The following is a 57,351-nucleotide window of genomic DNA, read 5'->3' as shown; positions in this document are numbered from 1 at the left end:
GGTCGCTATCGCCGCTGCGCGCGAGATCGGCATCGGTATCGAGGCTATCAAGAAGGGCCTCTCCAAACTGCGCGTGCCGGGCCGCATGGAGGTCGTGGAGTCGAAGGACGGCCGCGTGATCTGCGTCGTTGACTATGCGCACAACCAGCTTTCGTTCCGCTCGCTTTTCTCGTCGGTGAAGCGCGCGTTTCCCGCCAGCCCGGTCATCGCAGTGTTTGGCGCTGCCGGCGGCAAGGCGCAGGAGCGCCGCGAGCAATTGCCACGCGAGGCCGCACCGTATTCCGACCTGATGATCTTTACGAACGAGGATCCAGCTCACGAGGACCCGATGAAGGTCTGTCGCGAGCTTGCCGAGCATGTTCCCGACGATACGCCGAACAAGATCATCCTCGACCGCGAAGCCGCTGTGCATGCGGCGTTCAAGGCGGCGCGCGAGGAGTACGTCAACCCCGATGCTCCCACCATTGTCTTGCTGCTGGCAAAGGGTGACGAGGAGCTCATGCACGTGGGCGACGAGTTCGTGCCCATCGAGAGCGACCTTTCGCTGGCCAATCGCCTGATCGATGTTACCCAGTTTGACTAATGAACCATGATGGCGGCGGCGCCCTGAGTGCGCTGTCGCCATAAGCGTGTTCCCTCAATCAAAACATGCCGTCCAAGTCCAAACCCTTCTACGTAAACGGAGTAACCATGTCCCACAATACCCTGCCGACCGTCGCTGAGCTTTCGGGCGAGATGCGCGAGCGCTTGGCCAAGGTCAAGTACGTCTTTACCGACCTGGATGCCACGATGCTCGCACCCGGCTCGTGCGTGCTGCGCGACAACGACGGCAACCCCTCGACCAAACTCGTCGAGGCCGTCGTGGCGCTCGCTCGCGCTGGTATTCAGGTGGTTCCCACCTCGGGCCGCAACCGTACCATGATCCACGAGGACGCGCGCGTGCTCGGCCTCAACTCCTACATCGGCGAGATGGGCGGCCTGGTCATGTACGACCTCAAAGCCAACGATTGGGAGTATCTGACCGGCGACATGCCCTACGACTCCTCTTGCGGCCTCACGCCGCACCAGGTGATCGAGCAGACCGGCGTGTGCGAGAAGATCCTCGCCCGCTGGCCGCACAAGATCGAGTATCACAACGACATGTCGACCGGCTACAAATACCGTGAGGTCACCGTCGGCATGCGCGGCGATGTGCCCGACGATGAGGTTCAGGCCATCCTGGACGAGGCCGGCTGCGGTCTGATCTGGGCTTGCAACGGCCATCTGACTCACCTGTCCAAGCCGACGACGCTCGAGCTCGATCGCGTCGAGGACGGTCGCGCATTCAATATCAACCCCGCGGGCCTCAACAAGGGCGTTGCCATTGCGCGCTTCTGCGAGCACCTAGGGATCGAGCGCGAGGAGACGCTCGCGCTCGGCGACTCCGAGTCCGACTTCTACATGGCCGATCACGTGGGCACGTTCTGCTTGGTCGAGAATGGCCTGACGAGCGCCGGCGCGCCCGAGTTCCTGGCTGCTTGCGAGAACGCTTTCGTTACGCGCGGCAAAATTGTCGACGGTTGGGCGGCGACGGCAGAGCTGCTGGTCGCGGCGCGTTCGTAGCGCGGCGTCGCTGCACTTGGACATGTCTTTTCGAGAGAGACTGGTGAGGTAATGTCCGATATCGAGAATCCGGCAGGCGACACGCGCCCGATTGGCGTGTTCGATTCTGGTTTGGGCGGTCTGACGGTTGCGCGCGCCATCGCGATGGCGCTGCCGCACGAGTCCGTCTACTACTTTGGCGACACCAAGCGCTGCCCCTACGGCACGCGCACCGAGGATGAGGTGCGCTCGTTTGCGTTGCAGGCGGGTCGTTGGCTTTCGAAGCACGACGTCAAGATTATGGTCATCGCCTGCAACACGGCGACCGCTGCGGCCTTGCGTCTGGCCCAGCAGGTGCTCGACGTTCCCGTGATCGGTGTGATCGCGCCGGGTGCCCGTGCGGCAATCAACAGCACCCGCTCGCGTCGCGTGGGCGTGCTCGCCACCAACCTCACCATTCGCTCGGGCGCCTACACACGCGCCATTCAGGACCTGGATGCCGGCGTCGATGTATACGGCTGTCCTGCCTCGAGCTTTGTCGAGGTTGTCGAACACGAGCTCGCCTCGGGTGCACATCTGCAGGAACAGTGGCTTGAGAACGAGGACATTTTCGATACGCCTGCCGTGCGTGCGCTGGTGGGTGCCACGGTTGAGCCGCTGCGCGACCACGGTATCGATACCGTGGTGCTTGGCTGTACGCATTTCCCGCTGTTGGTGGGACCTATCCGCCATGCGCTGGGGCCGGGGGTGCGCGTCGTGAGTTCCGCCGAGGAGACCACGCGCGAGCTGACCGATATTCTCACGCGCCGCGAGCAGCTGGCGGGCGACGCCGCCGAGCCGCAGCATCGTTTTGCCACGACGGCCGATAACATTGCCGAGTTTGCGGTGGCGGGTAGCTTTATCTTTGGTCAGCCGCTCAAGAGCATCGAGCATATCGATATCGATGAGCTGAAATAGATGTAAGGCAGCCGCCAAAGCCTTCGCCACATCTTTTGCCGAAAGGAAATTTCTATGGAGTACATGCAGGTCAACCGCGCCAACGGTCGCGCCGCCAACGAGTTGCGCCCCGTTAAGCTCACCCGTGGCGTCATGAAGCACGCCCACGGCTCGTGTTTGGCCGAGTTCGGTGACACGCGCGTGCTGTGCGCCGCCACTATCGAGGAGGGCGTGCCGGGCTGGCGAAAGGGAGCTAAGGCCGGCTGGGTGACCGCGGAATACGCCATGCTGCCGGCGTCGACCGGCAAGCGCTGCAAGCGCGAACACGCCAACCGCAAGGGTCGCTCCATGGAGATCGAGCGCCTCATTGGCCGCAGCCTGCGTACCGTCGTCAACATGAAGGCGCTCGGCGAGTACACCGTCACCGTCGACTGCGATGTGATTCAGGCCGATGGCGGCACGCGTACAGCGAGCATCACCGGCGCCTGGGTGGCGCTGCACGACGCCCTCGCCATGTGGGTCGAGGCGGGCAAGATCGAACGCATCCCGCTTATCGGCCAGGTGGCTGCCATCTCCATGGGCGTTGTCGACGGCAATACGCTGCTTGACCTCGATTATTCCGAGGACAGTCATGCCGAGGTCGACATGAACCTCGTCGCCAGCGATACCGGTGAGATGATCGAGCTCCAGGGCACCGGCGAGCAGGCGCCCTTCGACCGCAAACGCCTCAACGCCCTGCTCGACCTGGGCGACAAGGGTATCGCCGAGCTCATCGAGCTTCAGCGCCAAGCCATCGCCTAACCTGCCAAAAAGGGACAGGTTTTTTTGGTAGGCTTTACCTGTGGAGACGTCTGGACACAAGACTGCCGTTGATTGAGAGGGGAGAGGCGGAGTCCCTCGTTGCCCTCGGCTCGGCATTGCTTTAGAGACAAGGAGGCCAGTCATGGCACTTGAGAAGATCGACATCGACACCCTCGACCCGGCGGCGACCATCGTCGTGGCAACCGGAAACGCTCATAAGCTCACCGAGATCGAGGCCATTTTGGGCAAGGTCATGCCCGAGGTGCGCTTTGTGGCGCTCGGCCAGCTGGGCGATTTTGAGGACCCCGAGGAAAACGGCACGACGTTTTTGGAGAACGCCATCATCAAGGCGCAGGCTGCCGTCGAGGAGACGGGGCTCATGGCCATTGCCGACGATTCGGGCTTGGTCGTTGATGCCCTGGACGGCGAGCCGGGCGTGTATAGCGCGCGCTATGCGGGCGTGCATGGCGACGATGCCGCCAACAACGCCAAGCTGCTCGTTAACTTGGAAGACGTGGCAGACGAGGATCGCACCGCGCGTTTTATGAGTGTCGTCGCGCTCATCGACACGGATGGTCTGGTCACCTATGGTGAGGGCGCCTGCGAGGGCGTTATCGCGCACGAGGGCCGCGGCGATCACGGCTTTGGCTACGACCCGCTGTTCCTGCCGGTCGACACGCCGGGCAAGACCATGGCCGAGCTGACGGCGGACGAGAAGAACGCCATCAGCCATCGATTCCATGCGCTCGAGCACCTATCCGCCAAACTGACGGGCGAGGAGTAGGCCGTGCGTGCGGTGGTGCAGCGCGTACTCAACGCCGGCGTGACGGTCGACGGCGAGTGCGTGGGCCGCATTGGACGCGGCTACCTGGTGCTGCTGGGTGTGGGCCATGGCGATACGCGTGCCGAGGCCGACAAGCTGTGGGGCAAGCTCCGCGGGCTGCGCATCAACGAGGACGAGAACGGCAAGACCAATCTGGCACTTGCCGATGTCGACGGCGAGGTGCTCGTGGTGTCGCAGTTCACGCTGTTCGCCGACTGCCGCCACGGTCGCCGTCCGTCGTTTACGGATGCCGGCGCACCCGATGTTGCCAACGAGCTCTACGAGTACTTCCTGACGCTTGTGCACGAGGACGTTGAGCATGTGGCGCACGGTATCTTTGGCGCCGACATGAAGGTCGACCTGGTCAACGACGGCCCATTCACCATCGTCTTGGACACCGACAACCTTTAGGTTACGCGGTTTTACCAAACCGCGTAACAACTGGTCATGCGAGGTTGTCGTCTGGTACGTATTTGGGACGGGGCTTATTTAGCTACTTGCGTATGGCCACAACAGGGTGCTATAGTATTAGAGTTTTGTCTATCTTAGGGGTATTATCCCCTTTTTGAATTGCACCTTCTGGAGGCCCTGTTCATGGAAGAGATGGAAGTCAATCACGTCGACGACATCCACGAGAAGCTGACCGATATGGTGGGCGATCGCGTCAAGGTTAAGGCCAACATGGGCCGTACCCGCGTCGTCGAGCGCATGGGCACCATCAAGAGCGTCCACCCGGCCGTCTTCATTGTCGAGGTTGACGAGCGTCGCGGCCGCAAGTCGCGTCAGTCCTACCAGTATATCGATGTCCTCACCGGTCAGGTCGAGCTGTTCGACCCCGAGAGCGGCGAGCACATCTTTACCCCGCTCGGCAATCAGCTCGAGGAGCATTAACGGTGACCGATCGGTCCCTGACTCTTTCCGCGCCGGCAAAGATTAACCTCTACCTGGGGGTTCATACCGAGCGCGATGACCGCGACTACCACAGGGTCGATTCCCTGATGACGGCCGTCGGTCTTTCCGATACCGTGACGGTCACGCCGGCGCAGGCGCTGACCGTCCAGACGGTTCCAGCATCAGATTTTCCCATGCAAAAGAATACGGCGTATCGGGCTGCGGTTGCTATGGCCGAGCATTATGGTCGCGAGGCAAACATCTGCGTGACGATTGAGAAACGCATTCCATTGTGCGCCGGCTTGGGCGGCCCCTCGACGGATGCGGCCGCGGTCATTGTCGCCTTGGCGGAGCTCTGGGGCATTGATCGCACCGACCCAGCGCTCGATGACATTGCGCGGGGCATTGGTGCTGACGTCCCGTTCTTTTTGCACGCGAGCCCTGCGTTTTACGTAGGTGGGGGAGACGTGCTGGCAACTGAGTACCCCGCGCTGCCCGCGACGCCCGTCGTACTGGTTAAGCCGCGCGAGGCAAGCGTTTCGACAATTGAAGCCTATCGACGTTTTGACGAGGCCCCGGTGCCTGCGGACAAGCCCGGCGCGATAGCTTCTGCCTTGCGTGCTGGTGATGCCGAGACGGCATATGCGCTCATCCATAACAACCTGGGTGTCATTTCCGCACAGATGGAGCCGCAGATTCAAACGGTTCTCGATTGGCTGCGTAAACAGGACGGCACCGTTGCTGTAGATGTGTGCGGATCGGGCGCCTGTTCGTTTGCCATTTGCGACACCGCCGCCACGGCCGAAAGGCTTGCGGACGCTGCCCAGCAAAAAGGCTGGTGGGCCTGCGCGACGGAGCTCATTTCCAACACGGTTCAAATCGACGCGCCAAAGAAATAAAAATTTCTCTAGCACGCGGCGAAAATCTTTGTTACTATAGTCGAGCTAACGGGTTGTGGCTCAGTTTGGTAGAGCACTGCGTTCGGGACGCAGGGGTCGCTGGTTCAAATCCAGTCAACCCGACCAGAGCATGAGGAGGGACCGCTTCTTGCGGTCCCTTTTTTTAGCTATTGTTGTGATACCGCGATACCCGCGGTATACTCATTCGAGCTTGTCTCGCTGTATTGTGGAGGTCTACATGTTTGGACTGAGGGCTCCTGAGCTCATCATTATTCTCGTCGTTGTCCTGATTATCTTCGGGCCCAAGAACCTGCCGAAGCTCGGCAAGTCCCTCGGCTCTACCGTCAAGAATATCCGCGAGGGTATGGAGGGCGACGATAAGGCCGAGACCAAGCAGGCCGAGGAGGTCGTGGTCGAGCAGTCCGAGGAGGACAAGGAGATCGCTGAGCTCGAGGCCAAGCTCGCTGCTGCCAAGAAGAAGCAGGCAGAGGACAGCGACGCGGACGCAGAGTAGTCCCATCCCTTTGGGGTGAGCACCTGACCGGCTTGCCCGCAGGCTAGCCGGTCTTTTTCGTTTTGTTGACAGTTGATTGTTTGATCAGAGTTGGGGAGATATCCGTATGGACGCAAGCCAGATCGTACTGACCGCTGAGGGCCGCCAGAAGCTCGTCGAGGAGCTCGCCTGGCGTGAGGGCGATTACGCCAAGGAGATCGTCGAGGACATCAAGGAAGCCCGCGCGTTCGGCGACCTTTCGGAGAACTCCGAGTACGATGCCGCCAAGGACAAGCAGGCCCAGAATGCTGCTCGTATCGCCGAGATCCAGGCCATTCTTGCCAACGCTCAGGTTGCTGCCACCACGGGCGATCTGACCGTCTCCATCGGTTCCACCGTTTCGCTGATTGATCCCAACGGCGAGGTCATGGAAGTCACGCTCGTTGGTACCACCGAGACCAACTCGCTCGAGCACAAGATTTCCAACGAGTCTCCGGTCGGTCACGCCATCATCGGTCACGGCGAGGGCGACTCCGTCGAGGTCGTTACGCCTTCCGGCAAGACTCGCGTCTACACCATCGCCAAGATCGCACGCTAGACCACGGTCCCGCGTAAAGGTATGTTTTCGCTCCCTGGGACCGAATCCTGGGGAGCGTTTTAGTTTGAGGAGCTAACTTATGGCAGAGAACCAGAACGCCGCCGATCAGGCATCGACGCTCAACGACGAGCGCGCCACCCGCCTGGCCAAGCGCGCCGCCCTGTTCGAGGCGGGCCAGAACCCCTATCCCGAGCACTCTGAGCTTGAGGACTACGTCGCCGATATCGAGGCTAAGTACGCCGAGCTTGCCGATGGCGAGGACACCGAGGACGTCGTGAAGATCGCCGGCCGCGTGGTCGCCAAGCGCGGTCAGGGCAAGATCATGTTCATCGTCGTGCGCGATGCGACTGCCGAGATTCAGCTGTTCTGCCGCATCAACGACATGGACGAGGCTGCCTGGAGTACGCTCAAGGCCCTCGACCTGGGCGACATCCTGGGCGTGACCGGCGTGGTCGTGCGCACCCAGCGTGGCCAGCTTTCCGTTGCCCCTAAGAGCGCGACCCTGCTTGCCAAGGCCGTTCGTCCGCTGCCCGAGAAGTTCCACGGTCTTTCCGACAAGGAGACCCGCTATCGCCAGCGCTATGTCGACCTGATCGCCAACAACGACGTTCGCGAGACCTTCCGTAAGCGTTCGCAGATTCTCTCCACCTTCCGTCGCTTTATGGAGTCCGACGGCTACATGGAGGTCGAGACCCCCATCCTGCAGACCATCCAAGGCGGCGCTACTGCCAAGCCGTTCATTACCCACTTCAACGCGCTCGATCAGGAGTGCTACCTGCGTATTGCCACCGAGCTGCACCTCAAGCGCTGCATCGTCGGTGGTTTTGAGCGCGTGTTCGAGATCGGCCGCATCTTCCGTAACGAGGGCATGGACCTTACCCACAACCCCGAGTTCACCACGATGGAGGCCTACCGTGCCTTCTCCGACCTCGAGGGCATGAAGGCACTCGCCCAGGGTGTCATCAAGGCTGCCAACAAGGCCATCGGCAACCCCGAGGTCATCGAGTACCAGGGCCAGACCATCGACCTTTCTGGTGAGTGGGCCAGCCGTCCCATGACCGGCATCGTCTCCGACGTGCTCGGCAAGCAGGTCACCATCGACACGCCGGTCGAGGAGCTTGCTGCCGCCGCGCGCGAGAAGGGCCTGGAGATCAAGCCCGAGTGGACTGCTGGCAAGATTATCGCCGAGATTTACGATGAGCTGGGCGAGGACACCATCGTCAACCCGACGTTCGTGTGCGATTACCCCATCGAGGTCAGCCCGCTCGCCAAGCGTTTTGAGGACGACCCGCGTTTGACCCACCGCTTTGAGCTGGTCATCGCCGGCCACGAGTACGCCAACGCTTTCTCCGAGCTCAACGACCCGGTCGACCAGGCCGAGCGCTTTGCCGCCCAGATGGCCGAGAAGGCCGGCGGTGACGACGAGGCCATGGAGTACGACGAGGACTACGTGCGCGCCCTCGAGTACGGTATGCCTCCCGCGGGCGGCATTGGCATTGGTATCGACCGCGTGGTCATGCTGCTCACCAACCAGGCTTCTATCCGCGACGTGCTGCTGTTCCCGCACATGAAGCCCGAGAAGGGTTTCCAGTCCGGTGCCGCTGCCGCCAAGGCTGCCGAGGCCGGCAACGCCGCGAGCCCGTTCGTTACGTCGCTTAAGCCCACGCTCGATTACTCCAAGATCGCCGTTGAGCCGCTGTTCGAGGAATTCGTCGACTTTGATACCTTCTCCAAGAGCGATTTCCGCGCTGTGAAGGTCAAGGCATGCGAGGCCGTCAAGAAGTCCAAGAAGCTGCTGAACTTTACGCTCGACGACGGCACCGGCACCGACCGCACCATCCTCTCCGGCATCCATGGCTACTATGAGCCCGAGGACCTGGTCGGCAAGACCTTGCTCGCCATCACCAATCTGCCTCCGCGCAAGATGATGGGTATTCCCAGCTGCGGCATGCTCATCAGTGCCATCCACGAGGAGGATGGTGAGGAGCGCCTCAACCTGATCCAGCTCGACGCTTCCATCCCCGCCGGCGCAAAGATGTACTAACTAGTTACGCGGTTCTACGAACCGCGTAACGGCTCGACGCTGCGCGGGCCGCATTTGGACAATCTGACGTTCAACTTCAAGGGCGCGACCTAGGTGGTTACGCGGGTTTACCAACCCGCGTAACCAGTTAACGCTGCGCGCCGCCCAGGGCGACAATTTGTCATTCAAAAGGCAAGGCATGACCAGAAGGTCTATGCCTTGCCTTTTTCATGCCAACTTGTTCGCCCTGGACGGCGCTCGCTGGCGTTGCCAAAACATCGGCGTTGCCGGAGTAGTCATTGGGGACGTTCTTGTTTGACTGGTCATTTAAGAACGTCCCCAATGACTAGGGGGTCTACCGACGCATTGGGGGTTTGCGCCTTCCATGCATGACAGCCGTCTCTTTTATGTTTCCTTTAGCCGTTGCTGCCTAGGATGGGGGTTAGTCGGTAGGAAGGGAGCGTCTATATGGACGACGCGAGCGAGCGTTCAATCGAAGAGGACATGCTCGATCAGTTCAATTACTTTGATGATGAGGACGAGGAGCTGATCGACCGTCGCGAGCCAGCGCCGCTTGATTCCTTTGATCTGGTCGATGAAGAGCCCGACGAGGACGAGGGCGAATCGGCGGAGCCCTCACGGCCTTCGCGCCTTGACTCGCTGCTTTCGAGAGCCCCCATGCACCACGGTGTCCGTGCCGGCGCGCTCCATATGAAAACTGACTGGCACCAGATCGTGACGGCAGGCGATGAACTTGCCGTCGATGCGCCGCTCACCGATAAATCATCCATCATCTGCCGCACCGGTATGCTTATGCTCGCGAGCGGAACGGGTGCCTGGCGTGTTCGCGATACCATGAATCGTGTCGCCGCCGTACTCGGTGTGACCATCCACGTTGACTTAAGTCTCTTGTCGTTTGAGTGTACTTGCATCGAAGATGGTCACTGCTTTAATGAGGTCGTCAGCTTGCCCACAACGGGCGTCAATACCCATCGCATTTGGATGATGGAGAGTTTCCTCAAGGAAATCGAGACCTATGGTCGTCGCTTCACGGTGCACGAGTATCACGAGATGCTCAAGACCGTTGAGAGTTCAAAACCTGATTACGCGCCTTGGCAACAGGGCCTTGCGGCGGCCTGCGCCTGTGGCGCCTTTGTCTTTTTACTTGGTGGCGGTCCTATTGAGATGGCATGCGCGTTCGTGGGCGCGGGTGTCGGCAACTTTGCCCGCTCCCATATTCTCAAGCAAGGCCTTGGTCAGTTCAGCGCGCTGACGACCGGTGTTGCGCTCGCTTGCGTTTCGTATCTGCTGGCATTGCTCGGCCTTGGCCAGGTCATACCGGGGGCAATGTCGCACCAAGAAGGCTATATCGGCGCCATGCTCTTTGTGATTCCCGGCTTTCCGCTCATTACGGCAGGCCTCGACATCGCTAAGCTCGACATGCGAAGCGGTATCGAGCGCCTTTCATATGCCGTATCGATTATTGTGATGGCGACCCTCGTAGGCTGGATGGTTGCCGAGTGTGTTGGCCTGGCGCCGGACGACTTTGCCCCACTGGGCCTTTCGCCGCTTGCCCTTACGCTCCTGCGCGTGGTGATGAGCTTCGTTGGCGTATTCGGCTTCTCGGTGATGTTCAACAGCCCGGTAAAGATGGCCGCGGCAGCTGGGTTGATCGGCGCCGTTTCCAATACCCTGCGTCTGACCCTTGTCGATGCGCCGACGATGATTCCCTTCCTGGGCCTCAGCACGGGAATGCCTCCCGAGGCAGCAGCGTTTATCGGCGCGCTGGTATCGGGTCTGCTGGCAAGCTTGGCCGAAGTCAAGCTCACCTACCCGCGTATCGCTCTCACGGTGCCTTCGATTGTCATTATGGTGCCGGGTTTGTATCTGTATCGCTCGATGTATTACATGTGCACCTTCGACACGGTCAATATGCTCGGCTGGTTTGTGCGCGCAGTGCTCATCGTGGCGTTTTTGCCCGTTGGCCTGGGTGTGGCGAGAACCCTCACCGACCCTCGCTGGCGCCACACCAGCTAATTGGTGCAAGGGGGACAGGTTACTTTGCACCAAATGAGTTGTGGTGAAATAGGGACTGAATTGTTGCTTAAAGGGTCAAAACAGTCCGTATTCCACCGCAACTTATGGGGTCGGGGGGTTTGGTGCCCTGCATCTCCACAAACTCAACGCTTACGAAGCGCGCGCCGTTCGTGTTAGGGTAGTTCCACCACATAAGTAGTCGCAGACGCGCGTAACACGGGCGGGCGAGATGAAGTTCCAACAGCTCCATCTTGCCCGCCCGTTTTTGTTGCGTGGTGCCGCGGCGTAACACAGAAAGGAATCTGCCCTTCATGCCTATCAACAAACGAGAGAGCCTGCTGTTCACCTTTATCATGTGCTTTTGCATGGTGCTCTGGATGAGCATCTACAACGTTGCCCTGCAGCACGGGGCCATCAACGGCGAGGTCGTTGCCGCTGCGTGGCTCGGCTTCCCCGTTGCCTACATTTTTGCCATGTGCTGCGACTGGTTCGTCGCCAGCCCGCTCGCCAAGGGTTTCGCCTTTAAGTACTTGTCACGCCGGGCAAGAGCTCGCCGCTTGCCATGACGCTCGCCGTCAGCTCCTGCATGGTCGTTCCCATGGTTATCATCATGTCGCTGTACGGTGCCTGCGAGGGTCTGACGCACATGCCCGGCGGCATCCTTGCGAACCTGTATTCCGTGCCCGCGATCTGGATGATCAACATCCCGCATAATTTTGTGATGGCGCTGCCGTGGAACCTTTTGGTAGCCGGTCCGATTTCCCACTTCGTCTTCCGTCGCGCCTTCCCTGTGGGGACGGTTTTCGAGGAGGAGCATGCCGAGCTCTTGGAGCAGGCTATGGCTCCTGAGTGCGAGTAGCTCGCTTAGGGATCTGCTGAGCGCGGGCGACTTGCTTGGTTGGAGCCCTAAGCGTGGATAGCTCTCTCGGCGACATCGCGGGCGTGAGCGGTGCGCATGACCGGAGGGCCCGTGCTGCTCCGTTGCCCGACGTGCTAGCGCGCAGAACAATCTGTTGGTGCATTCGGCGGCTGCTGAAGCGTTTCGGCAGCCGCTTTTTATACGGAGTTTAAATACAACAGTCTGTTGTATTACGTAGAGTGGTATATCTCTAGCAGGAAAAATGCGAGAGACGGAGCATTATGGCGTTGCTAGCAGGACTGGACGTAGGGTCGACGACGACCAAAGTTTACGCGATGCACGAGGATATGACCGAGGCGTGGTGGGGATATCGCCGCCACGGGGCGTGTCAGACAGCGAGCGTGCGCGCCATGCTCGGCGAGCTCGCCGAGCGCTTTCCCCATGAGTCGCTGCGCGTTGCGGTGACCGGCTCGGGTGCGCGCGATATCGCGACCGCGCTGGGCGCCTCGTACGTTCAGGAGGTGGTCGCCAACGCGCTCGCGATCAGCAGGTTCTATCCGCAGACGCGCTGCGCCATCGAGCTGGGCGGCCAAGACGCCAAGATGATCTTCTTCCGCACCAACGATAAGGGAGACATCGAGGTTGCCGACATGCGCATGAACGGCTCGTGTGCAGGCGGTACCGGTGCATTTATCGACGAGATGGCAAAGCTCATGGGGGTCGGCACCGAATCGGGCGAGTTCGAGCAGCTCGCAAGCCGGGGAACGACCGTCCACGAGGTCTCGGGCCGCTGCGGCGTGTACGCAAAGACCGATATCCAGCCGCTGCTCAACGAGGGCATTCCTACCACCGACCTGGCGCTTTCGGCGCTTCACGCGGTCGCCCGCCAAACGATCGGCGGTCTGGCCCAGGGTATCGACATCGAGCCGCCGGTAATCTTCGAGGGCGGTACGCTCGCCTACAACCCCACGCTGGTCCGCGTGTTCCGGGAGCAACTGAATCTATCGGACGATCAGGTTATCGTCCCGCGCGATCCGCAGATCATGGTCGCGCGCGGTGCCGCCCTGTCGCTGACCGACATGTTCGCATCGTCCCAACCGATCGACCTTCCCGACGCTTTTGTCCGGCTGGATAAGCTCGAGACGGTCGCGCCCGCAAGCGGGGAGGGACGTCTTGCCCAGCCCTTTTTTGCCACACCTGCCGAGCAGGCGGATTTTACGGCACGCCATGGCAAAGAGACGCCGGCAAAGGGTCCGGATGCGTATGCGCCCGGAGAGACGGTGCGTGTGGCGCTCGGTATCGATTCGGGGAGCACGACGACCAAGTTCGCCCTGGTCGATGAGGCGGGTGAGCTTGTCGATTCGTTCTACGCGTCTAATAACGGCAGACCGCTCGACGTCGCCCAACAGGGTCTTGTCAGCTTGAAGAACCGCTGGGAGACAGCGGGAGTCACGCTTGCGATCGATGCCGTGGGCACCACGGGATACGGCGAGGAGCTTTTCGCGCGCGCGTTCCACGCCGACTACCATACGGTCGAGACGGTCGCGCACGCCCGCGCCGCGTGCGCATGCGTTCCCGATGCGACCTTCGTGCTCGACATCGGCGGACAGGATATGAAGGCCATCTGGCTCAACCACGGCGTGCTGACCGATATCGTCGTCAACGAGGCGTGCTCTGCGGGCTGTGGCTCGTTCCTCGAGGGTTTTGCCAAAAACCTCGGAATAGCCGTTGAGGATATCGCGACCGAGGCATTTTCGTCCAAAGCCCCCGCCGTTCTCGGCAGCCGCTGCACGGTGTTCATGAACAGCAGCGTCGTTTCCGAGCAGCGGCGCGGTAAGGGTCCGGGCGACATCATGGCCGGTCTCTGCCGTTCGATTATCGAGAACGTGTTCACCAAGGTCATTCGCGTTTCAAATCTCAACCGTCTGGGCGACAAAGTCGTCGTCCAGGGCGGCACGTTCCGAAACGACGCGGTGCTGCGCGCATTCGAGCAGTATCTGGGCAAACCCGTCACGCGTGCGCCCCACCCGGGGCTGATGGGCGCTATCGGTATCGCCCTGCTCGCGCGCGAGGAATGCCGCAAGGGCGACGCCGACACGTCGTTTATCGGGCTCGATGCCGTGGAGCGCTTCGAGCATCGCGAGTTCGGCGGCGTTACCTGCCGTCGGTGCAACAACCGCTGCCAGCGCGCGGTCGTGGCATTTGGCGACGGCTCGCTTTACGTCACGGGCAATCGCTGCCCGCGCGGCGGCGCCATCTCATGGGATGAGCTCGTGCGCGAGGTTCCCGCGGCGGAGGAGCTGCGTCCGCAGGGTGCTTGCGAGGCACAGGCACCCGGCACGGGGCGCGACCGGACCGCGGCTGCCCCCAATCTCTTTGTCGACCGCGAGGAGCTGCTGTTCGAGTCGTACCCCACGGTTCCCGTCTGCGGGGGACGCGATGTCACGATCGGCATTCCCCGTGTGCTCGAGTTCTGGGACACCATGCCGTTCTGGTCGACGTTCTTCAGCACGCTCGGCTTTAAGGTGCGCGTCTCGGGACGCAGCACCAAGGCGATGTACGAGCGCGGTCTGGCGCACGTCACATCCGACACCGTGTGCTTCCCGGCCAAGCTCGTCCACGGGCACATCCGCAATCTCGTCGACGCCGGCGTCGACCGCATCTTCATGCCCATCATCACGACGGTGCCCACCGAAAACACCGCCTCTACCAGCGAGTGGATGTGCGCCGTCGTAAAGGGATACCCCTACGTGATGCGCAATTCCGATAACCCGGAGGAGCGTTTCGGCGTTCCGTTCGATACGCCGCTGTTCCACTGGTACGACGAGGGCGACCGAAACCGCCAGCTCAAGGCGTGGTGCAAGGAGACCTTCGATATCGATGCCGACCTGGTTGCCAAGGCGACCGAGCAGGCGGACCGCGCGCAGGAGACGTTTGAGAACCAGCTGCAGCTGCGCGGCAGGCAGGTGCTCGAGAACGTGCGCGAGGACGGCGGCTACGCGGTGGTGATCGCTTCGCGCCCGTACCACAACGACCCGCTGGTCAACCACGGGCTGCCCAAGCTCTTCTCTGAGCGCGGCATCCCCGTGCTGACGCCCGATGCGGTGCCGGGGGTCTGCAACGTCGATCTTTCCAACAGCCGCATCGACATCGTGAACAACTACCATGCGCGCATGCTGTCGTGCGCGGTCATCGTCGCATCGACGCCCGAGCTCGAGCTCGTGCAGATGGGCAGCTTCGGCTGCGGCCACGATGCGTATCTCACCGACGAGATCGCGCGCATGATGGGCGAGATGGGCTCCAAGGTTCCGATGATGATCAAGCTCGATGAGAGCGACGTCGCCGGTCCCATGGGCATTCGCGTGCGTTCGTTTATCGAGTCGGTCAACCGTCGTCGCGCGGAGGAGCGTGCCGAGGGCGCCCGGGTGCACGCGGTCCATCCGCTCGACGACCCGTATAAGGTCAAGTACACCAAGCGCGACCGGCACGACAAGATCGCGCTGGTCCCCAACACCTCCCATGCGTTCTGCAGGCTCATGACCGCGGCGATGCGCAATCAGGGCGTGCGCGCCGAGGCCCTTGATATCGGGCGCGAGGATGCCATCCGCCTGGGCAAACGCTATGTGCACAACGACATCTGCTTCCCCGCGCAAATCGTGATCGGCGAGGCGCTCGCGGCACTCGAGAGCGGTAAGTACGACCCGCACGACGTCGCCGTGGTGACTGGCAAGTATATCGGCGACTGCCGCCTGACGCACTACATGCCCCTGCTGCGCCGCGCGCTCGACGACGCGGGATACGACTATGTCCCGGTGCTCACCAACGACGACGTCGATGCCCACAATGCGCATCCGGGCTTCAAGCTCGGCCTTGGCCCGAGCATCCAGATCGCCTACGGTCTTCCCATGATCGATGCCCTCGAGGCCATGCTTAGGCGCATCCGTCCCTACGAGCTCGAGAAGGGCGCGGCGGACGCTGCGTTCGACCGCGCGCTCGATGAGGTTATCGAGGGCATGGAGCGCTCCGGGCTGAGAGGCCAGGCGACGGGCTTCAAACGCGCGCTTGCGATCATGGACGCCGTTCCGTACGACCGCTCGAACCCGCATCCGACCGTTCTCATCGTGGGCGAGTACCTGCTCAATTTCCATCTCGGCGCCAACCACGAGATCGAGCGCTACCTCGAGGACAACGGGCTCGAGGTCATCGAGGCGCGCATGACCGACGTGATCCGCAAGACCTATTTCTACAAGCATGCGCAGTCGCGCGAGTTCCACGTCGACCTGTCGCTGCCCGAAAAGGCCTGGTACGCCACGGCGGACAACCTGTTCGAGCTCGCGCACGACCGTTGCGACCGCCTGGGCGCGGCGAGCCCGCTCTACGAGCCGCCGACGCGCATGCCCGAGCTCGTGCGCGCGAGCGATAAGATCCTGCACCATACGTTCGATGCGGGCGAGGGCGTGCTGATTCCGGCGGAGATCCTCGAGCACGCCAAGCGCGGCTGCCGCAACTTCGTGATCCTGCAGCCGTTCGGGTGTCTGCCCAACCATGTCGTGGGGCGCGGGCTCATCCATGCGCTCAAGGAGCAGTATCCCACGGCGCAGTTCCTGCCGCTCGACTACGATCCCGACGTGAGCTTCGCCAACGTGGAGAACCGTCTTCAGATGCTCATCATGAACGCCAAGGCGCAGGGGTGCGGTGAGGCGCATGGCGAGACCGCGTAAGGACGCCGATGCGCCCGATGCACGCACCCGTATCATCGAGGCGTTTTGGGAGCTCATCGAGAACAACAGCATCTTCGAGCTGTCGGTTGGCGAGGTGACCCGCGCCGCCCAGTGCAATCGCGGAACGTTTTACTACTATTTTCACGATTTCGATGAACTCGTCGCCATCGCCATAGCCCAGCTGCTGCAGGATAACGAGCTCATCACCGATGCCCTCTGGCATTTTTCGAGCGAGGGCGATCTTTCGGCGTTCGACCGGCGCGACGTCCGCTGCCTGCTGCGGCGCATCGTCATCACCATGAGGGCGGGTGCCGCCGAGCAGGTCGTGCAGGGCATCCATACGATCATCATCGACCGCGTGAGAGAGATCGTCCACCCCGACGGAGAAGAGCTCAAGGCAGATTCGAGCTTTGCGGTGGGCTTTCTGGTCTCGGGCATCATGGGCTTTGTGATGGCGGTCGGCTTTGCCCGGGAGGGCGGCGAGGAGATAGACCTCGAGCAGCTGGGGGACAGCGCGTGCGCGTACCTGAGGGCGGTCGCCATGCAGACGGTGGAAACGGTCGCGCAAGTCGAGGGCGTCGATACATCCGAGCTGCTCGAACGCGTCTCCAAGGAGGCCGATGCCTATCGCGCATCGCGTGCGACGAGTCCCGACGTGGTGAAAGACGCCTAGGGTTTCTCTTGCGGGGCGCCTGTCGCGCATCGCGCGGTGAGTCCCGCGATGCGGTCATAACCTGCATTCATGTGAGCCGGGTTTATAGATATTCCTCCAGCTGTTAACATAGACAACCTGTGGGTAAAGAGACAAAAGCGCCGCCGACGGGCGGGCGTTTTGATTTCGATGAACTCATGTAAGGAAACGAGCATGTTAGATAGATTTACCGATCGAGCGCGCAAGGTCATGTCGATGGCCAAACAGGAGGCGCTCGACCTGCATACCAACAAGGTGGGTACCGAGCATCTGCTTCTGGCGCTTGCCAAGGAGGACGAGGGCATCGCTGCCGAGGCGCTGCGCTCGCTTGATATCTCCTACGACGACATCATGGACACCCTCAAGGAGGTCCAGACCACGGTTCCCGAGCCCAGCGAGGAGACCGAGGCTGCCAAGCTTGCCTTTACGCCGCTCGTCATTAGCGTGATGGAGCGCTCCTTCCGCGTGGCGCGTGAGAACAACCAGACATATGTGTCGACCGAGCACCTGCTCATCGGCATCGTCGAAGAGGGCAACGGCATGGCCATGGATATCCTCATGCGCCTGGGTGTGTCGTCTGCTTCCATTAAAAAGGCCATCGAAAAGCTCACCGCTAAGGATCAGGACAAGAAGCGTCCGCTCGCCGGAGCCGGCGCCGGGCGTCCCGGTGCGGGCCTGCCGTTCTTTAGCGGCTCGGACGCCTCTCAGCAAAAGGGGAGTGGCACCGATACGCTCAAGCAGTTCGCCACCAACCTCACGCAAAAGGCGCGCGACGGCGAGCTCGATCCCGTGATTGGCCGCGAAAAGGAAGTCCAGCGCATGATGGAGATCCTTTCGCGCCGCACCAAGAACAACCCGCTCATCCTGGGTGACCCCGGCGTGGGTAAGACGGCCATCGTCGAGGGCCTGGCGCAGCAGATCGCTGCCGGCAATGTGCCCGAGAATCTTATGAACCAGAATATCTGGACGCTCGATCTGCCGGGTCTTGTTGCGGGTGCCAAGTATCGCGGTGAGTTTGAGGAGCGCCTCAAGAACGTGATCCAGGAGGCAACCGAAGCCGACGACGTCATCTTGTTTATCGACGAGATGCACACCATCATCGGTGCCGGTTCTGCCGAGGGTTCTATCGATGCGAGCTCCATGCTCAAGCCGGTGCTCGCGCGCGGTGCCTTCCAGATCATCGGTGCGACCACGGCCGAGGAGTTCCGCAAGTACCTCACCAAGGACCCGGCCTTTGAGCGTCGCTTCCAGACGATTGATGTCGAGGAGCCGAGTGTCGAGGACACGGTCAAAATTCTGACCGCGCTCAAGCCGCGCTACGAGGAGCACCATCACGTACGCTACACGCAGGGTGCTATCGAGGCCGCCGCGAACCTCTCCAACCGCTACATCCAGGATCGCTTCCTGCCCGATAAGGCCATCGACCTCATCGACGAGGCCGGCGCCCGCGCCCGCATCGCCGCCAACCGCGCGCCCGAGCCGGTGCGCGAGGCCGAGCATCGCGTGGAGGAGCTTAAGGCCGCCGCGCAGGAGGCCACCGAGAGCGACGACATGAACAAGGCCGCCGAGATCACCGAGCAGCAGAAGGCCGCCGAGATTGAGCTCGCCGAGGCCAAGGCTGCCTGGACCGCCGAGCTCGACGCCAGTCCGCTCACCATCGATGTGAGTCAGATCGCCGATATCGTGTCCGTGACCTCGGGCGTGCCGGTGTCCTCGCTTACCGAGAGCGAGAGCCGCCGCCTGCTGCAGGCCGAAAGCGTGCTCAAGACGCGCATCATCGGTCAGGACGAGGCCGTCGAGGCCGTTGCCAAGGCCGTGCGCCGCAGCCGCTCGCCGCTCAAGGACCCGCGCCGCCCCGGCGGCAGCTTTATCTTCCTGGGCCCCACCGGCACGGGCAAGACCGAGCTCGCCAAGACGCTCGCCGAGTATCTATTTGGCAGCAAGGACGCGCTCATCAGCTTCGACATGTCGGAGTTTGGCAGCGAGTTCGAGGTCTCCAAGCTCATCGGTAGCCCTCCGGGTTACGTCGGTCACGACGAGGGCGGCCAGCTCACCAAGGCCGTTCGTCGCCACCCGTACTCGGTCGTGCTGTTCGACGAGATCGAGAAGGCGCACCCCGACATCTTCAATATCCTGCTGCAGGTGCTGGAGGAGGGCCGTCTGACCGATAGCCAGGGCAAGACGGTCGACTTCCGCAATACGGTGATCATCATGACGTCAAACGTGGGCGCCCGCGAGATCGCGCAGGATGCGAGCGTCGGTTTTGGCACCACCGGTGAGCAAGGCCTTACCTCGAGCGAGATTAAGGGCCGTGCGATGGGCGAGCTCAAGCGCCTGTTCCGCCCCGAGCTGCTCAACCGTATCGACGACATCGTGGTGTTCCAGAAGCTTTCGGGCAAGAACCTGACCAAGATCGCGCACCTGCTGGTGGACGACCTGCGTCAGCGCCTGATCGCCAATGGCATGAATATCAAGCTCACCGATGCAGCCTACGACAAGATCGTGGCCGAGGGCACCGACCTCACCAACGGCGCGCGTCCGCTGCGCCGCGCCATCCAAAAGCTCATCGAGGACCCGCTGTCCGAGGAGCTGCTGGCCGGCGAGTGGGGCGAGGGCGATACCGTCCTGTGCGACGTGGCCGATGGCAAGTTCGTCTTTAGCCATGGCACAGGCGAGATTCCAGCGCCGCGTCCGGCAGGTGCGCTCGGGGGCGATACCGCTCCGGCAGCGCCGCACACCGGAAACGCCGCGCCTGTGAGCAGTGGCGTGAGCTCGGGCCCCGGCGGCATGATGCAAGCCGGTTCCGGCGCGCTGTAGGGCGTGGCGACAATTTGATACGCGCAATCGAGGCGCTCCGGAAAGGGCGCCTCGATTTGTAGAGCTGCGGAAGTTGTGACCGTTGCGCTATACGGTCCACCGTTAGCCGATGATGCGAGGACGCTCGGCGTTTTCGACTGGTTTATGCACGCAAAGTCTGGGAATATACAAGTCGCATGTCTTACTGTCTAACCAGTTGCGCCAAGGAGGCACCATGGACTACAAGATTACCGGCTACGAGCCCGCCCAGCTGTTCCATTTCTTTGAGGAGGTCAGCGCGATCCCCCGTGGGTCTGGCAACGAGAAGGGCATCAGCGATTTCCTGGTCGCATTTGCCAAGGAGCGCGGTCTCGACGTTTATCAGGACGAGGTCTACAACGTCATCATTCGCAAGCCCGCATCTGCCGGCGCCGAGAATGCCCCGACCGTAATGCTGCAGGGTCACATCGACATGGTGTGTGACAAGCTGGGTTCCGTCGAGCACGACTTTACGACCGACGGTATCGACTTGGTCGTCAAGGACGGTGTCCTCACCGCTAACGGCACCACTCTGGGCGCCGACAACGGTATCGCCGTCGCTCTGATGCTCACTGTTCTCGATGACGATTCGATTGTTCACCCCGCCCTCGAGTGCGTGTTCACCACCGACGAGGAGACCGGCCTGGTTGGCGCCGAGACGCTCGACAAGTCCCAGATCAGCGCCCGCACCATGATCAACCTCGACTCCGAGGAGGAGGGCGTTGCCACCGTCAGCTGCGCCGGCGGCGTCGTCGTTACCTACACCTGCCCCATCGTGCGCGAGCACAAGACCGGTAGCACCCTCACGCTCGACATTTCCGGTCTGTTGGGCGGCCACTCCGGCAGTGATATCAACCTGGAGCGCGGCAACGGAAACCTCATCATGGCCCGCATCATCGACCGCCTGATGGTCGCCGGTGAGCCCGCCATCGTCAGCTTCAACGGCGGCACCAAGGACAACGCCATCAACCGTGAGTGCAAGGCCGTTCTGGTCTATGCCGATCACGCTGCCGCCGAGGCCGCGGCCCAGATCGCAAAGGGCATCATCGCCGACGTCACTGCCGAGCTCGAGGTCTTCGACCCCGGCTTTACCTGCACCGTCGAGATTGCCGACGACGCCGAGGTCGAGGCCATGGACCAGAAGTCCGCTCTTGCCCTCATCCGCGCCCTGCGTCTTGCCCCTAACGGCGTGATTCGCCGCAACGTCGCCACCGACGGCTCCGTCGAGGTTTCCTCCAACATCGGTGTGGTTGCCACCTCTGACGACGAGGTCAAGATCATGCTGTCCCCGCGCTCCTCGATCACCTCGCTGCAGAACGAGTTCAAGGACCGCCTGCAGACGCTGGCCGATGTCCTGGGCTTTGACGCCAAGTTTGAGTTTGAGTATCCCGGCTGGAGCTATGCCGAGCATTCGCCGGTTCGCGACGTCTTTGTCGAGAGCTATCGCGAGCTCTTTGGCTCCGAGCTGCGCATCGAGTCCATTCACGCCGGCCTTGAGTGCGGCCTATTTGCCGAGGCCCTGCACGGCCTGGACGCCATCGCCGTGGGCCCGACGCTCTCCGATGTCCACACCCCGGACGAGAGCATGGAGCTCGCTTCTGCCGAGCGCTTCTACGAGCTGCTCATCGACGTCCTCAAGCGCCTTGCTGCGTAAAGGTCGCGCTAGCAGCAGTTCGAGCCACGTGCTAGCGGATTGCAAATGACATTACGAGAGGGGGCATCTGAGCTTTTGCGACGGGTGCCCCCCCTCTTTTGTTTGATAATTGCGAAATTACGGCCACCTAGTCCATTTCTGCCCTGATGAGGTCGAGGGTGCGCTGGCAGTTTTCGCGGACGGGGCCGAGCATATGCTCGCGCAGGTCCGCCATGCCGGGCAGGTCGGCGTATTCGTCCATGACCTCTTCCATGCAAATGGGCACCTCGTAGGCGAGGTCCATCATGGTTGCAAAGCAAAACTTCTCGGATAGCCCGGCATCGGTGAGCGTCGCCTCTAGCGCGGGGTCTCCCATACCGTGGTATCGGCGGATAGCACCTGGACCGATGCGCCCCACACGATTTTCGCCGCCAACGCTCATGGCAAGGCGCGCCCGGCGGCGCATGCGCTCGTATGCCAGCCCCGATGCGACATCGTACATTCGAGCCATCATGGCTGCGCCGTCGTTTCCAAGGAGCAGGGAATAGTTTTTCGCATGCGCATCCGGTGCGCCGATAATGGCGTTGAAGAACAGTATCTGCGTAAACAGATACAGGTTAAGTTGATGGTGGCTCGTATTTACGAGGAGCTCTTGAATGTCGCGTGTGGTCGGGCCGCCGTCTGCCGTGTACTTTTGGGCGGGCATCACCCCAAGTGCCTGACAGAGGTCTTCTTGATGTAGACGCCTGATCGTTCCGTCTTTGACTTTCACGCGGTCATAGCGCTCAACAATGAGGGCAGGTTCGTCCTCAAACATACGATATTCGACGTTTGCCGTTGCGATGCCGGCGCGCTGGGCGCTTTTCATGCAGACAAACTCATTGAGAGCCTCGAGTTTAAAACCGATAACGCCATTTTTGAAAATATGCGTCGTGGGCGAGGACCCCATGCATTCGCACCAGCGACCGTCCATGAGTGCGAGAGCGAACTTGCCCTGATTGCCTCCAAGTGACCAACTTTCATCTAGGCCCATCCACGATGCATTGCGGTCATCTCTGATCGACTTGAGGCGGAGAGCAATTTCGTGGTCGTCTATGGGGCGGTATTCGCCGGAGCGATGCAGGACGGCGTCGATATCTTCTTCGGCACAAAATTGCACGCCGCCCGGACAGTCGAGTCCGATACGGCTGAGTAGTGCGATGGGATTGTTGGGCCTAACGTCGAATTCCGCGGCAATCGCTTTTCGTTGGTCCTCGCTGTCGGGTAGAAGGCCAAGCAGGTACGGATTCATGACCTGTTGTCCGTATGCGCGATTCGATACGGGTATGTTGGTCGATAGGGCTGGCCCGTCATAGTCATGATCGTAGGTAAAGCTGATAAGACCGTTCTCATCTTGCGTGAGCGTTCCAGCAGGCACGCCGCAAATAATGGTCCGAAGTGATATTCTGGCCATTGGCTATTTCCCTTCGGGCTTGGTTTTGCTAGATGCGTTTGCGGCAATCGAGACTCCGAGATTGGACATGGCGAAATCGGCGAAGGCCTTGTCGTAGAGCTCGGACGTAAAGGGGGCGTCTGCAAGAACCGGAATGGCGGCGCAGCGACGGTGGCTATGAGAGGGACGTTGAGCGTGATGGCACCTGGGGGTGCTACAAGGTTGCAAATCGGCATGCGGGGCGTCGACTGGTTGCTCGTTATTCGTTTTGGCGATATCCCCTTGAGCGGCGAGCGCCAGTCCGAGAGCATTGAAGATTGCCAACAGCTTGTCGAGCCGAATGCCCGTGGCATCTCCCAGCTCGAGCGATGCGAGCAGGCGCTCCGAAACACCGGCCTTATTAGCGAGGGCGGCACGGGTGAGACCCTGAGCCTCGCGTGCCTGGCGCACGTAGATGCCAGCTTGGCGCGGTGTGGTGATGGGAAGGGTATCCACGGCGATCTCCTAACGTGCAGACTTTTGCATCATAGTATGACATGCAAAAGTCTGCATGAAAAGGCCTTATGCAAAACTCTGCATTAGGCCTCATCCGGACGTTTAGTTTTGAAGGGTGTTTTACAGCGCCAAAATCCCCAGATGCTCCAGCAAAATCTTGAGGCCGATGAGGACGAGCACGACGCCACCCACGATGGTGGCGGGCTTTTCGTAGCGCGCGCCAAAGGTGTGGCCGATCGCTACGCCGGCAACGGAGAAGACAAAGGTCGTGATGCCAATGAGCGACACGGCGGGAACGATATCGACCGAGAGCGCGGCAAACGAGATGCCCACGGCAAGCGCGTCAATCGAGGTGGCGATGGCAAGGATTAGATATTCGCCCAGGTCGATCTTTTCGGCATCCTTGCCGTCGCCTTCGTTCTCGTCCTCAGTAAAGGCTTCCCACAGCATCTTGCCGCCGATAAAGGCGAGCAGGATAAAGGCGATCCAGTGGTCGATGGGGCTGATGATGCCCATGAACTGGCTACCAAGGGCCCACCCAATTACGGGCATGCCGGCCTGGAAACCGCCAAAGAACAGGCCGAGTATCACGGCGACCTTAAGGTTGATCTTCTTCATGCCAAGGCCCTTGCAGATGGAAACGGCAAAGGCGTCCATCGAAAGGCCAACGGCGAGCAACACGAGCTCTGCGAGTCCCATAGTCTGGCTCCCTCTCTGCGGGCGGGCCCGCGTGTACCTCTTGGGGGAGTAACAAAAAAGACCCGTGGCGTACGCGTTGCGCGCACAGCCACGAGTCTCGTTCATTAAGGCAAGCCAGGCCGCATCGGCCAGTGTGTTGACTTGCCGCGCCACCGGAGGCGAACCCGATCACGCGACTACTCCCTCATTTATGCGAATCCCGATGCTACCACATAAGCAGCTCATTTGGATTGGGGCTCTCAGCTGTGTTCGCTCATTCTGTAAGCATCGGATTTTGCGGGCGTCACAGGGGCAAACCGTGAGAAACTTATTGACGTTTATGGAGCGTATACGATGGGAGCGATGCCTTGGATAAGAACGAGCTGCAAAAGCGTATGGAACAGGCCATCCGCCTGACTGCCCCTGGTCAGCCGATCCGCACCGCCCTCGACATGATCATCGCCGGTCACCTGGGCGCCCTTATCTGCGTCGGCGACACCGAAAACGTGCTCGCTGCCGGTAACGACGGCTTCCCGCTCAACATTTCGTTTACCTCGAACCGCCTGTTCGAGCTTTCCAAGATGGACGGCGCCATCGTTATCGATGGCGACCTCACCCAGATCCTGCGCGCCAACTTCCACCTCAATCCCGATCCCTCGCTCGCCACGAGTGAGACGGGCATGCGTCACCGTACTGCCGCTCGCATGTCGGTGCTCACCGATGCCATCGTGATCTCGGTTTCGGCTCGTCGCGCCGTCGTCAACGTGTACGTCCACGGCAAGAGCTACGAGATCCAGCCCGTCACCACCATCATGAGCTCGGTCAACCAGCTCGTCGCCACGCTCCAGACTACCCGTCAGTCGCTCGATCGCTCCCTGCTGCGCCTGACGGCCCTCGAGCTCGACGACTACGTCACACTCGCCGACATTACCGGTATTTTCTCGAGCTTCGAGATCATGCAGCAGGCAAAGACCGAGCTTAAGGATTGCATTGTCAAGCTGGGTAACCAGGGCAAGCTCGTGCAGATGCAGCTCGAGCAGCTCGCGGGCTCCAGCATGGATACCGAATACGACCTGATGATCCGCGACTACGCAAGCGATTCCTCCGAGGCAAACGCCGAGAAGATTCGCGCCGAGCTCGCTCGCATGACGCCTAAGGACCTGTCCGACCCGCAGCATGTGGCGGCGGTTCTGGGTTACGACGACCTGGACGAGGACTCCGTCATGACACCGCTGGGCCTGCGCACGCTTTCGCGCGTGTCCGTCGTGCGCGACGGCGTGGCCGAGAAGATCGTCGACGAGTACGGCTCGCTGCAGGAGCTCATGGATGACATCAGCGAGGATCCGGAGCGCCTGGGCGACTTTGGCGTCAACAACCCTGCCATTCTTGCGGACTCGCTGTACCGCATGAAGGGCACCAAACAGGGGAACGCATAATGGCGCCCGTATGCGCCGTGGTCGTTGCCGGTGGCAGCGGCCAGCGCTTTGGTAACCCCGGCGGCAAGCAGCTCGTTAACGTGGCGGGCCGTCCGCTCATGAGCTGGTCCATCCGCGCGTTCGATCGTAGCGACAAGGTCGGCCACATTGTAGTGGTGTGTCCTGCCGAGCGCCGTGCCGAGATGCGCCGCCTGGCCATCGACCCGTTTGACTATGACACGCCCATCAGCTTTGCCGATGCCGGCGATACCCGTCAGGATTCCACCCGTGCCGGCGTGCATGCGGTTCCGGCGGGCTTTGAATACGTCGCCATTCACGATGGCGCTCGTCCGCTCATTACGACCGAGGCCATCGACCACGCTATCGACGTGCTCGTGAACGACCGTGCTCTCGACGGTGTCGTGTGCGGTCAGCCCGCGATCGACACGCTCAAGATCGTCGACGGCGATAATATCGTCGAGACGCCGCCGCGCGAGCTCTATTGGGCAGCGCAGACGCCGCAGATCTTTAGCGTCGATGCTATGAAGCGCGCTCACGCCGCTGCTATCGCTGAGGGCTTTATCGGTACCGACGATTCATCGCTGGTCGAGCGCATGGGCGGACGCGTCCGCTGCGTCCAGAGCCCGCGCGACAACCTTAAGGTTACGGTGCCCGAGGACCTGCGTCCCGTAACCGCGATTCTGCTTGGCCGTATGGCCGAGGGAGAGGATCTTCCCCATGTTCAGTAACCTGCGCATTGGCCACGGCTACGACGTCCACCGTTTGGTGGAGGGGCGTCGATGTATCATCGGCGGGGTCGACATTCCCTACGAGCGCGGCCTGCTGGGCCACTCGGATGCCGATGTGCTCGCGCACGCCTTGGCCGACGCCATTCTGGGTGCCTGCCGCGGGGGAGACATCGGCAAGCTATTCCCCGACACCGATCCTGCCTATGAGGGCGCCGACTCGATGGTGCTGCTTGCCCGCGTGATGGACTATGCACGCGAGCTGGGCTTTGAGTTTGTCGATGCCGATTGCACCATTGCCTGTCAGCAGCCTAAGATCACCCCGCACCGCGATGCCATGCGCGCTAACCTTGCCCATGCCCTGGGCGTTGACGTCGAAAACGTGGGCGTCGCCGCTACCACGACCGAAAAGCTCGGTTGGGAAGGCCAGGGCGAGGGAATCGGCGCCTGGGCCGTCTGCCTGCTACAGAAAACCGTTAAGGAGTAACGAATGCGTATCTACAACAGCGCTACCCATAAAAAGGAAGAGTTCCAGCCCATCGAGTCCGGCAAGGTCCGCATGTACGTGTGCGGCCCCACGGTCTACGACAACATCCACATCGGCAATGCCCGCACGTTCATCAGCTTCGATGTGATTCGTCGTTGGCTCATCGCGAGCGGCTACGAGGTCACGTTTGCCCAGAACCTCACCGATGTCGATGACAAGATCATCAAGCGCGCCAACGAGCAGGGCCGCACGGCCGCCGAGGTCGCGACGGAGTTCTCGGACAAGTTCATCGGCGTCATGCGCGCCGCCAACGTGCTCGATCCCGATGTGCGCCCCCGCGCCACCAAGGAAATCGGCCCCATGATCGCCATGATCAAGACGCTCATCGAGCAGGGCCATGCTTACGCCGCCGATAACGGCGACGTGTACTTTGCTGTGCGCAGCGATCCCAACTATGGCCAGGTCTCGGGCCGCAACATCGATGACCTTATGGTTGGTGCGCGTATCGAGGAGAACGAGGACAAGAACGACCCGCTCGACTTTGCCCTGTGGAAGGCCGCCAAGCCCGGCGAGCCCAGCTGGCCGAGTCCCTGGGGCGAGGGCCGTCCCGGTTGGCACACCGAGTGCGCTGCCATGGTGCATCGCTACCTGGGCACCCCGATCGACATCCACGGCGGCGGCTCCGACCTTGCCTTCCCGCATCACGAGAACGAGTGCGCCCAGGCCACCTGCGCCTGGCACCAGGGCTTCTCCAACACCTGGATGCACACGGGCATGCTGCTGGTTGACGGCGAGAAGATGTCCAAGTCGCTCGGAAACTTCTTTACGCTGGCCGAGGTGCTCGAGCAGCACTCTGCCGCGGCCCTGCGCCTGTTGATGCTGCAGACGAGCTATCGCTCGCCGCTCGACTTCTCCTGGGAGCGCCTGGAGGGTGCCGAGAATTCGCTCACGCGTATTGCCGGTACGGTCGAGAACCTTCGTTGGGCTGCGAACCATGCGACGGCCGATGCCGATGAGGCAGCATCCGAGGCGTTTGCCGCCAAGGCCGCCGAGACCCGTGCCACCTTTAAGGAGTGCATGGACGACGACTTTAACACCGCCGGCGCCATGGGTGCTGTCTTTGGCTTTGTGACCGAGTGCAACCAGTACCTTGAGCAGGCGGGCGATGCTGCCGACAAGGCCACAGTCCTGGCTGCCGCCGATACGCTGGCCGAGCTGCTCGATACGTTTGGCGTCGAGCTTCCCGAGCCCAAGGTCGAGCTGCCGCTGGGCCTGCTGGGCGTTGCCGCTGGTTTGGTTGCCTACACGGGTGACGACGTGGACGAGGCTGCTGCCAAGATTCTCGAGGCCCGTGCCGAGGCCCGTGCCGCCAAGAACTGGGATCTGGCAGATGCCATCCGCGATCAGCTCAAGGACCTTGGGCTGACGATTGAAGATACGGCCGCGGGTACTCGTATTAAGACCCTCTAGTATTTGTCGACCGTTCGAGGTGCGGCGGATTGCCTTGAAAGAGGAGGGCATCGACCCGGTGGTCATGCCTGACGATTGAAAGGCAAGGTGCCGTGGCTCGGACGGTCGATTCTTGTTCGTTATCTATTTAAGGAGGTCGCCTTATGGCCGACAATCGCAAGCGTGCGCCTCGTGGCGGCAAGCAGGCTGCTTCTGGCTCGCGTCCGATTCGCCGCAATGACCGCGCTGCCGCTCCCAAGGGCCAGCGCGATCGCACCCAGGCCGCACGTCCGCAGCGCGATCGCAACCGCGACGCTGTCCAGGCTCCCAAGGGCGAGTTTATCGAAGGTCGTCGTGCTGCCGCCGAGGCGCTACGCACTGGTTTTCCCATCAAGTGCGCGCTCATTGTCGAGGGTGGAGAGCGCGATGCCGCCTTGTCGCGCCTGGTCGACGACCTCAACGCCGCGGGCGTCCGCATTAAGTTCGTTCCACGCGCGCAGCTCGATGCGCTGTCGAGCCATGGCGCTCACCAGGGCATTGCGCTCGAGGTTGGCAACTTCCCCTATGCCGATGTCGCCGACATCCTCGACCGCGCGGGCGACGGTCCGGCGCTTGTCGTTGTGCTCGACCATGTGACCGACGACGGTAACTTTGGCGCCATCGTGCGCTCTGCCGAGGTTGTGGGCGCAGCGGGCGTCATCATCGCCAACAAACGAGCCGCCGGCGTAACGGTGGGTAGCTACAAGACTTCTGCCGGCGCCGTTATGCATCTGCCCATCGCGCAGGTCCCCAATATCGCTCGTGCGCTCGATGACCTCAAAGCCGCCGGCTTTTGGGTGGGCGGCGCTTCCGAGCATGCCGAGGGCAGTTGCTGGGATGCTCCCTTCGAGGGCCGCGTGGCGCTCGTCATGGGCTCCGAGGGCGACGGCATCTCGCGCCTGGTGCTCGAGAAATGCGACTTTTTGACCAAGCTTCCCCAGCGCGGCATGACCGAGAGCCTCAATGTTGCTCAGGCGACCACGGCGCTGTGCTTTGAGTGGCTACGCCGCAACGCCGGCGAGCTCATGGGGGAGGAGTAACGCATGTCCAAGAAGAACCGCGCCAAGTCCAAGGCCAAGCGCTTTGGCGAGGGCTCGGCCAAGCCGATTGTTTCGGCCGCGACCTACGGCGTGGGCGGCAATGCGTTTGCGCAGGCTATCGCCGACCCAGTCTCGACGGTGCACTCCAACAAGCCCGAGCTGCTGGTGGTCGACGGTTACAACGTGATTCACTGCACGCCGCGCTACGAAAAGCTCGTCTACGACCATTCCGACGATCCGTATTCCAGCGACGTTCACGATATGGCGCGCACCGCTCTCATCAACGACGTTGCCGCGTTTGCCCAGGGCCGCTACGAGGCCGTGATCGTGTTCGACGGCGCGGGCAATATCTCCAACGAGCGCCCCAACCTGCCGGCCCGCGGCGTGCGCATCGAGTTTTCGCCGACGGGCGTCTCTGCCGATACCGTGGTGCAGAAGCTCTGCATCGAGGCACGTGAGGAAGGCCGCGCGTGCTCCGTGGTATCGAGCGACGGCACGATCCAGGCCGTCGTCATGGGTAAGGGCGTCACGCGCATCTCGAGCCGTATGCTGGTGGACGAGATCAAACAGATCGATAACGACGTTCACGAGGCAGAGGAAGCTCCGCAGATCAAGATGACTCTGGGCAGTCGCCTGAGCCCCGATGCCCTGGCCAAGCTCAAGGCCCTGCGCGGGAGGTAGGGAAGTTGGCGGGGCAATGCTGCCTCGCTAACTCCATTCAGCGATGTCGATCATTCTTTCGAGGCGCCACGTTAGCGCCTCTTTTAGATATGGCAGCCTTGCCGTGAGCGCGTCGTTTCTGGAAAGAATCTCGATTGCCTCGTCAACGAAGCCTTCGAGTTTGTCGCCGTCAAACCAGCCCATGTCCTCGACGAGCAACATTTGTTTGGCAGGGCTTGAATGAAATTGTGCGCTGGTAAAACTGTGCTCTCCCGCCCTAAGCTCCTCTAGTGATATGTTGCACCAGAGCGATGAGCCCGAATCGAAGATGGGGGCAGGTCTGCAGGCTTGCGTGTTTACGTTTCGCACGAGGCCGAAGTTGCGCCAATGACGATCGTAGTTGGCAATGATGTCGTCGCACACGATCATGCGGTCAAGGGCATCTTTGACGCCTGTCACCCCGAGCTCCTCGCAGTTTGCTACATATCGCTCGTAGTCGGTTAGCCGTTCATCTGCGTTTGCGTGCTGGTTTACATAGAACGCAGGGACATACTCTTCTTCATCAGTTAAGAAGACATCGCATATGCTCAGGGCGGAAGTGCCCGTGCCCTCGAGCGAGTAAGGCACATAATCGCAGGCGTTTAGGATGCGACGGTGGAGTGCGGTCGCCACCAGCTCGTTATAAGGTTCCTGGTCTAGGTGCGCTCCTGCCTTATGCAGAATTCGACGTTCGCCCTCGCACGTCCAGTACTTTTGAAGATTGCCGTCCGAGGTGTTATCGGGCTTTGCGGCAGCCGCTTTTCCCTCTGGGGCAAAGGGTGCAATGGACAGCGAGACGTCATCAAAGGCGTTATTGAAGAAGTTGATATCCTCCCAGGTGAGACCGGAACCTTGGGGCCTAATCCAATACTGGTCGGATAAGGAGAGACCGAGATTTCGCTGGACGAGCTCATCGGGAACATCGACTGCGGCTTCTGCAAGCAGGGAGGCTAGCCCAATGCGTGCGAGCGGGATACCGCGGCCGCGCCACCAGATGCGGAAGGAGTCTAGCGATATGGGGCTATTAGGGCCAAATACTCCAATAGGGGCGTGGGCGTAATCGATGTCGGCACCGATGTGGGTAAAGTCTTTTCGCGATGTGCTGTAGACCAGCTGAGCGACTTCGTACGTGCGGTTCATGAGGGCGAACGCGATCTCGCTCTTACCGTGGCCGCGGCGGGGACGTCCCCCCGTTTTGGTCACGGAGCGGAGTCGCGTGTCGACGCTGTCTTTGTCGATGAGCCATACACCAGAAGCCTTGCGGGCGGTCAGCGCGCCGTTCTTAATGAGCTCCTGTACCCTGCGTGGGGTGATGTCGAGTAGCTCTGCAGCTTCCTTCGTGGTCAACATCGCGAAACCCTTCGCCAGAACGAATAGTTTTATATAGCCAATTGTAATTAAAACTATTCGTTCTGACGAATGGTTTTGAGATGTGGTCGGTCGAAGGGTCTGTTGCGCCCTGTCCGCAATTCCTTTATTCTTAACAGGCTTCGCGCGAAAGCGCCAAGTGTGCCAGTGTGGCGCAACGGTAGCGCAACTGATTTGTAATCAGTGGGTTGCAGGTTCGATTCCTGTCACTGGCTCCATGAGAGTTTCGGGCTCTGTTCCCTTGTGGGACAGGGCCCGTTTCTATTTATGTCTATAAGTCAGCGGGTGTGGCGCCAACCAAGCTTCAGGTTTGTCTCGATCTGTAACACGAAGGTGCGGAAAACCGTTCTTACTGTTACAGATCGAGATGGAAGGTTGAGGATCTGTCCATTTGTTTCAATCTGTAACAGTTAGGAGGAAATAACCTGCCTAGTTGTTATAGATTGAGACAATGCAGGGGGCTAACCATTTTGGCTGGTGCTGCGCAAAAGAATCTGGTTGATGTTAGAGAAAAAGCCCCGCCCATTTGGGCGGGGCTAACAGACCTGCTCGTCTACCCCCTACGACGTCGTAACTGTAACCATTGTCATCGGGGAGGGGATCGTCGCCTGGGTTTAACAGATAGTCTTCTTCGGATTCATAAATGTTGGTTGCGGAGATACTGTTCTTGTAACCACATTCAGTGCAAACCCACGTGTACTTGTGATCATCAAAACTTGGCTGATTGCTGAGATGGGCGTTGCAACGATCGCATCACCAATCAACATCGGGAAATCTATCGCTCATATCTACACCCCTTTATCGCCAGTTGATATGAGCGATAAAAAATTACTTGTCGAGCCTGATGAGTGCCTGTTCAACGTTGCTCGTCATGTTGTTTTGCTGCGATGCGGCAAGATGGCAGGAAGTGCGAACCACACAGGTGCCAACAACCTTGTGCGAACCGGGGTCTAAGATCGAATTGCCGTCAAAGCTGCTCAAGTACTCATCGCGTTTTTTGGCATCTTTGACGTTTGCGTACACCTCGACGGCTCCGCCGGCATCGCATCCGCCGTCCACGACGGGGGTGTAATCTCCGCTAAGATACACGTCGGAAGAGTCGACCAAATCGGAATTAAAGTAGACGCATGCGGTGTAACCGCCCTGTTTGCCCAACTTATTATTTGGATCGTTGCCCTCCGAAACAGCTTCCAGTGCCGTGATGTTGGCAATGCCCGTGAGCCGTTGCAGGATGAATTGCTCTGAGGGGTTGGTCACCTGCTTGAGCTGGTCGATGCTGTCTTGAAGGTTGGATTTGGCGGTGGAAAGATCGCCGATGACGGAATCGTATTTTCCCATCTTGTCGATCTTCTTTGCCATAGTGTTTATCTCGTCGGTATTACCTGGCATTGCGGGGATATCTTCTTTGGCGGCCTGAGCTTGGGCTACCGCATTGGTCGCGGAATCAGACGTCGACGAATCATAGGGCTTATCCTTCGATTTGTTCAGTTCCTGAAGCTCTTTGATTGCGGCGTCTAAGTCATCATTGCGGCTTTGAAGTCCGTCGGCAGCGGTGTTGAAGGCCTCAACCGCTGCATTGTGCGGTATCTGGTAATTGACGTACCAGTACGCTCCGATAGCAACGATTAAGACCGCGACGACAGAGACGATGGCTGTCCTTTTCTTTTTGTCCATAATGAGTGCTCTCCTTTCCCGATATGAAAATGCTAGCGCTTTCTGGCTATTCTGCAGATGCCATGGCTTTCTATTCGGTAAACGGATTCCTCTCTTGCTGCGACATCAGTCGAATAACTGCGCGCTTGAACTGAGGCCGCCCGAAATGACGGTGGATGCGATGGGGGTGGCGAGGCGGTGCGTGACCGAGTGAGTCTACTTGCACATATGGGTATGGTGGTCGAATGGTAAGACTAAGCTGGCGAAAAGCGAACCTGGTGCTCCTTGTCGGATTGGATCGTGCCGATTTCATTAGGCATCACGCGGCAAATTATCGGTAGAACACGTCGAATTCAATTGTGTGAATGCGTGCGTTGTCGGGACCGGCGTCAATCGTAGAATGTTCGGCGTCGCTCACTTCTGCCCAGACTTTATGGCCGCCGTTGATCCTATCGACGATTTTCATGACGGCTGCCTCTTCTTCTGCCGTCGCGCTCCAGGGGATGTCGCAGAGTTTTTTCGCCGTCTTCAGAGATGGCGTCGAGCCAAGCAGCATCCTTTGGAATGTCGGGGTCTTGTTCGAATCGAAGGATGGCTCCAGGTTTAAGCGCTTCGCGCTGGACTTCTACCTCATCTGGTTCGTACATCCAATCGGTGCCTTCAAATTCCTTTTCCCAAAGGTATCCGTATCCGATTGTTTTCACGCTTACAATGTACGTTTTGCCAGAAGAGAGGCCGATGGCTGTTTTCGGCTTAATAAAGAATGCTCCGAAAGCTGAGGCCGCGAGAACCGTAAATCCGCGTCGAGTTAATTCAAGTTCTTCTAAGTTGCCCATTTGGATCTCCTTCTTTAAGAGCGGGCTGTTCGTTATTGAGAAAAATAGACGTTCGTGGGGATATAAAACTGCAGCCAATTCCCTCTGCTCAATGACGTTGGAAGCTCTAATACAATCGATGCGCTAATACCAATCTGGCTTTGAATATTGAAGGTAGACATGAACACGGAGCACTCCTCGATTCGCTCACTGCACTCACCGATTAATAGACGTTTCGCTGTTACGTTTTACGCTGCAAGAATTAGACTGCTTGCTTAGGTGTTAGAGGCATTCGGCATAGACATGAGAAGCCGCGCCAAGTGCCTGGTGCTTCTTGAAAGTCGTGGCCGATCCGGAAAGCGGAATGGCGAAAGGAATAGTTGGATGGCTGTAAATCTTAAAAACGTAAAAGATACGGTGAACCTTGCGGCGGAGGTCCTGGGTGCTGCGGCCGCCGTCATTGAGGGTGCAAAGCAGCTCGGTGTCGATGTTGATGCCGTCGGCGGTGCCGTAAAGGATGCGGCGGGCGGTGCTGCTAACGGCGCTCATGTCGTTGCCGATGGTATTGGTAAGGGGTTCGGCGCGGCGGCCGATGGCGTCGGCGCGGCAGTTGGCGCACTGGGCGGTGCTGCGAAAGCGTTTCAGGATTCAAGAGAAGCTGCCGAGGCTCGTAAGAAGATCAACGCTGCAAGGCAATCGATTTTTGAAGGAGCGTCGACGGTGATGCCCCTACACAAGTTTGTCTGTCAGCAGGACAAAGCTGCCGATGCTGCGTTTAACGGTTTCGATATGCCCGGCTGTTACCTTATCGCAAAGTATCAAAAGGGCGACCACGATAAGAACTACAGCGATTACCTGGGTATTTACGTTGGTTCGAGCGAGCACATGTCGGAGGATATCGTATCCACGCCCACGCGCCAGGGCGATCCGGACGTTTATGCCGACTACAAGTACCATCAAAATGTGATGCTGTTTGTGTTCCCCTGCGAGCTGAAAGACCTCGAAGAGCGTCGTGATCTTCTTCTGCGCTCGTTTGATGGCAAGAGGCTCTACAACGACGCTGATGCCTCTCTTAGCCGATGGGGCGACAGATGAAGTCCTATAACCTTGATACCATTCAGAAAGTTCCCCTGCGCGAGGTGTGGCCGCATGAGGCCCACGACTTCACCAAGTGGCTGGCCGAGGAGCAGAACCTCGCAACCCTCGGGATGGCGGTCGGAATCGAGCTCGAGCTCATAGAGACGGAGTCCTCGGTCGGATCGTTCAACGTGGACATCTACGCGCAGGAGTCCGGTACGGGCCGCAAGGTGATCATCGAGAACCAGCTCGAGGACACCAACCACGACCACCTCGGCAAGGTGATCACGTACGCCGCCGGCAAGGGCGCCGAGGTCGTCATCTGGGTCGTGGCTCGTGCCCGCGACGAGCACCGCCAGGCCATCGAGTGGCTCAACCAGCACACCGACAGCGACTTCGGGTTCTTCCTAGTCGAGGTCGAGCTCTGGAAGATCGGGGACTCCCTGCCCGCCCCGCGCTTCAACGTGGTCGAGCAGCCGAACGAGTGGACTAAGACCGTGAAGCTCTCCGAGGGGCTCAGCGAGACCGAAAAGGTCAAGCTGGCGTACTGGACGGCCTACCGCGAGGTGGCGGACGGCCATCCGGAGTTCCTCAAGGAGTTCAGCCCGCAGAAGCCCAGCAAGGACCATTGGTCGACGCTCCGCCTGGGGGTCTCGGCATACCATCTCGCCCTGCTCATCGATACGCACAAAGGCCGCACGGGCATCGAGCTGTACGTGGACGACGACAAGGAGATCGGGCGCCGCGCCATCGCCAACAGCGGGGTCTTCGAGGAGCGCCTCGGGCTGACGGCGGCACCCTTCGATGCGAAAAAGGCCTCGGGACTGCGCTTCTACAAGGCGGGCCACCCCATCAAGGGCCACCAGGATGCATGGCCGACGTACATCGAGGAGCAGCTCGGATGGGCCATCGAGATGAAAAAGATAATCGCGGAGATCGGGCTCTAGGGCAAGTGCGAAGCCGATCGTCGGGCCTTGTAGATACAGTCGCTCAGAGTATTGAGACAAAACTAGATAGAGGGATGCCCCCAACCTATATATGAATGGCACTTTCTTTAGACTACGTCGTAACAATTATTGGTGGGTGCAGCTCTGAATGTCTCAATCTGTAACGCTGGGGCATTTGCTTCAACCTGTTACAGATCAAGATGGAAGGATGCAGATGGATCAATTGTCTTAATCTGTAACAGGTAGGGGAGGAAAACCGTTCTTACTGTTACAGATTTAGATAACGAGGGAGGCCGGCGGCGAATCGTCTTGATCTGTAACATCTGGACCAATAATCAGCGTCTTGCTGTTACAAAACAAGACAAAAGCGGCGAGGCGCCTGACCGTCCTGTTTAAGCGTGGATTTTCCCACGCTCGATTTCAAACGGGAGAAAATCAACTCTCGTACCTATATGTAGGTACGAATAAGCCGATCTCGAAGATGCGGCAAGGCACGTTCACTCCACTACGCAAAAGTGTTCCCTCGGGAAATGTCACCGCTATATGCAAATTTATCGTCCTTCATATCCAAACTCAGCAAAACCGCAGGTCAAAAGCATATAGATACGCCCGGCACCGTGTATCTAGAGGTTTTCGTTGACAGCCCCCAAGGTGGCATCGTATTATCTTCTTCGTTCGCGGGGGCGGCGGTCCAAAAGACCAAAGGACCTGCGGATACTTGAACGATTGGGAGTTTGCCCGAGTGGTTAATGGGGACGGGCTGTAAACCCGTTGGCTCTGCCTACATAGGTTCGAATCCTATAGCTCCCACCCGTCAAGTGCCTGTATAGCTCAGTCGGTAGAGCACTTCGTTGGTAACGAAGAGGTCACCAGTTCAAGTCTGGTTGCAGGCTCCATCCGGCGGTGTAGCTCAGTTGGTTAGAGCACACGGTTCATACCCGTGGCGTCACTGGTTCGAATCCAGTCACCGCTACCATAGGTAACACGGTGGCTTCTCAATAGTATGTTGAGAGGCCACTATGGTATAAAGGCAAAGTCCCGTCCGGGGACGACCTGTTTAGAGGAGGGCTTTATGGCCAAAGAGAAGTTTGAGCGCACTAAGCCGCATGTTAACATCGGCACCATTGGTCACGTCGACCACGGCAAGACCACGCTGACCGCTGCCATCACCAAGGTTCTCTCCGAGACCGAGGGCTGCAAGGCTGACTTCACTGCGTTCGAGAACATCGACAAGGCTCCCGAGGAGCGCGAGCGCGGCATTACGATTTCCGTCTCCCACGTTGAGTACGAGACCGCTGCCCGTCACTACGCTCACGTTGACTGCCCGGGCCACGCTGACTACGTCAAGAACATGATCTCCGGTGCTGCTCAGATGGACGGCGCTATCCTGGTCATCGCCGCTACCGACGGCCCCATGGCTCAGACCCGCGAGCACATCCTGCTCGCCCGTCAGGTCGGCGTTCCCTACATCGTCGTCTTCCTGAACAAGTGCGACATGGTCGACGATGACGAGCTCATCGACCTCGTCGAGATGGAGACCCGTGAGCTCCTCTCCGAGTACGATTTCCCCGGCGACGACATCCCCGTCATCCGTGGTTCCGCTCTGGGCGCTCTCGAGGGCGACGTCAAGTGGATGGACGCTATCCGCGAGCTCATGAAGGCCGTCGACGAGTACATTCCGACGCCTGCTCGTAACAACGACCTCCCGTTCCTGATGGCCGTTGAGGACGTTATGACCATCTCCGGCCGTGGTACCGTTGCTACCGGCCGTGTCGAGCGCGGTGAGCTCAAGCTCAACGAGCCCGTCGAGATCGTCGGCATCAAGGATACCCAGAACACCGTCGTTACCGGTATCGAGATGTTCCGTAAGTCCATGGACTTCTGCGAGGCTGGCGACAACGTCGGTCTGCTGCTCCGCGGCATCAAGCGCGAGGACATCGAGCGCGGCCAGGTTCTCTGCAAGCCCGGTTCGGTTACCCCGCACACCAAGTTCACCGGCGAGATCTACGTTCTGACCAAGGAGGAGGGCGGCCGTCACACCCCGTTCTTCGATGGTTATCGTCCTCAGTTCTACTTCCGTACCACCGACGTTACCGGTACGGTCAAGCTCCCCGAGGGCACCGAGATGGCTATGCCTGGTGACCACATCACCATCGAGGGCGACCTCATCCACCCGATCGCCATGGAGGAGGGCCTGCGCTTCGCTATCCGCGAGGGTGGCCACACCGTCGGTTCGGGCATCGTCTCCACGATCATTGAGTAAATTAGCTCTTTGATATAGCTGACTTAGAGAACCCGGCACTTATATGGGTGCCGGGTTCTTTTCTGCAATGGATATTGAGCCGTTGCTGGTGTCGAGAGGATCGATAATGGTCCTGGATGCACCGTCGATTAGCTCTCGATGGCTTCATTGATGTGTTCCAAATATGAATGGATCCACCGAGAACCAATTGACTCGAGGTTTTCATTGACAGCACTTACGTGGAGCTGATAAAGTAACAACTCGTGCCCGTACGGGGCGGAAATGAAAGGTTCAGGATACATGCGTACTCTAGTTACTCTTGCGTGCACTGAGTGCAAGCGCCGCAACTATACGACCACCAAGAACAAGTCGACCATGCCTGATCGTATGGAGATCAAGAAGTATTGCCCCTGGTGCCGTCACCACACGCTGCACAAAGAGACTCGCTAGTCTCTAGTCACATACGCCAGTAGTTCAATTGGTAGAGCATCGGTCTCCAAAACCGAGTGTTGAGGGTTCGAGTCCTTCCTGGCGTGCCAGTCATTATTCCGTAAGCTCCCACTTGGGGGCTTACGGTTTACTCATGTATAAGCGCATTGCGCGGAGGTAACCCAAATGGCCAACAAGAAGAACAAGAAGAAGGCTCAGCAGCCGGCACCTGCCAACAAAGCTGCCGCCAACTCCAAGGTTGAGGCCAAGAAGGCCGTTGCCAAGAAGAACGAGAAGGCTGCGAAGTCCAAGAAGAACGAGAAGCCTGGTTTCTTCGCCCGCACCAAGAAGTATTTCGCTTCGGTCAAGTCCGAGATGAAGCGTGTCACGTGGCCCGATAAGAAGGAGCTCGTGAACTACTCGGTCGTCGTTTGCGCTTCTCTGATCGTCGTCGGCGTCGTCATCGCTCTGCTCGATGCTGGCTTTGGCGAGGCTCTTGCTCTGTTCTCTGGATTGAGGGGCTAAACCATGTCTAAGCGTTGGTACGTCGTTCACACTTACTCTGGATACGAGAACCGCGTTAAGTCCGATCTCGAGCATCGCATCGAGACTATGGGCATGCAGGACCGTATCTTTGATATCGAGATTCCTATGGAGCGCGTCACCGAGATTAAAGAGGGTGGCAAGCGTGAGACCAAGGATTCCAAGATCTTCCCGGGTTATGTCCTGGTCCGCATGGAGATGGATGACGATGCTTGGACGTGTGTTCGTAACACGCCCGGCGTCACCGGTTTCCTAGGCGGCAACGGCAAGCCCGCTCCGCTTTCCCGCGACGAGTACAACAAGATGACTCGTCGTCCCGGTAAGGGCGATTCGCCCAAGCGCACCTCGGTTGATATTGAGGTCGGTACGTCCGTCCGCGTCACCGATGGCCCGCTTACCGACTTTGATGGCAAGGTCTCCGAGGTTAACACCGAGGCTGGCAAGCTCAAGGTCACGCTGATGATCTTTGGCCGCGAGACGCCGGTCGAGCTCGACTTTAACCAGGTCGCTGTCATCGCTTAAGTTTTCGTCCGTTCGCGCGAGCGTGCTTCTTCTGTGACTGCTCATCTCAGGAGTGCTTCTAACACGTGCGTGCTTACGATATAGCAAGTACTTCACACTCGTGATTCGAAAGGAATGACCATGGCTGAGAAGAAGGTTGCCAACGTCATTAAGCTCCAGATTCCTGCTGGTGCAGCTAACCCCGCTCCTCCCGTCGGCCCCGCCCTGGGCGCTGCTGGCGTGAACATCATGCAGTTCTGCCAGGCCTTTAACGCCGAGACGCAGGACAAGAAGGGCGACATCATCCCCGTTGAGATCTCTGTCTACGAGGACAAGTCCTTCTCCTTCATCACCAAGACCCCGCCGGCGGCTCACCTCATCAAGAAGGAGCTGAACCTCAAGTCTGGTTCCGCTAAGCCCCAGGCCGACAAGGTTGGTCAGCTCTCCCAGGAGCAGCTCACCAAGATCGCCGAGATCAAGATGCCGGACCTCAATGCCAACGACATTGACGCCGCCAAGAAGATCATCGCCGGTACCGCCCGTTCCATGGGTGTCACCATCGCTGAGTAGCGATTTCTTATGGTAACAACGGATGCTCCGACCGGGGTGCCCGTTAAATGTGTGCAATAGGGCACACGATACGATGTGGGAGGGCTCACGCCCGTTTAACCACAGGAGGTAATGCACATGGCTAAGCATGGTAAGAGCTATAACGCCGCTGCCGAGAAGATCGACCGCGCCACGCTCTACACCCCCCTTCAGGCTGCCAAGCTCATCAAGGAGCTCGACACCGCCAAGTTCGACGAGACCGTCGAGGCCCACTTCCGTCTGGGCATCGATACTCGTAAGGCTGACCAGAACATCCGTGGTTCCATCTCCCTGCCCCACGGCACCGGCAAGACCGTTCGTGTTGCCGTCTTCGCCGAGGGCGAGAAGGCCCGCGAGGCTGAGGCTGCCGGCGCCGACATCATCGGTTCCGACGAGCTCGTCGCCCAGATTCAGAAGGGCGAGATCAACTTCGACGCCGCTATCGCTACGCCGAACATGATGGCCAAGGTTGGCCGCATCGGTAAGATCCTTGGTCCCCGTGGCCTCATGCCGAACCCCAAGCTCGGCACTGTGACCATGGACGTCGCCAAGATGGTCTCCGAGCTCAAGGCTGGCCGCGTTGAGTACCGCGCCGACCGCTACGGCATCTGCCACGTGCCCCTGGGCAAGAAGTCCTTCTCTGAGCAGCAGCTCGTTGAGAACTACGCTGCCCTGTACACCGAGATCCTGCGCGTCAAGCCCTCTTCTGCTAAGGGCAAGTACGTCAAGTCCATCTCCGTGTCTTCCACCATGGGCCCTGGCGTCAAGGTCGATCCCGCTGTCCAGCGTGACTTCCTGGCTGAGTAACTAACAGTTACTGCCTGAGCAAAGCAAGCATTGCTAAGGAAACCCGGTTCTGCCCCGTGCAGGACCGGGTTTCTTGCTATCGCGTCAAAACCACCTCAAAGGGGACAGTGTCCTCTTTGTGGTGGTTACCAGGGGGTTCTGGCAGTTGAGGACTCGATGGCTTCGTGGCGTTTGAGCTCGCGGCGCATGGTTTGTGAGTTGAGCCAAGCTGCTTGCCAGCCGCGGATGGGGTAGTGCGTCTGGTCGAGCTCAAACTGCGTATAGCCGCAGGCGTTGATGATCGTCGTTCCACACACATGCTGACGCTCGCGCTGAAAATCGCAACCGTAGCTTTGGTGCACATGCCCGTGCACCATGTAGTCGGGATTCCAGGATTCGAGTGCTATGTTAAAGCACTCGAATCCTCGATGCGGCAGATCGTCCAGATCACCCATACCGGCGGCGGGTGCATGGGTAAGCAGAATGTCGCACCCGCCGACCATCCTAACCTTACGCGACAGCTTACGCATGCGCTTGGACATCTCGCGTTCGGTGTACATGTTGGCGCCGTCGCGATAACGCATGGACCCGCCAAGGCCCGCAATGCGAATCCCTCGGTACGTGTACACGCTGTCCTCTACGCAGATACATCCACCCGGTGCATGACGTGCATAGCGGTCATCGTGATTGCCGCGCACGTAGATGAGCGGTTTGTTGATGACCGTGACCAAAAACTCAAGATAGTCCGGGTCCAGATCGCCGGCGGACAAAATCAGGTCGACTCCCTCAAAGCGTTCCTTGCGAAAGCACTCCCAAAGGCATCGTTCTTCGGTATCGGCTATGGCAAGGATTTTCATAGGGCAGGGACTTTCGGCTCATCGTCGAGCTGCGGAATGGTGCCTACCACGTTGTCCGCCAGCCAATTCATCTCGACAATCTGCGTGCTCGGCAGCGGAGGGAAGCCTTCGATCTGTACCACGCCGTTCTGGCTGTGGAGCTCGCCGCCAAAGGGGTTGATGGATCCCTCAACAATGCCGTTGCGGAGCAACTGCACGAGTTTGCGCGTTTGGTAGGGTAGGCCCGGAGCGTAACGGATGTCGATAACGCCGGAGCTCATGCCATACCAGTAGTTGACAGCGCGCACTTGGTTGTCGTCGCTGGTCTCGTCCCACGTGCCGTGAAGAAGGCTGCGAACGATGAGCTCGTAGTAACGGCCCCAGTTCCATACGGGCATGGCGATGCCGGTGACTTTGCCGTCGACCAAGCGGTGAAGCCCGTAGGCCGTTGGGTCTTCGAGCGACTTTGACATGTCAGCGCCGGTCATGACGCTTACGCCTTCGCGGCACATGGCTTCGGCAAGACCACCGGCGGGAACATCGCCCCAGGTGAGGATGACCTGCGCGCGCGGGTCGAGCAGCGAGGCGCCAATCGCAAAGGCGTTGATCTCGCTGAGTGCGCCCGAGGCGAAGACCGACGCGTGGTAACCGATGCGGTGGTTGTCCGCCATGCTGGCCGCAAGGGCGCCCAGCAGAAACTTGGCCTCGTACATCTTGCCAAAGTACGAGCGTACGCTTTGATGGGGAAGGCCGATAGAGCAGTTGAGGAACCGAACCCGGGGATACTCAACGGCAGCCCTGAGCGTGTATTCCATCAGGCGGTGCGAGGTCGAGAAGATGACGTTTGCTCCATGTTTGACAGCCGTTTCCACGGCGGCGTAGAACACATCCGGATCGTGACAGTCCTCGAACGCCTCGGTGCGCACGATACCGCCAAAGTGCTCATCGAGATACTGACGCCCTTGGTCGTGCAGGCTGTCCCAGCTCGACGTCGCACAGGGGAACTCATGGATAAAGGCGATGCGCAGGGGGTTGGCCGTCGAGTAGACGGTCTTGCCCATAAAGAAGTTGAGCACGCCAGAGGTGGACTTGGCGGGCGTCTTTTCCTCGTCGACGCTCGGTGCTTCGACGAGATCGACCTTGTCCTCGTCATTTTTGCCGGCAATGACCAGCTCGCGCCAGATCTTGCACAGGCGGTTTACGACGATATCCGTTGGCGTATCCAGCAGGCGGTCCTGGTTGTACACATTGAGGTAGACGAGCATGGCGTCGGCGGGCGTAATGTCCAGGTGATCGCCGCCTGCGCGAAGGTAGGCGCGCTTAAAGAGCAGGAAAGTGTGGCGCAGGTAGTCGACCTTTTTCTGCGGCCATTTTTCGATAAGGTTCTGACCGAGCATCTTCGCGAGCGTTTCGTAGCTTCCCTCACGCGAGAACTCGATCTCGTATAGGGGGCAGACGCGCCAAAACGCGCAGAACTCGCCGTACAGGCGGCTTTCGACGGAATCCCATGTGCCGGGGTAGAGACGGGTGACCTTGGCCGAAACCGTCGGGGCGTCTAGGAATTTGAGGACACTGACGCGTTTGTTGCCTTCTTGGACATAGAACCGATGCATGAACTCGGTGACGATGACGGGGTCGCGATAGCCCTCGGTCACCTGGATGTCGTAGAGGTTGGACCACTTGCGGGCGAACTCGGTGCTAAACGGAAGCAGGGGCATAAAGTTACACGAAAAGGCGGACTGACGGCCCTTGGTGACCGTGCCGACGACCATTTCGAGCGGAATATCCCGCAGGCCGACATTCTCTCGCTGACCTAAGGGGAGCTGAGCAACCAAGCTATCGAGGTCCGTAAGGTATGGATGCTCGCTTTGGCTAATGGCGCGTCGACGTCCTTGCTCGCCGCGCTTGCGTGCTTGACGATAGGCCTCTTCCATAATGTTGCTCCCTTAGTCGTTTAAACAACTATATGAACCATGGTACCACGAATGAAAACCACTACAAAGATGCCTGACCCCTTTGCGGTGGTTTAGGCGATGATGGGGGCGATGGCGCGGATGCAGGCGTCGGCAGCGGTGAAAGTGGTGCTGTCGTCGCTGACGATAAAGATGATCTTTCCTTTGATGCCAAAGTCGCCGATTTCGCTAAAGAGCACGTAGGGCTCTTTGTCAAAGCCCGAGATGGGCGAGACGGCCGTTTTGGTTGCGCTCGTGAGCTCGTCTGCCAGCACGTCAAGGGAAGCCCACTTAGACGTGTCCTTTACGGCAACGGGCACGGCCACGCGTCCAAAGGGCATCAAATGCACGAGCGTGTTCTTGGAGATGTTGGAGTTGGGCACAATGATGGTCTGTCCACAGGCATCCTCAATCGTTGTATGTCGCCAAGTGATGTCTTGGACCACGCCGGATACGCCGCCGACCTCGATATTGTCGCCGGGTTTGATGATGCCCATAAACGTCACCTGCATGCCGCCGATAAGGTTTGACAGCGTGTCCTGAAAGCCGAGCGAGATGGCGATGCCGCCGACGCCAAGAGCGGCGACGAGCGCGTTTGCGTTAATGCCAAAGCAGTTGTCGAGGATAAAGCTGCCGCCAATCATCCAGATGACGGCGCGCGCGATGTTGATGAAGATACTCGATGCCGGAAGCGGGTTATCGTCTCGGTTAAGCAGATGGTTCAGGGTCTTGGATACGACCTTGGCGGCGACGGCGGTGCCTATCGCCAAGATGACGGCCCAGATGATGTTGTGGACCCACCGTTGCTCAAAGAAATGAAGAATCGGCTCAAACAATTCCATGTAGGGAAAACCTCCTAATGATCGTCCAACCATGATACCCACCAAGAAGCCCGTCCGATCAAATTCGGACGGGCTTCTGTGCTCGATATAAAGTTTACGCGGTGGGGCTGCAAGGCCCGGCGGTGTAGCTTAGCGTCGACGCTTCCAGATAATGCCGAGCATGATGACGATGATGCCGCCGATAAGGCACGCGCCAACTACTGCCAGCGTGCGGTCTCCCGTTGCGGCGAGCTTACCGGTCATCTTCTTGGTGATGACCTTCGTGGTCGCCGTGTCCGTCTTAGGCGAGGGCTTAGGCGTCGGGGCCGGTGTGGGCGTGGGGTCCACGGCAGCGGAGCCAAAGCTGATGGTGCCGGCGAGCCCGGCCATCTTGCTCTCCCAGCCGTTCTGCCCAATCAGCGCCCTCAGCGCCGCCTCGCACGTGCCCCACTCGGTGTACTTGGTGGCGTTTGCGAAGGTGGGGAAGTCGGTCGTGTTGGTGATGATGTAGTTGTTGGTGGCGACGGTATAGGTCTTGGTGGGATCGAGCGTGCTGCCGTCTTTGGTGAGTGTGGCACTCACAATGCGCTTGCCTTCGGGCTGTGTCCAATCAATCGTCACGTTGATGCCGCCAAAGGAGAGAACGCTGCCAGAGTCATCGCGCCACTTGTACTTGTCTTGCGCCTCCTGCTCGGTGTGACCGGCCGCCACATAAGCCTGCTGAAGCTCGTAGCTGTCGTTGCAATCGTCGCTGATTTGTAGCGAGTGCTCGAGCGCTGCGAGGAAGTCCGCGCCGGTCGTGGCCCAGGTCTCCACGGTGTTGCCGTAGGGCGAGATGGCGATGACGTTGCCGGCGGTCACGTTGCCCGCCGCGATGCCGCCGCGGATGCCGCCAGCGTTTTCGATAGCGAGGTCCGCGCCCGTCAGGTCAAGATAGGAGCTGCAAATCACGTGGCCGATGGTCTGGGCCTTGGTGGTGTCGCCCTCCTTGCTGGGACGGAAATCGGTGGTGCGCACCATTTCCCAACCATGCGTGCCTGCGGCGTCCTCGCCGTAGAAATAGTTGGTGGTGGATGTGCCGAGCACCTTGTTCGATTCGTTTTCAAAGTCCTCGTCGAGCGGCTTGATCTTGTTGCGGACGGCTTCAAGGCGGTTTTGGTAGTCGGAGCCCTTGTCGGGGTCTGCCAAAAGGTCGTTGACGTTCTTGGCGGTGTAGAGCTTCTCGTTGCTGTCGTCTGCAGGGACCGTGACCGTGTCATCGTCGGTCGTCTCGGTGCCATTCGTGTCGTATTTGTACGGAATGGAAAGCAGTCCCACCTCGGCAAAGGCACTGCCCGCCTCGACAACGTGGATTGTCTTGCCGTCGGCTCCCGTCACCTTCTCGTTAAGGTTGATGTGCTCGTGGCCTGCGATAAGGGCATCGACGCCACGGAGTCGCGTGGCAAAGGTCTTGGCGTCGAGCGTGTGCGCGATACAGACGACAACGTTGCAGCCCTCCTTGCGCAGCTGCTCTGCCCCGGTATTGATGGCGTTCGCGGCACTCGAGAACGACGTGCCCGCGACCAGGTCCGCGCGCAGCGAGGATCCCAGCGACTCATCCATGGCACCCACGACGCCGACCTTGATTTTGTAGTCGAATGTGGAGTGATCCTCGCTATCCTCCCAGGTGCGATCGAGCGTCTTCGTGATGCTCGAGCTCCATACGCCGCTCGTAGACTTCGCGTTCGCGCAGAGCATGGCGAAGGGCGTGCCGGTGGTGCTGTAGCCGGTCATGGTGCGGAGCTTGTCCGCGCCGTAGCTCCAGTCGTGGTTGCCCGGCGTGGTCGCGTCGTAGCCGTCTACATAGAAGGTGTCCATGAGCTCGGCGATGCTCTTGCCCTCGCTCATGGTGGCGAAGGACTGCCCGTGGAAGGTGTCGCCCGCATCGAGCAAAAGATCGGGGGCGCTGTTTTGGGCGCTATAGAGAACCGCCAGCCCATCAAAGCCCACAGTGCCGGTGCCCTTGCTTGCGTTGTAGCTGTACTTGTAGCTGCCGTGGATGTCGTTGGTGTGCATGACGGCCACGGAGCCGTCAATAGCGGCGGGCAGGTTCCCCGCGAAAGCGAGGCTTGGGATGCCTGCGAGCGAGCCGGCAAACAACGCGGCGGCTAACGCAAGGCGGGGGAGTCTTTTCATGGCAGTTTCCTTAGTCCTTAGCCAGAATGTCTGGTTGAATATCGGATTATCGACATAATATGCGAAAACCGCCGCAAGGGCGTCTGTCCCTTTGCGGCGGTTTTGACGTTTGCGCAGATAAAACCTACCAAAATAGACCTGTTCCTTTTTGGCAGGTTTTAGCTCAGCAGCATGCGGTCGTTGGCGAGCTCGCCGCCCGAGACCTCCTCGAACTTCTGCAGCAGGTCGGCTACGGTGAGCGACTTCTTCTCATCGCCCGCCACGTCGTAGATCACATGGCCTTCGTGCATCATGATCAGACGGTTGCCCAGACGGATGGCGTCGTTCATGTTGTGCGTGACCATGAGCGTGGTCAAGTGGTTCTCGTCGACGATCTCCTCGGTCAGGTTGAGCACCTTAGAGGCCGTCTTGGGGTCGAGGGCCGCGGTGTGCTCGTCGAGCAGCAGCAGGCGCGGCCTGGTGAGCGTGGCCATCAGCAGGGTGAGTGCCTGGCGCTGGCCACCCGAGAGCAGGCCGACCTTGGCGTTGAGACGCGTGTCCAGACCAAGGTCCAGGCGCTTGAGCAACTCAACGTACTCATCTTTCTCGGCCTTGGTGACGCCCCACGAAAGGCCGCGACGCTGGCCGCGACGCTTGGCGAGGGCCAGGTTCTCGGCAATCTGCATGTCGGCAGCGGTACCGCGCATGGGGTCCTGAAACACGCGGCCCAGGTACTTGGCGCGCTGCGACTCGCTCAAGCGCGAGATGTCGGTGCCGTCGAGTTCAATAACGCCCGAATCGAGCGGGTACACGCCGGCGATCATGTTGAGCAGCGTGGACTTGCCGGCGCCATTGCCGCCGATCACGGTTACAAAGTCGCCGTCATTCAGGGTGAGGTCGACGCCGGTGAGCGCGCGCTTCTCGGTGACGGTGCCCTTGTTAAAGGTCTTCTTGACGTGCGAGAGCTTAAGCATCTGCCTCATCCCCCTTCGTGTAGGAGCTGCGGAGCTTATAGCGCTCCCAAACCACGGGCACGCATAGGGCCACAGCGACAATTACGGCGGAGAGCAGCTTCATGTCGTTGGCGTCCATGCCCAGCTGCAGCACGATGGCGCGGATGAGGAAGTACACCACGGAGCCAAAGACGGCAGAGGCCAGGCGAACGCTAAACTGTGTGAGTCCGCCGGGCAGCAGGCGACCGAGCACCTCGCCGATAACAATGGCGGCAAGACCGATAACGATGGCACCGGTGCCCATACCAATGTCGGCATACTTTTGGCTCTGGCAGATGAGCGCGCCCGAAAGGCCGATGAGGGCGTTGGAGAGCACGAGGGCGATCATCTTGGTGGAGTTGGTGTTGACGCCCAGAGCGCGGATCATGTACTCGTTGTTGCCGGTGGCGCGCAGCGCCGAGCCAATCTCGGTGCCAAAGAACCAATACAGGATGGCAACGATAGCCACGGCGAGCAGGATGCCCAAGATGATGGCAACGGTGGACTGCGGCAGACCGGTCATATTGCTGACGGCCGAGAACACGGTGCCCTTGGCAAGAATGGGCGTATTGGACTTGCCCATGATGCGCAGGTTGATGGACCACAGGCTGATCTGGGTGAGGATTCCGGCGAGGATCGCGGGAATCTCAAAGACGGTGGTCAGAATGCCCGTGACGGCGCCCGCGATGGCGCCGGCGCACATGCCGGCCAGCACGGCGAGCAGCGGGTCGACATTGTTATTGACGATGAGCACGGCGCAGACACAGCCGCCGAGGGCAAAGCTGCCGTCGCAGGTCATATCGGGGATGTCGAGCAGGCGGAACGTGATAAACACGCCAAGCACCATAATGCCCCAGAGGACGCCCTGCGAAACGGCGCCCTGCAATGCAATGAGCATGCTTCATACCTCCTAGGATAGGGTGGACACGTGATTTTCCATAATAGCGGTAACAATGCATAAAAGAGCTGCGGACGGATGTTTTGTTTTACCTGAAACAAGCAGGGCGGACGCCGGTCTACAGCGCCCGCCCCTGTGGCTCAGATATTGAATAACGCGGCTAAAGCGCGAGCACGGGCTCTAGACGCATGCCGCGTATGGCATTACGCGTCCAGAGCGGAAAGGTCGATGCCCAGCGCCTCGGCCATCTCGTCGTTCTTGACGACGACCAGGTCCTTGCTCGAGAGGTGCTTGATAGGCATGTCTTCGGGCTTGGCCTCGCCCTTCAGGATCTTAACGGCCATCTCGCCCGCGGCGTAGCCCAGGTCCTCATAGTTGATGGAGAGGGTGAACAGGCCGCCGGCCATGCACATGCCCTCCTCGCCAGTCACGAAGGGAAGCTTGTTCTCCTTGCAGATCTGGCCCACCTGCGAGGCGCCCGCGGCGATGGTGTTGTCGGTGGGGGAGTACAGCGCGTCGACCTTGCCCACGGCAGACTCGACGACGGACTGAATCTCGTTGGAGCTCGAGACGGTGAAATCGGTGTACTCGAGGCCCAGCTTGTCGAGCTCCTTCTTGGCGGCCTTGATCTGGACGTCGGAGTTGGACTCGGCGGTGCAGTAGAGCAGGCCGACCTTTTTAACGTCGGGCAGGACCTTCTGCATCATCTCGAGCTGCTCGGCGACCGGGGTGAGGTCGGAAGCGCCCGTGACGTTGGTGCCCGGCTTGTCGTTGTCCTGGACCAGGCCGGAGGCGGCGTAGTCGGTGATGGCACAGCCCACGATGGGGATATCGGCCGTGGCGCCGGCGGCAGCCTGCGCGGCGGGCGTGGCGATGGCATAAATCAGGTTGACGTTGTCGCCCACAAACTTGTCGGCAATGGACTTACACGTGGACTGGTCGTTCTGGGCGTTCTTCTGGTCGATCTTGACCTTAAGGCCGCTCTCCTTGATGGCCTTGACAAAGCCGTCGTTGGCGGCATCGAGTGCGGAGTGCTCGGTGAGCTGCAGAACGCCGATGGTGTAGTCGGAACCGGCGGCAGCAGAGCCGGAACCAGAGTTGCCGCCGCATCCGGCGAGCGGGGCGAGCGCGAGCAGGCCGGCGGAGACCAGAAGGCTCCTGCGACTGATGGTGATGTCCTTCATATCATTACCCCCAGTATAAAAATGGCTGGAAACACTGCACTGGGACAAAGTGCAAGTGGAACTATAGTAGCGCTGATGTCCATTTTTACAACAGCCTGGCGGGTTTTTTAATACAGAATCGGATGGGCGGTACGGGTAGTCGAATGGGCGGCGGAGGGTCTTATGCGGCGGAGGAGGCGTCGTCCTCGTCTAGGGCGGCGAAGAGCTTCTTGCCGTCGAGGAGACGTGTGGTGACGTTTCTCATTCGGCCAATCTCTACGGTACGCAACGTGTCATCGGCGCCTCGGGCGTCGTAGACCGTTCCCAGCAGATGCGAGATGCCATCGCGCTGCCTGATGGCAAAGGGACGGAGTGTCATCCGTGCTGCTTCGATTTCGCCACGCGTCGTGACGCTCGAAATATCAAAACTCACCGTGGCTCCGTGGTCGATGGCCTGCTCGACGAGCTCGCACGTGTCGATGCGCTTGATGGGCGTGCGTGTTGCCTTGGTAGCCTTGCTGACTGCGCTCGGAACGGGTTCGGGTGTATCGAGGTAGCCGCGAACGTCGGCACTCGCCATGGCAACTAAGTGCTGCGCCATGCTCTTGCGGATAGCGATAGGCGTGGAGCGGTTGCGCATGACCATACCGTGGAGCCGGATGATCTCTTCGTCGGCGAGCGGACGGGTAAGAAGTTTGTAGCCCACGCCGCGTTTGTACTCAATTTCGTATCCGGCATGGCGAAGCGCGGAGATGGCGGTGTAGATGCTGCGCCGCGCCGCCGAGATGGGCATGCGGGCGGGGTCGTCGGGATGGGCGAGGCGCCGGATCAACTCATCGGAAAGCATGGCCTTGTCCTCGCCAGTGTTTTCGCTTAATAGTTGCAGGATGCGAACGGCGCGATAGGCTGCCATCGAGGCGGCGCCTCTCGTCGTGGTGTCGTAGGTTTCAACAGCGGCTTCGGTCATCGTGCCCACGTCCTTTCCGTTTTGGGTGGCGACGGTATGGAGCCTAGGACGCGGGGCTTTCCCAGGGGCGCAGGGCGCTCTGGGCGGTCGGTAGTCGTCGGCAAACGGCGGGTCGAGTTTTCAACAGCCCTGCTCAACTGACCAAAAACTTGCCAAAAGCTTGTCGGATGCTGTTGAAAAAAGCGCCTCTCGACCGATGTCGAGAGACGCTTGTGCGATGAGCGTTGGCGTGTGGCGACGCGAGCTAGCGTCCGACGATTAGAAGTCGGCGTTGCCCACGGTGCGCGGGTGCGGCAGGACGTCGCGGATGTTGCCCACGCCGGTCAGATACATGACCAAGCGCTCGAAGCCCAGACCGTAGCCGGCGTGCTTGCAGGAACCGTAGCGGCGCAGGTCAAGGTAGTACTTGTACTGCTCGGGATTCATGCCCAGGTTCTTGATGCGGGCCTCGAGCAGATCCAGGCGCTCCTCGCGCTGGGAGCCACCGATGATCTCGCCGATGCCCGGCACCAGGCAGTCGGCGGCGGCGACGGTCTTGCCGTCGTCGTTCATGCGCATGTAGAAGGCCTTGATCTCGGCCGGGTAGTCGGTCACAAAAGTCGGTCGCTTAAAGTGTTCCTCGGTCAGGAAACGCTCGTGCTCGGTTTGCAGGTCGATGCCCCAGCTGACGGGGTAATCAAACTGGTGGCCAGCAGCGACTGCCTGCTCCAGGATCTCGACGGCCTCGGTATAGGTGACGCGGGCAAAGTCGGAGTTGGCGACATGGTCCAGGCGCTCGAGCAGACCCTTGTCCACAAACTTGTTGAGCATATTGAGCTCGTCGGGGCAGGTTGCCATGACGTCTTTGAGGACATACTTGAGCATGGCCTCGGCGTTATCCATGTAGTCGTTAAGATCGGCAAAGGCCATCTCGGGCTCGATCATCCAAAACTCGGCGGCGTGGCGCGTGGTGTTGGAGTTCTCGGCACGGAAGGTGGGGCCAAAGGTGTACACGTCGCCAAAGGCCATGGCAAAGTTCTCGGCATTGAGCTGGCCGGACACGGTGAGGCTTGCATGCTTGCCAAAGAAGTCCTGGCTCCAGTCGACCTCGCCGGACTCGGTGAGGGGCGGATTTTTGGGGTCGAGCGTGGTCACGCGGAACATCTCGCCGGCGCCCTCGCAGTCACTCGTGGTGATGATGGGGGTGTTGACGTAGACAAAGCCCTGCTCCTGGAAGAAGCGGTGGATGGCGGCAGCCGCGACAGAGCGGATGCGGAACACGGCGCGGAACAGGTTGGTGCGCGGGCGCAGGTGCTGCTGGGTGCGCAGGAACTCGACGGTTGCGCGCTTCTTCTGCAGCGGGTAATCCGGGGCGCTCGTGCCCTCGACCTCGATGGAGGTGGCAGAAAGCTCGAAAGGCTGGGGCGCATCGGGGGTCAGCTTGACGGTGCCGGTGCAAATGAGTGCGGCCGAGACGTTTTGATGGGCGATCTCGTCGTAGTTGTCGAGTGCCTCGCGGTTCATGACGATCTGCAGGTCGCGGAAGCAGCTGCCGTCGTTGAGCGTAACAAAGCCAAAGTTCTTCATGTCGCGGACGGACTTGACCCAGCCGGCGACGGTGACGGTCTGGCCGCCGAGCGACTCGGCATCGGCATAGAGCTGCGCGATTTTGGTGCGGTTCACGTATCCTCCCATAACGGTTGAATGATAGTTATCCATACAGTTCGATATTCTAGCAGCTCGGCTCATTTGAGCTATACAGATAAAGCATTGGCGGGATGGTTTTTCAAACGAAAAGCGCCCGCGGCCAAATGGTCGCGGGCGCTTGACGAGGTGCCTTTTGGCTGTGTGGCGTGGGGCCTGGCTACTTGGTCTTGGCAACCAGCAGCGGGTCGCCAAGCTTGACGAGCGGGTTGCCGCCGATAAGCGTTCCAGACTCGCCGACATGGTCGATGCTCTTAAGACGATCGAGCTCGGAGACGATGACGGTCACGATGTCCTCGTGACCAGCGGCCTTAATGGCCTCGCGGTCGAAGCTGATGAGCGGCTGGCCTGCCTTGACCACATCGCCCATCTCGACAAAGCGGGCAAAACCCTTGCCGTTCATTTCCACGGTGCCCAGGCCAACATGGATGAACACGCGCAGGCCGTCCTCGGTGATCATGCCGATGGAGTGGTTGGTGACAGTGGTGGCACCGATGCGGCCGTTGGCGGGCGCATAGATGGTGCCGGTAATGGGCTCGATGCCATAGCCCTGGCCAAGCATGCCCGAGGCGATCGTCTCGTCGGGAACCTCGTTCAGGTTGACGAGCACGCCGTTGACGGGGGCATAGATGACGCCTTCGCGGGTAGCGAAGCTTGCTGCGGGCGGAACGGACGCCTCGCCGGTCGAGGTGAAGGTGGACTTAAGCGAATCGAGCAGACCCATAGTTGCCTCCAACTTAAATAGGCGCATATCGCGCGTTTGGTTTGCCGGAAACGTTTCACATGTGTTTCGCGGCTTGGTCAACGCCCCTATTCTACGCTGCTCAACGATACCTCTGAACTGGGATTATGTGATATATCAGTTGAAGGGAAACTTATTGCCGGAGTGTTTCTGCGCCACGGGTTCAAGTGGGGTACGCTTGAAGGCGAAAAACAAGGGCGCATAATTTGCGCGAAGGGAGCACATATGATTGTCGAGAACCATGCGCTGTGGGGCGAGGAGCCGACCGAGGATTATCCGGCGACGTTTACGTATTTGGGTGCCGAGCCGTTGCCCGATAAACCGAATGGCCGCCGCCCCGCGGTGATCATCTGCGGCGGAGGCGGGTTTACGCATATCGCTCCGCACGAGCAGGATCCTGTGGCGTTTGCGTTTTTGGATCACGGTTACCAGGCCTTTGTGCTCAACTATGTCACGAGTTCTACGGGTGACGTGAGCTTTCCGCACCCCCAGGCAGATCTTGCCAAGATGGTCGCCACGGTGCGCGCCAACGCCGACGAGTGGCATGTCGATCCTAAGCGCGTGTGCGTCGTGGGCTTTTCTGCTGGCGGCATGATTTGCGCCTCGCTGGCAACACAGTGGAAGACCGGCCCCTTTGCGGCACTTGCCGGGGCGCGTCCGGACGACATTCGTCCCGATGCCGTGGTGCTGGGCTATCCATTGCTCGACTTTGCCTATGTGCGCGACATGCAGACGCGCGATCCGCGCATTGACTTGCGTGTGCCCAAGACGGGCGGCAAGACGGGGCGCGATTTGCTCAACGACTACCTGTCGATGGTGACGGGCGGCGAGGCAACTGACGAGCATCTGGCCGACATCTGCCCCACCACGCATGTTTCGCGTCAGATGCCACCGACCTTTGTGTGGGGCGTGTCCGACGACAAGACGGCACCGATCGCGCAGGTCTACCCGTTTGCGCAGCGCATGGCCGAGGAGGGCGTTGCATGCGAGATGCACGTCTTCGACCAGGGTGGTCACGGCCTTTCGCTCGGCAACGCCAACACCGCGGTCGACAACGAGGACAAGCAGGTGGCGGTCCGTCCCTGGATCCGCCTAGCCTTCCGCTTCCTGGAGCGCCACGGGTTTTAGTTACGGCGTTTTACCAAACGCCGTAACCACTTGACGCTGCAAGCCCGCCAGGGCGGCAATCTGCCTTTCAACTTCGGCGGCATGACCAGAAGGTCAATGCCGCCTCGTTTCAAGGCACCTTGCTCGCCCTGGCGGGCTTTCGCCGTCGGTTCCAAGACATCGGCATCGTCCTAGCTGTCAAGGGCTTGGCGTAGGTAGTCATTGGGGACGTTCTTAAGCGACTAGTCGAAAGGGACACTCTTGCGGTACTTGGCACTCGGGGACGTTCCTTTTGTGCCGGCACTTGGGGACGTTCCTTGCAGCAATCTGTCGATTGAACGTCGTTGTGTGTTCACGCTATCATGTAAGTTTAAAATTGGTTAGCCATGGCAAACGGTTAGCCATGGTGAACATAAATACAACGCCCTGCGGGCGCCGGGGGAGGAACACGGACGTGAAGCTCGATACACTCGAGATTGGAAAGGACGCCGTTGTCGCATCGGTGGCATCGGACGATCAGGCACTCCGACAGCATATTTTGGACATGGGTCTAACGCCGGGCACCGAAGTCACCATGATGAAGTATGCCCCCATGGGCGACCCGCTCGAGATTCGCCTGCGTGGCTACGAGTTGACACTGCGTAAGGACGATGCCGCTCGCATCGAGCTCGTGGGTATTCACGACACCGATACGGGTCCGCGCGCTAACGCCGCAATCGGCACGACGGAGCATCCGGCCCTGGGCGAGGGGACGTATTCGCCCCGTGCGGCAAAGACGGCCGTGCCAGAGGGCGCGCCGCTGCACTTTGCCCTCGCCGGCAACCAAAACTGCGGCAAGACCACGTTATTCAACCAGCTGACGGGCTCCAATCAGCACGTCGGTAACTTTCCCGGCGTGACGGTCGACCGCAAAGATGGCACCATCCGCAACCATCCCGAGGCAAGCGTTACCGACCTGCCTGGCATTTACTCCCTGTCGCCGTACACAGGCGAAGAGGTCGTGAGTCGTCAGTTCATCCTCGACGAGCGCCCGGATGCCATCATCGACATCATTGACGCCACCAACATCGAGCGTAACCTGTACCTGACACTGCAGCTCATGGAGCTCGACCGTCCTATGGTCATTGCGCTCAACATGATGGACGAGGTGACCGCCAACGGCGGCGCCGTGGACGTCAACCTGCTCGAGAGCCTGTTGGGCGTGCCCGTTGTTCCCATTAGCGCTGCCCGCAACGAGGGTATCGGCGAGTTGGTGGATCATGCCTTGCACGTGGCGCGGTTCCGCGAGCGCCCCGGTCGCCTGGACTTTTGCGCGCCCGACGGTCCGGACGGCGGTGCGCTGCATCGCTGCATCCACGGTATTGCTAACCTGATCGAGGACCATGCCGTGACGGCGCACATCCCGGTGCGCTTTGCGGCGACCAAGCTGGTTGAGGGCGACGAGCTGGTGACCGAGGCGCTTCACCTGGATCGCAACGAGCTCGACGCTATCGAGCACATCATCACCCAGATGGAGGGCGAGGCCGGCACCGACCGCCTGTCTGCGCTGGCTGACATGCGCTTTAGCTTTATCGGCGACGTGTGCGGGCGTTGCGTCGTCAAGCCGCACGAGAGCCGCGAGCACGTGCGCTCCGTCAAGATTGACCGCATCCTGACAGGTCGTTACACAGCCATTCCGGCGTTTCTGGTGATCATGGGCCTCGTCTTTTGGCTGACGTTTGGCGTGATCGGCGCGGCGTTGCAGGGACTCATGGAGGACGGTATCGCTACCATCATCGCCTCGGCCGATGCGGGCCTCAAGGCGTTCGGTACCAACGACGTGGTGCGCTCGCTGGCTGTCGACGGCGTGCTTACGGGTGTGGGCAGCGTGCTGACCTTTCTGCCGATTATCGTCGTGCTCTTTTTGTTCCTCTCCATTCTGGAAGACTCCGGATACATGGCGCGCGTGGCCTTTGTCATGGATAAGGTGCTGCGTCGCTTTGGCCTGTCGGGCCGCAGCTTCGTGCCCATGCTCGTCGGTTTTGGCTGCACCGTGCCGGCTATCATGTCGACCCGTACGCTCCCATCCGAGCACGACCGCAAGATGACGGTCATGCTCACGCCGTTTATGAGCTGCTCAGCCAAGTTGCCTGTTTACGGCTTGCTGTGCGGGGCGTTTTTCCCGCAGGCGACGGTCCCCGCCATGGTCTCGCTCTATCTGATCGGTATCGTGGTCGGCTGCATCGCGGCTTTGGTGCTCAACCGCACTGCATTTAAGGGCGACCCGGTGCCGTTTATCATGGAGCTTCCCAATTACCGCCTGCCGAGCGTCAAGACGACGGTGATGTTGGCATGGGATAAGGCCAAGGACTTCATCACCAAGGCCTTTACCATTATCTTTGCCGCGACCGTGGTCATCTGGTTCCTTCAGACGTTCGACATCCGCTTTAACGTGGTCGCCGATCAGTCGCAAAGCCTGCTTGCGGGCCTCGGCAGCATCATCGCGCCGGCGCTGGCGCCGCTTGGCTTTGGCGATTGGCGCGCATCCACGGCGCTCGTCACCGGACTTATCGCCAAGGAGAGTGTCATCTCGACCCTCACCGTGCTTTTGGGCGCGACCTCGCCCGCGGCACTGTCGACCATGTTTTCGCCGTTTACCGCTTACGTGTTCCTGGTCTTTACGTTGCTGTACCCGCCCTGCGTGGCGGCCATCGGCGCCGTCAGGAGCGAGTTGGGCGCACGCTATGCCGTTGCCGTGTTCGCGTTTCAAGTGACGGTCGCCTGGATCGTGGCGTTTGTCGTGCATT

Annotated in this window: 51 protein-coding genes and 6 tRNA genes (2 of these 57 cut by a window edge); 40 read left to right on the top strand and 17 right to left on the bottom strand. The window is 60.0% G+C overall.

Going from position 1 to position 57,351, the window contains the following annotated elements; all coding sequences use genetic code 11:
• From AAAX72_RS02070 to AAAX72_RS01980, 19 genes are all read left to right on the top strand, one after another.
• Positions 1-583 carry the end of a UDP-N-acetylmuramoyl-L-alanyl-D-glutamate--2,6-diaminopimelate ligase gene (locus tag AAAX72_RS02070; RefSeq protein WP_349128814.1) on the top strand. Its footprint begins 980 nt before the window's first position, so only the last 583 of its 1,563 coding nucleotides appear in the window; its start codon lies off the left edge, out of view; it ends in the stop codon at positions 581-583.
• Between the two features lie 107 nt (positions 584-690).
• Positions 691-1,602, top strand: coding sequence for an HAD family hydrolase (locus AAAX72_RS02065; RefSeq protein ID WP_055309432.1), 912 nt, complete (start codon positions 691-693; stop codon positions 1,600-1,602).
• A gap of 51 nt (positions 1,603-1,653) precedes the next feature.
• Positions 1,654-2,538 (top strand): glutamate racemase, encoded by an 885-nt coding sequence (gene murI / locus AAAX72_RS02060; RefSeq protein ID WP_349128813.1) that lies wholly within the window; start codon positions 1,654-1,656, stop codon positions 2,536-2,538.
• 54 nt (positions 2,539-2,592) lie between these two features.
• Positions 2,593-3,318 carry a ribonuclease PH gene (gene rph, locus AAAX72_RS02055; RefSeq protein ID WP_349128812.1) on the top strand — a complete coding sequence of 242 codons (726 nt, stop codon included), beginning with the start codon at positions 2,593-2,595 and terminating at the stop codon, positions 3,316-3,318.
• 142 nt (positions 3,319-3,460) lie between these two features.
• Positions 3,461-4,102 (top strand): RdgB/HAM1 family non-canonical purine NTP pyrophosphatase, encoded by a 642-nt coding sequence (gene rdgB / locus AAAX72_RS02050; protein ID WP_349128811.1) that lies wholly within the window; start codon positions 3,461-3,463, stop codon positions 4,100-4,102.
• A 3-nt stretch (positions 4,103-4,105) separates the two neighbouring features.
• Complete coding sequence (gene dtd, locus AAAX72_RS02045) at positions 4,106-4,552, top strand: D-aminoacyl-tRNA deacylase (RefSeq protein ID WP_148331907.1); 447 nt, start codon at positions 4,106-4,108, stop codon at positions 4,550-4,552.
• Between the two features lie 183 nt (positions 4,553-4,735).
• The gene (locus AAAX72_RS02040) at positions 4,736-5,032 is read left to right on the top strand and encodes a Veg family protein (RefSeq protein ID WP_006234957.1); all 297 of its coding nucleotides are present in this window, start codon (positions 4,736-4,738) and stop codon (positions 5,030-5,032) included.
• A gap of 2 nt (positions 5,033-5,034) precedes the next feature.
• Positions 5,035-5,931, top strand: coding sequence for a 4-(cytidine 5'-diphospho)-2-C-methyl-D-erythritol kinase (gene ispE / locus AAAX72_RS02035; RefSeq protein WP_349128809.1), 897 nt, complete (start codon positions 5,035-5,037; stop codon positions 5,929-5,931).
• Between the two features lie 49 nt (positions 5,932-5,980).
• A tRNA-Pro gene (locus AAAX72_RS02030) sits at positions 5,981-6,057 on the top strand.
• A gap of 112 nt (positions 6,058-6,169) precedes the next feature.
• A complete protein-coding gene (gene tatA, locus AAAX72_RS02025; protein WP_022094895.1) occupies positions 6,170-6,445 on the top strand; it encodes a twin-arginine translocase TatA/TatE family subunit in 276 nt (91 codons plus the stop codon).
• A gap of 106 nt (positions 6,446-6,551) precedes the next feature.
• Complete coding sequence (greA, locus tag AAAX72_RS02020; RefSeq protein ID WP_006234960.1) at positions 6,552-7,022, top strand: transcription elongation factor GreA; 471 nt, start codon at positions 6,552-6,554, stop codon at positions 7,020-7,022.
• Positions 7,023-7,101: 79 nt separating this feature from the next.
• Positions 7,102-9,066, top strand: a complete 1,965-nt coding sequence (gene lysS, locus AAAX72_RS02015) for a lysine--tRNA ligase (RefSeq protein ID WP_349128808.1) — start codon at positions 7,102-7,104, stop codon at positions 9,064-9,066.
• Between the two features lie 447 nt (positions 9,067-9,513).
• The gene (locus AAAX72_RS02010; RefSeq protein WP_349128807.1) at positions 9,514-11,082 is read left to right on the top strand and encodes a threonine/serine exporter family protein; all 1,569 of its coding nucleotides are present in this window, start codon (positions 9,514-9,516) and stop codon (positions 11,080-11,082) included.
• Positions 11,083-11,393: 311 nt separating this feature from the next.
• Complete coding sequence (locus AAAX72_RS02005) at positions 11,394-11,648, top strand: hypothetical protein (RefSeq protein WP_349128806.1); 255 nt, start codon at positions 11,394-11,396, stop codon at positions 11,646-11,648.
• Positions 11,645-11,941 (top strand): hypothetical protein, encoded by a 297-nt coding sequence (locus tag AAAX72_RS02000; RefSeq protein ID WP_349128804.1) that lies wholly within the window; start codon positions 11,645-11,647, stop codon positions 11,939-11,941. Before AAAX72_RS02005 ends, AAAX72_RS02000 begins: the two co-directional genes overlap by 4 nt.
• 281 nt (positions 11,942-12,222) lie before the next feature.
• On the top strand, positions 12,223-16,662 hold the full coding sequence (locus AAAX72_RS01995; protein WP_349128802.1) for an acyl-CoA dehydratase activase: 4,440 nt from the start codon (positions 12,223-12,225) through the stop codon (positions 16,660-16,662).
• Complete coding sequence (locus AAAX72_RS01990; RefSeq protein WP_271748387.1) at positions 16,646-17,335, top strand: TetR/AcrR family transcriptional regulator; 690 nt, start codon at positions 16,646-16,648, stop codon at positions 17,333-17,335. The genes AAAX72_RS01995 and AAAX72_RS01990 overlap by 17 nt, the downstream gene beginning before the upstream one ends.
• A gap of 192 nt (positions 17,336-17,527) precedes the next feature.
• The gene (locus tag AAAX72_RS01985; protein WP_349128800.1) at positions 17,528-20,170 is read left to right on the top strand and encodes an ATP-dependent Clp protease ATP-binding subunit; all 2,643 of its coding nucleotides are present in this window, start codon (positions 17,528-17,530) and stop codon (positions 20,168-20,170) included.
• Between the two features lie 214 nt (positions 20,171-20,384).
• Positions 20,385-21,842 carry an aminoacyl-histidine dipeptidase gene (locus AAAX72_RS01980; RefSeq protein ID WP_349128799.1) on the top strand — a complete coding sequence of 486 codons (1,458 nt, stop codon included), beginning with the start codon at positions 20,385-20,387 and terminating at the stop codon, positions 21,840-21,842.
• 127 nt (positions 21,843-21,969) lie between these two features.
• Here the strand turns inward: AAAX72_RS01980 and AAAX72_RS01975 are convergent, their stop codons facing one another.
• From AAAX72_RS01975 to AAAX72_RS01965, 3 genes are all read right to left on the bottom strand, one after another.
• On the bottom strand, positions 21,970-23,274 hold the full coding sequence (locus AAAX72_RS01975; protein WP_349128797.1) for a type II toxin-antitoxin system HipA family toxin: 1,305 nt from the start codon (positions 23,272-23,274) through the stop codon (positions 21,970-21,972).
• 3 nt (positions 23,275-23,277) lie between these two features.
• Positions 23,278-23,748 carry a helix-turn-helix domain-containing protein gene (locus tag AAAX72_RS01970; protein ID WP_349128796.1) on the bottom strand — a complete coding sequence of 157 codons (471 nt, stop codon included), beginning with the start codon at positions 23,746-23,748 and terminating at the stop codon, positions 23,278-23,280.
• Between the two features lie 120 nt (positions 23,749-23,868).
• Positions 23,869-24,447, bottom strand: coding sequence for a manganese efflux pump MntP family protein (locus AAAX72_RS01965; RefSeq protein WP_349128794.1), 579 nt, complete (start codon positions 24,445-24,447; stop codon positions 23,869-23,871).
• A gap of 347 nt (positions 24,448-24,794) precedes the next feature.
• Between AAAX72_RS01965 and disA the strand changes: the two genes are divergently transcribed.
• From disA to AAAX72_RS01935, 6 genes are all read left to right on the top strand, one after another.
• Positions 24,795-25,862, top strand: coding sequence for a DNA integrity scanning diadenylate cyclase DisA (gene disA / locus AAAX72_RS01960; protein WP_040359001.1), 1,068 nt, complete (start codon positions 24,795-24,797; stop codon positions 25,860-25,862).
• Positions 25,862-26,590 (top strand): 2-C-methyl-D-erythritol 4-phosphate cytidylyltransferase, encoded by a 729-nt coding sequence (ispD, locus tag AAAX72_RS01955; protein ID WP_349128793.1) that lies wholly within the window; start codon positions 25,862-25,864, stop codon positions 26,588-26,590. Before disA ends, ispD begins: the two co-directional genes overlap by 1 nt.
• Positions 26,580-27,074, top strand: a complete 495-nt coding sequence (gene ispF, locus AAAX72_RS01950) for a 2-C-methyl-D-erythritol 2,4-cyclodiphosphate synthase (protein ID WP_006234975.1) — start codon at positions 26,580-26,582, stop codon at positions 27,072-27,074. Before ispD ends, ispF begins: the two co-directional genes overlap by 11 nt.
• 3 nt (positions 27,075-27,077) lie before the next feature.
• Positions 27,078-28,544, top strand: coding sequence for a cysteine--tRNA ligase (cysS, locus tag AAAX72_RS01945; protein ID WP_349128792.1), 1,467 nt, complete (start codon positions 27,078-27,080; stop codon positions 28,542-28,544).
• Between the two features lie 143 nt (positions 28,545-28,687).
• On the top strand, positions 28,688-29,602 hold the full coding sequence (rlmB, locus tag AAAX72_RS01940) for a 23S rRNA (guanosine(2251)-2'-O)-methyltransferase RlmB (RefSeq protein ID WP_349128791.1): 915 nt from the start codon (positions 28,688-28,690) through the stop codon (positions 29,600-29,602).
• 3 nt (positions 29,603-29,605) lie between these two features.
• Positions 29,606-30,283: an NYN domain-containing protein gene (locus AAAX72_RS01935; RefSeq protein ID WP_055309418.1), complete on the top strand. Its 678-nt coding sequence runs from the start codon at positions 29,606-29,608 to the stop codon at positions 30,281-30,283.
• A 27-nt stretch (positions 30,284-30,310) separates the two neighbouring features.
• Here the strand turns inward: AAAX72_RS01935 and AAAX72_RS01930 are convergent, their stop codons facing one another.
• Positions 30,311-31,651 carry a DNA-binding protein gene (locus AAAX72_RS01930; protein ID WP_349128790.1) on the bottom strand — a complete coding sequence of 447 codons (1,341 nt, stop codon included), beginning with the start codon at positions 31,649-31,651 and terminating at the stop codon, positions 30,311-30,313.
• Positions 31,652-31,812: 161 nt separating this feature from the next.
• On the opposite strand from AAAX72_RS01930, the gene AAAX72_RS01925 reads away from it, so the two are divergent.
• A tRNA-Thr gene (locus AAAX72_RS01925) sits at positions 31,813-31,887 on the top strand.
• A 610-nt stretch (positions 31,888-32,497) separates the two neighbouring features.
• Here AAAX72_RS01925 and AAAX72_RS01920 read toward each other — a convergent pair.
• The 3 genes from AAAX72_RS01920 to AAAX72_RS01910 form a co-directional block, all read right to left on the bottom strand.
• A complete protein-coding gene (locus tag AAAX72_RS01920; RefSeq protein ID WP_349117326.1) occupies positions 32,498-33,343 on the bottom strand; it encodes a hypothetical protein in 846 nt (281 codons plus the stop codon).
• 310 nt (positions 33,344-33,653) lie between these two features.
• Positions 33,654-33,788: a hypothetical protein gene (locus tag AAAX72_RS01915; protein ID WP_349117327.1), complete on the bottom strand. Its 135-nt coding sequence runs from the start codon at positions 33,786-33,788 to the stop codon at positions 33,654-33,656.
• A complete protein-coding gene (locus AAAX72_RS01910) occupies positions 33,772-34,158 on the bottom strand; it encodes a hypothetical protein (RefSeq protein WP_349128789.1) in 387 nt (128 codons plus the stop codon). Before AAAX72_RS01910 ends, AAAX72_RS01915 begins: the two co-directional genes overlap by 17 nt.
• Before the next feature lie 363 nt (positions 34,159-34,521).
• Here AAAX72_RS01910 and AAAX72_RS01905 point away from each other — a divergent pair, with 363 nt between their 5' ends.
• The 12 genes from AAAX72_RS01905 to rplA all read left to right on the top strand — a co-directional run bounded on the left by AAAX72_RS01905 (position 34,522) and on the right by rplA (position 41,271).
• The gene (locus tag AAAX72_RS01905) at positions 34,522-35,232 is read left to right on the top strand and encodes a hypothetical protein (protein ID WP_349128788.1); all 711 of its coding nucleotides are present in this window, start codon (positions 34,522-34,524) and stop codon (positions 35,230-35,232) included.
• On the top strand, positions 35,229-36,161 hold the full coding sequence (locus AAAX72_RS01900) for a DUF4268 domain-containing protein (protein WP_349128787.1): 933 nt from the start codon (positions 35,229-35,231) through the stop codon (positions 36,159-36,161). Before AAAX72_RS01905 ends, AAAX72_RS01900 begins: the two co-directional genes overlap by 4 nt.
• A gap of 728 nt (positions 36,162-36,889) precedes the next feature.
• A tRNA-Tyr gene (locus tag AAAX72_RS01895) sits at positions 36,890-36,971 on the top strand.
• Positions 36,972-36,981: 10 nt separating this feature from the next.
• A tRNA-Thr gene (locus AAAX72_RS01890) sits at positions 36,982-37,057 on the top strand.
• Positions 37,058-37,060: 3 nt separating this feature from the next.
• A tRNA-Met gene (locus tag AAAX72_RS01885) sits at positions 37,061-37,137 on the top strand.
• A gap of 96 nt (positions 37,138-37,233) precedes the next feature.
• Positions 37,234-38,424 (top strand): elongation factor Tu, encoded by a 1,191-nt coding sequence (gene tuf, locus AAAX72_RS01880; RefSeq protein WP_349128785.1) that lies wholly within the window; start codon positions 37,234-37,236, stop codon positions 38,422-38,424.
• A 279-nt stretch (positions 38,425-38,703) separates the two neighbouring features.
• Entirely contained in the window at positions 38,704-38,853 is a 150-nt protein-coding gene (rpmG, locus tag AAAX72_RS01875) for a 50S ribosomal protein L33 (RefSeq protein WP_022093895.1), read from the top strand.
• Positions 38,854-38,866: 13 nt separating this feature from the next.
• Positions 38,867-38,942: transfer RNA gene (locus tag AAAX72_RS01870), tRNA-Trp, on the top strand.
• A gap of 76 nt (positions 38,943-39,018) precedes the next feature.
• Positions 39,019-39,357 (top strand): preprotein translocase subunit SecE, encoded by a 339-nt coding sequence (gene secE / locus AAAX72_RS01865; protein WP_035137537.1) that lies wholly within the window; start codon positions 39,019-39,021, stop codon positions 39,355-39,357.
• Between the two features lie 3 nt (positions 39,358-39,360).
• Positions 39,361-39,897, top strand: a complete 537-nt coding sequence (gene nusG, locus AAAX72_RS01860; RefSeq protein ID WP_099432095.1) for a transcription termination/antitermination protein NusG — start codon at positions 39,361-39,363, stop codon at positions 39,895-39,897.
• Between the two features lie 120 nt (positions 39,898-40,017).
• The gene (gene rplK, locus AAAX72_RS01855; RefSeq protein ID WP_022093893.1) at positions 40,018-40,446 is read left to right on the top strand and encodes a 50S ribosomal protein L11; all 429 of its coding nucleotides are present in this window, start codon (positions 40,018-40,020) and stop codon (positions 40,444-40,446) included.
• A 117-nt stretch (positions 40,447-40,563) separates the two neighbouring features.
• On the top strand, positions 40,564-41,271 hold the full coding sequence (gene rplA / locus AAAX72_RS01850; protein ID WP_022093892.1) for a 50S ribosomal protein L1: 708 nt from the start codon (positions 40,564-40,566) through the stop codon (positions 41,269-41,271).
• A 125-nt stretch (positions 41,272-41,396) separates the two neighbouring features.
• On the opposite strand, the gene AAAX72_RS01845 is transcribed toward rplA, so the two are convergent.
• From AAAX72_RS01845 to AAAX72_RS01800, 10 genes are all read right to left on the bottom strand, one after another.
• Positions 41,397-42,107: a metallophosphoesterase gene (locus AAAX72_RS01845; protein WP_349128783.1), complete on the bottom strand. Its 711-nt coding sequence runs from the start codon at positions 42,105-42,107 to the stop codon at positions 41,397-41,399.
• A complete protein-coding gene (locus tag AAAX72_RS01840) occupies positions 42,104-44,020 on the bottom strand; it encodes a BMP family ABC transporter substrate-binding protein (protein ID WP_349128781.1) in 1,917 nt (638 codons plus the stop codon). The genes AAAX72_RS01845 and AAAX72_RS01840 overlap by 4 nt, the downstream gene beginning before the upstream one ends.
• Positions 44,021-44,112: 92 nt before the next feature.
• Positions 44,113-44,880, bottom strand: a complete 768-nt coding sequence (locus AAAX72_RS01835; protein ID WP_195239368.1) for a mechanosensitive ion channel domain-containing protein — start codon at positions 44,878-44,880, stop codon at positions 44,113-44,115.
• Between the two features lie 129 nt (positions 44,881-45,009).
• Complete coding sequence (locus tag AAAX72_RS01830) at positions 45,010-47,034, bottom strand: 5'-nucleotidase C-terminal domain-containing protein (RefSeq protein WP_349128780.1); 2,025 nt, start codon at positions 47,032-47,034, stop codon at positions 45,010-45,012.
• 158 nt (positions 47,035-47,192) lie between these two features.
• Complete coding sequence (locus AAAX72_RS01825; RefSeq protein WP_055250279.1) at positions 47,193-47,987, bottom strand: ATP-binding cassette domain-containing protein; 795 nt, start codon at positions 47,985-47,987, stop codon at positions 47,193-47,195.
• Positions 47,980-48,903, bottom strand: a complete 924-nt coding sequence (locus tag AAAX72_RS01820; RefSeq protein WP_006234992.1) for an ABC transporter permease — start codon at positions 48,901-48,903, stop codon at positions 47,980-47,982. Before AAAX72_RS01820 ends, AAAX72_RS01825 begins: the two co-directional genes overlap by 8 nt.
• A 203-nt stretch (positions 48,904-49,106) precedes the next feature.
• Positions 49,107-50,087, bottom strand: a complete 981-nt coding sequence (locus AAAX72_RS01815; protein ID WP_022093885.1) for an ABC transporter substrate-binding protein — start codon at positions 50,085-50,087, stop codon at positions 49,107-49,109.
• A 160-nt stretch (positions 50,088-50,247) separates the two neighbouring features.
• Positions 50,248-51,033 carry a hypothetical protein gene (locus tag AAAX72_RS01810; RefSeq protein ID WP_349128778.1) on the bottom strand — a complete coding sequence of 262 codons (786 nt, stop codon included), beginning with the start codon at positions 51,031-51,033 and terminating at the stop codon, positions 50,248-50,250.
• Between the two features lie 258 nt (positions 51,034-51,291).
• Positions 51,292-52,695, bottom strand: coding sequence for an asparagine--tRNA ligase (asnS, locus tag AAAX72_RS01805; protein ID WP_349128776.1), 1,404 nt, complete (start codon positions 52,693-52,695; stop codon positions 51,292-51,294).
• 181 nt (positions 52,696-52,876) lie between these two features.
• Complete coding sequence (locus tag AAAX72_RS01800) at positions 52,877-53,440, bottom strand: PTS glucose transporter subunit IIA (RefSeq protein WP_040359007.1); 564 nt, start codon at positions 53,438-53,440, stop codon at positions 52,877-52,879.
• Between the two features lie 243 nt (positions 53,441-53,683).
• Here AAAX72_RS01800 and AAAX72_RS01795 point away from each other — a divergent pair, with 243 nt between their 5' ends.
• Both AAAX72_RS01795 and feoB read left to right on the top strand, forming a co-directional pair.
• Positions 53,684-54,586, top strand: coding sequence for an alpha/beta hydrolase (locus AAAX72_RS01795; protein ID WP_138374759.1), 903 nt, complete (start codon positions 53,684-53,686; stop codon positions 54,584-54,586).
• Between the two features lie 382 nt (positions 54,587-54,968).
• A protein-coding gene (gene feoB, locus AAAX72_RS01790; protein WP_349128774.1) for a ferrous iron transport protein B crosses the window boundary here: on the top strand, positions 54,969-57,351 show its 5' portion. It continues 29 nt past the right edge of the window; 2,383 of the gene's 2,412 nt are visible here — the first part of the coding sequence; it begins with the start codon at positions 54,969-54,971; its stop codon lies beyond the right edge, outside the window.

The sequence above is a fragment of the Collinsella sp. CLA-ER-H8 genome (assembly GCF_040092335.1).
Taxonomy (GTDB): Bacteria; Actinomycetota; Coriobacteriia; order Coriobacteriales; family Coriobacteriaceae; genus Collinsella.
This window is presented reverse-complemented; position numbering and strand designations above follow the sequence as displayed.

Excerpts from the sequence above, each read along its gene's own strand:
- AAAX72_RS01975 (WP_349128797.1), bottom strand. The coding sequence starts at position 23,274 with ATGGCCAGAATATCACTTCGGACCATTATTTGCGGCGTGCCTGCTGGA.
- AAAX72_RS01905 (WP_349128788.1), top strand. The coding sequence starts at position 34,522 with ATGGCTGTAAATCTTAAAAACGTAAAAGATACGGTGAACCTTGCGGCG.
- rdgB (WP_349128811.1), top strand. The coding sequence starts at position 3,461 with ATGGCACTTGAGAAGATCGACATCGACACCCTCGACCCGGCGGCGACC.
- AAAX72_RS01990 (WP_271748387.1), top strand. The coding sequence starts at position 16,646 with ATGGCGAGACCGCGTAAGGACGCCGATGCGCCCGATGCACGCACCCGT.
- tuf (WP_349128785.1), top strand. The coding sequence starts at position 37,234 with ATGGCCAAAGAGAAGTTTGAGCGCACTAAGCCGCATGTTAACATCGGC.
- AAAX72_RS01800 (WP_040359007.1), bottom strand. The coding sequence starts at position 53,440 with ATGGGTCTGCTCGATTCGCTTAAGTCCACCTTCACCTCGACCGGCGAG.
- AAAX72_RS02000 (WP_349128804.1), top strand. The coding sequence starts at position 11,645 with ATGACGCTCGCCGTCAGCTCCTGCATGGTCGTTCCCATGGTTATCATC.
- AAAX72_RS01825 (WP_055250279.1), bottom strand. The coding sequence starts at position 47,987 with ATGCTTAAGCTCTCGCACGTCAAGAAGACCTTTAACAAGGGCACCGTC.
- AAAX72_RS01820 (WP_006234992.1), bottom strand. The coding sequence starts at position 48,903 with ATGCTCATTGCATTGCAGGGCGCCGTTTCGCAGGGCGTCCTCTGGGGC.
- AAAX72_RS01935 (WP_055309418.1), top strand. The coding sequence starts at position 29,606 with ATGTCCAAGAAGAACCGCGCCAAGTCCAAGGCCAAGCGCTTTGGCGAG.
- AAAX72_RS02065 (WP_055309432.1), top strand. The coding sequence starts at position 691 with ATGTCCCACAATACCCTGCCGACCGTCGCTGAGCTTTCGGGCGAGATG.
- nusG (WP_099432095.1), top strand. The coding sequence starts at position 39,361 with ATGTCTAAGCGTTGGTACGTCGTTCACACTTACTCTGGATACGAGAAC.
- rlmB (WP_349128791.1), top strand. The coding sequence starts at position 28,688 with ATGGCCGACAATCGCAAGCGTGCGCCTCGTGGCGGCAAGCAGGCTGCT.
- rpmG (WP_022093895.1), top strand. The coding sequence starts at position 38,704 with ATGCGTACTCTAGTTACTCTTGCGTGCACTGAGTGCAAGCGCCGCAAC.
- AAAX72_RS01930 (WP_349128790.1), bottom strand. The coding sequence starts at position 31,651 with ATGTTGACCACGAAGGAAGCTGCAGAGCTACTCGACATCACCCCACGC.
- AAAX72_RS01840 (WP_349128781.1), bottom strand. The coding sequence starts at position 44,020 with ATGGAAGAGGCCTATCGTCAAGCACGCAAGCGCGGCGAGCAAGGACGT.
- cysS (WP_349128792.1), top strand. The coding sequence starts at position 27,078 with ATGCGTATCTACAACAGCGCTACCCATAAAAAGGAAGAGTTCCAGCCC.
- rplK (WP_022093893.1), top strand. The coding sequence starts at position 40,018 with ATGGCTGAGAAGAAGGTTGCCAACGTCATTAAGCTCCAGATTCCTGCT.
- AAAX72_RS01985 (WP_349128800.1), top strand. The coding sequence starts at position 17,528 with ATGTTAGATAGATTTACCGATCGAGCGCGCAAGGTCATGTCGATGGCC.
- rph (WP_349128812.1), top strand. The coding sequence starts at position 2,593 with ATGGAGTACATGCAGGTCAACCGCGCCAACGGTCGCGCCGCCAACGAG.
- AAAX72_RS01980 (WP_349128799.1), top strand. The coding sequence starts at position 20,385 with ATGGACTACAAGATTACCGGCTACGAGCCCGCCCAGCTGTTCCATTTC.
- AAAX72_RS01845 (WP_349128783.1), bottom strand. The coding sequence starts at position 42,107 with ATGAAAATCCTTGCCATAGCCGATACCGAAGAACGATGCCTTTGGGAG.
- greA (WP_006234960.1), top strand. The coding sequence starts at position 6,552 with ATGGACGCAAGCCAGATCGTACTGACCGCTGAGGGCCGCCAGAAGCTC.
- secE (WP_035137537.1), top strand. The coding sequence starts at position 39,019 with ATGGCCAACAAGAAGAACAAGAAGAAGGCTCAGCAGCCGGCACCTGCC.
- AAAX72_RS01835 (WP_195239368.1), bottom strand. The coding sequence starts at position 44,880 with ATGGAATTGTTTGAGCCGATTCTTCATTTCTTTGAGCAACGGTGGGTC.
- AAAX72_RS01810 (WP_349128778.1), bottom strand. The coding sequence starts at position 51,033 with ATGACCGAAGCCGCTGTTGAAACCTACGACACCACGACGAGAGGCGCC.
- ispD (WP_349128793.1), top strand. The coding sequence starts at position 25,862 with ATGGCGCCCGTATGCGCCGTGGTCGTTGCCGGTGGCAGCGGCCAGCGC.
- ispF (WP_006234975.1), top strand. The coding sequence starts at position 26,580 with ATGTTCAGTAACCTGCGCATTGGCCACGGCTACGACGTCCACCGTTTG.
- AAAX72_RS01830 (WP_349128780.1), bottom strand. The coding sequence starts at position 47,034 with ATGAAAAGACTCCCCCGCCTTGCGTTAGCCGCCGCGTTGTTTGCCGGC.
- AAAX72_RS02010 (WP_349128807.1), top strand. The coding sequence starts at position 9,514 with ATGGACGACGCGAGCGAGCGTTCAATCGAAGAGGACATGCTCGATCAG.
- AAAX72_RS01915 (WP_349117327.1), bottom strand. The coding sequence starts at position 33,788 with ATGAAAATCGTCGATAGGATCAACGGCGGCCATAAAGTCTGGGCAGAA.
- AAAX72_RS01795 (WP_138374759.1), top strand. The coding sequence starts at position 53,684 with ATGATTGTCGAGAACCATGCGCTGTGGGGCGAGGAGCCGACCGAGGAT.
- murI (WP_349128813.1), top strand. The coding sequence starts at position 1,654 with ATGTCCGATATCGAGAATCCGGCAGGCGACACGCGCCCGATTGGCGTG.
- AAAX72_RS01965 (WP_349128794.1), bottom strand. The coding sequence starts at position 24,447 with ATGGGACTCGCAGAGCTCGTGTTGCTCGCCGTTGGCCTTTCGATGGAC.
- tatA (WP_022094895.1), top strand. The coding sequence starts at position 6,170 with ATGTTTGGACTGAGGGCTCCTGAGCTCATCATTATTCTCGTCGTTGTC.
- AAAX72_RS01995 (WP_349128802.1), top strand. The coding sequence starts at position 12,223 with ATGGCGTTGCTAGCAGGACTGGACGTAGGGTCGACGACGACCAAAGTT.
- rplA (WP_022093892.1), top strand. The coding sequence starts at position 40,564 with ATGGCTAAGCATGGTAAGAGCTATAACGCCGCTGCCGAGAAGATCGAC.
- AAAX72_RS01900 (WP_349128787.1), top strand. The coding sequence starts at position 35,229 with ATGAAGTCCTATAACCTTGATACCATTCAGAAAGTTCCCCTGCGCGAG.
- lysS (WP_349128808.1), top strand. The coding sequence starts at position 7,102 with ATGGCAGAGAACCAGAACGCCGCCGATCAGGCATCGACGCTCAACGAC.
- AAAX72_RS02005 (WP_349128806.1), top strand. The coding sequence starts at position 11,394 with ATGCCTATCAACAAACGAGAGAGCCTGCTGTTCACCTTTATCATGTGC.
- AAAX72_RS02040 (WP_006234957.1), top strand. The coding sequence starts at position 4,736 with ATGGAAGAGATGGAAGTCAATCACGTCGACGACATCCACGAGAAGCTG.
- AAAX72_RS01815 (WP_022093885.1), bottom strand. The coding sequence starts at position 50,087 with ATGAAGGACATCACCATCAGTCGCAGGAGCCTTCTGGTCTCCGCCGGC.
- AAAX72_RS01910 (WP_349128789.1), bottom strand. The coding sequence starts at position 34,158 with ATGGGCAACTTAGAAGAACTTGAATTAACTCGACGCGGATTTACGGTT.
- AAAX72_RS01920 (WP_349117326.1), bottom strand. The coding sequence starts at position 33,343 with ATGGACAAAAAGAAAAGGACAGCCATCGTCTCTGTCGTCGCGGTCTTA.